Genomic DNA, 49,573 nt, shown 5'->3' with positions numbered 1-49,573 from the left:
TTGCCCGCCTGCGCCAGCCGCCGCAGACTGCCGGCCCCGGCCTGCCGCCGCCCGCCCTTCCGCCGATGCCCGCGCTGATCCTGGCTTCCACTTCCGCCTACCGCCGCGAACTGCTGCAACGGCTGCGCCTGCCCTTCGAGTGCGCCCGCCCGCAGGTCGACGAGACCCCGCTGCCCGGCGAAGCGCCGCTGGCGCTGGCGCAGCGGCTGGCGGCGGCCAAGGCGGCGGCGGTCGCGGCCACTGCCGGGGAGGCCTGGGTGATCGGCTCGGACCAGGTCGCCGAACTGGACGGCCAACCGCTGGGCAAGCCTGGCGAGGTGGCCGCGGCGCACGCGCAGCTGGCGGCCATGTCCGGGCGCAGCGTGCGCTTCCACACCGCGGTGTGCCTGCAGCGCGGCACACGCACCCTGCACGCCTGCGACCTCACCGAAGTGCAGTTCCGCGACCTGCAGGCCGACGCCATCGCCCGCTACGTCGCCGCCGAACAGCCGCTGGACTGCGCCGGCAGCTTCAAGTGCGAAGGCCTGGGCATCAGCCTGTTCCGCGCGATCCGGACCCAGGATCCGACCGCGTTGATCGGCCTGCCGTTGATCGCGCTGTCCGAGTTGCTGCGCGAGGCCGGCTACACCCTGCCCTAGCCGGCCGACAGGTGCTGCCCTCTTACTGCAACCGGCACCACTGGTACGGGAAGCGCGCCTGCCCGACCCAGGATTGGTAGATCTGACAGGACCCCGGCTGCAGCGCCAGGCCGTAGCGCGCCAGTTGCTGCGCCGCCAGCGCCTGGGTCTGGCGATCCGCGGCGGCGACATCCACGGCCCGTTCCGGCAGCAGCACCCAGCGGCAACGACCGGCATCCACCTCCACACCGGCGCGCACCGGGCGCCGCGCCAGGCGCCGCATCAACGCGCAGTCGGGGCCGCGATCCAGGCCCAGGCGCGCGGCCACCGCATTGAGCCGCTGCAGGCGCTCGACATTGCGATCCACTTCCGCCGGCAACAGCGCATAGCCCTGCCCGCGCGCCGCCAGCATCTCGCGGACCCGCGCGGCGTAGGCCGGCGTTTCCGGGAAATTGGAGGCGACCGACGCGTAAGCCGCCTGCCCGGGCAGGAACGGAACGCGCCACGACTCCGGTGCATCGCCGACCAGCAGCACCAGGCTGCGCTCGGGCTGCGGCATCGGCGGCGCCTGCACACGGAACGCCTGCCGCGCCCAGCGCTCGTGCCCCCATTCGCCCCAGCCGTACAGCGCAAAGGCCGCACAGGCGATCAGGGTCCAACGCGCCGCCGGCGCGGCGATGCGCGCCGGCAGCAGCCGCCGCAGCCCCACCCACAGCAGCAGCGGCGCCAGCAGCTCCGGCACCACCAGGTAGCGCTGGATGCTGAAGGCCGCCTGCCAGGCAAGGAAGGCGACCACCACGAACACCAGCACCGCGCGCCACGCCGGCGCGACCACCTCCGCCGGCGCGGAGGCACGCGGACGCCGCAGCACCCAGCGCAGCAGCGCCACCAGGCCCAGCAGGTACAGCAGCGGCCATACCAGTTGCCGCAGGCGCACCTCGCTGACCCGGTTCGGCGCCAACGAGAACTGCAGCGGCCATGTCAGCCACTCCCACAGCGTCTTCGGCAACCAGCGCGTGTCGCTGACCGCCACCGGCTGCGCCAGCGGCGCCATGAAGTGGCTGTTGAACTGCGGGAACAGCGGATTGCCGAAGGTCTGCCACACCCGTAGCAGCCACGGCCCGGCCAGCAGCGCGAAGCTGAGCACCGTCACCGTAGTCAGCACTACGGCGCCGCCGATCCGCTGCCGCGGACGCCCGCCGGCGACCAGCGCGGCCACGCCCAGGGCCAGCGCGAACAGCGCATTGGTCAGCTTGCAGGCCATCGCCAGCCCGAGCAGGGCGCCGGCCAGCGCCCACCAGCCCAGCGCCACACCCTGCCCCGCGGCCTGTTGGCGGCGTTGCGCGTGCAGTGCGGCGAGCAGCGCGCCCAGCACCGGCAGCGCGCTGGTGTTGTCGCCCATGGTGCCGGCGAACTCGGACAGGAACGCGGCGCTGCACAGCCCGGCCAGCGCCAGCCACGGCACCAGCCGCGCACGGTCCAGCCGCGGGTCGAGCACCTGCCAGACGATGCCGGCCAGCAGCAGGAACGCCAGTGCATGCAGCACGCCCATCGCGAACCCGGCCAGCGGCGCAGGCAAGCCAACGAACAGCGCGTAATGCAACACGTCCAGCAGCGGATTGAAGTAGCTCTGCATCTGCGCCGGCGCCAGGTCGATGCCGAGGCGGCCGTGCAATGCGGCGTAGCCGTTGTACAGGTGGTAGTTGCGCAGGTCCCAGTTGGCGTCCTGGCCCAGCCACAGCGACAGCAGCCCACCCAGGAGCGCGACCGCCACACCCGCCGCGATCACGTTGCCGCGGTTGTGGAAGGCGAAGCGGCGATCCAGCGCGGCCAGCAGGCGCTGGCGGCGCGTCGGGCGCGGCAGCGCCGCAGCAGCAGTGGTGCTCATGCGCCGTCACCATGATGCGCACCCTGCGCGTCCGCCGCCGGCCAGGCCGGGATCGCCAGGTAAGCCAGGCGCTTGGCCTCGATGCGGCCGCGCGTGACCGTGTCCAGGATCAGCCCGCAGGCCAGCAGCAGCACGCCCAGCAACACCAACGCCGAACACAGGATCGCGGTGGGAAACCGCGGCACCAGGCCGGTCTGCGCATAGGTCAGCAACAGCGGCACCGCCAGCGCCAGCGCCAGCAGCACGCAGGCGCCGAAGCCGAGCGAGAAGAACAGCAAGGGCCGCTCGGCCTTGAACAGGCGCAGGATGGTCAGCAGGATGCGGGTGCCGTCGTGCCAGGTGCGCAGCTTGCTCTGCGATCCTTCCGGACGCGCGCCGTAGGCAGTGTCGACTTCCGCCACCGGCATGCGCAGTTGCAGCGCGTGCACCGCCAGTTCGGTCTCGGTCTCGAAGCCGGCGGCATGCGCGGGAAACGACTTCACGTAGCGCCGCGAGAACACCCGGTAGCCGGACAGCATGTCGTCGAAGCTGCGCCCGAACAGGAAGCCCACGCAGCGGGTCAGCAGCACGTTGCCGGTGCGATGGCCGGCGCGGTACGCCGCCGCTTCGTCGCTGCGGCGCGCGCCGACCACCATGTCCAGTCCGTCGCGCAGCAGCCGCTCGACCAGCGCCGGCGCCATCGCCGCGTCGTAGGTCGCGTCGCCGTCGACCAGCACGTAGACGTCGGCCTCGATGTCGGCGAACAGGCGCCGCACCACGTTGCCCTTGCCCTGCAGCGCGACCTCGCGCACCACCGCACCGGCCGCACGCGCACGGGCGATGGTGGCGTCGCTGGAATTGTTGTCGAACACATGGACCTGCGCGCCCGGCAGATGCGTGGCGAAATCGGCCACGACCCGGCCGATGGTGGCCGCCTCGTTGTGGCACGGCACCAACACCGCGATCCGCGGCGCGGCCGCGGGGCGATCGGAGGAGAAACTGGACATGGGCGGCGTGCGGTCCTGCGCGGCAGCGTGGAAAGGCGCGCCATCCTAGCTCAGTGCGGGCGCAGCACGATCGGTTGTTCCCACCAGTCCTCGACGCTGCCGTCGCGGCCGTGCAGGCGCAGGCCCAGCCAGTGCGTGCCCGGTGCCAGGCCACTGGCATCGACGGTGGCACGGAAGCCGATGTTCGGATGATTGGGATCCGTGGAGATCTTCCAGAACCTGGTGACGTCGTAGACGTCGCCGTAGTGCGCCTGCGCCGCGACCTTGCCGTCGAGCAGCACCTCGACCCTGTCGATCCCCACGCCGTCCTTGAACGCCCAGCCGGACACGTCGAAGCGACGCCCGACGCTGGCGTCCACGTCCGGGGTGTTGAACCAGGCCATCGCCGGCGTGGTGCAAGGCCCGCTCGCGCGCTGCGCCGGCAGCGCGAACAGCAGGAAGCGCTGGCTGCCGTGGTCGCTGGACACCACCCGCGGCGGCGGCAGCGGACCGACCAGGTCGCAGACCGCGTGGTAGCGCCGCAGCAGCAGCCGGTACTTCATGTCGCTGGGCGAGAGCACCAGCAGCCGTGGACCGTCGCGGTGGCCGTCGCTGAGCAGACCCCACTGCTGCAGTTGTGCGCTGCGCCCGTGCTTGTCGTTCAACGGATGCGGCAGCACCTGGATGTTGGGATCGCGCAGTTCGAAGCCGAGTTCGGCGCCGACCTTGAAGTTGTCCGCCAGCACCTGGGTGCCGGGCGGCATGCTCGCCAGTTCGCGACGCACCGCGTCGGCCAGCGGCCGCCAGCCGGCGAAGTTGCGCGGGTAGTACTTGTCGCCGGCGGTGTGCGCGCGCACCGCCGGCACCGACACCGCCAGGTAGTAGCCGAACGCACCGACCAGGCCCAGCCCGGCCAGCAGCCAGGTGGCGCGGCGCAGCGGCTTGCTCCAACCGTTGAGGATCACCGGCGTGGCGATCAGCAACGCCAGATAACCCGGCAGCGGCCAGTGGAAGCTGACCCGCTCGGCGTCGGTGAAGAACCCGAGCAGGAAAATGCCCAGCGTGGATACCCCGCCGAGCAGGCCGAAATACCGCCACTGCACGCGCGTGCCGCTGCTGCCGCCGCGCGTGGCCATCAGCGCCACCTTGGTCATCGCCACCGCCAGCAGCGGCGTGACCAGCAGCAACTGGATCAGCAGGAAGGCGATGCCGGCGGGCTGGAAGCTCCAGGGATGGCGGTCGACCAGCTGGAACTTGAGACCGGCTTCGCCGTTGTCCGCGTTCCAGGCCAGCAGCGGCAGCCAGGCGACCATGCCCAGCGCCAGCGCGACCCACACCTGCGGATCGCGCAGCATGCGCCGGCCCTGCGGGATCAGCAGCAGCGCGATCGCGCCGACGCCGATCACGCCGACGAAGCGGTAATGGCTCAGCGCGCCGATGACCAGGCCCAGCGCCAACTCCACCGCGCTCAGCGCCTCGGTCTGGCGCAGCAGCCGCGCGCTGGCGTCGATGCACAGGATCGTCGCCAGCGCCATCGGCACGTCCGGCAGCGCCAGGATGCCCAGGGTGCCGGACAGCGGCATCAGCAAGGCCAGGCTGCCGGCGCGCCAGCCCGCCACTGCGCCGAACCAGCGCGTGGCGATGCGTGCGATCAGCCACGGCACGGCCGCGCCCAGCAGCAGGAACGGCGCGCGCAGCGCCAGCAGGTGGTCGCCGCCGAGCGCCACGCCCAACCGCGCCAGCCACGCGGTCAGCCCGGGCAGGTCCGAGTAGGCCAGCGCCAGGTGCTGGCCTTCCTGCCAATAGAATGCCTCGTCCACGAACAACGGCAGGCGCGCGGCGACCAGCAGTTTGGCGGCGGTGACGAGCGTCCACAGCACGATGAAGACGCTGCGTGCACGTTGTTCCCCTTGCATTGCCCGTACACTCCTTGAAACCGTTGCGAGACTGCGATGCCTACTCCGCTCCGCTTGCAGGAAATGCTAACCGATACGTTGCGCGAGGCGCTCACACGCGCCCAGCAGCAGGTCAACGCGCTGGTCCTGGGCAAGCCGCAACAGGTGCGCATGGCGTTTGTCGCCCTGCTGTCCGGCGGACATCTGCTGATCGAGGATCTGCCCGGCCTGGGCAAGACCACCCTGGCGCATGCGCTGGCGGCGAGCCTGGGGCTGGGCTTCCAGCGCGTGCAGTTCACCTCCGATCTGTTGCCGGCCGATGTGCTCGGCGTGTCGGTGTACGACGCGCAGTCGCGCCAGTTCCAGTTCCATCCCGGCCCGGTGTTCACCCACGTGCTGCTCGCCGACGAGATCAACCGCGCGCCGCCGCGCACGCAGAGTGCGCTGCTGGAAGCGATGGCCGAACAGCAGGTCACCCTCGACGGCACCACCCATCCGCTGCCGTCGCCGTTCTTCGTGATCGCCACGCAGAACCCGGTGGACCTGTCCGGCACGTTCCCGCTGCCCGACTCGCAACTGGACCGCTTCCTGCTGCGGCTGGCGCTGGGCTATCCCAACGCCGAGGCCGAACGCGCACTGCTCAGCGGCAGCGACCGCCGCGACCTGATCGCGCAGGCGCAGCCGCTGCTCGGCGAGGCCGACATGGCCACGCTGCGGCAGGGCGTGGAGCAGATCCATGCCAGCGAGGCGCTGGTCGGCTACGTGCAGGCGCTGCTGGCGCGCAGCCGCCAGCATCCGGGCGTACGGGTGGGCCTGTCGCCGCGCGCCGGCATCGCCCTGCTGCGCGCGGCCAAGGCGCATGCGCTGCTGCTCGGCCGCGGCCATGTGCTGCCCGAGGACGTGCAGGCGCTGTTCGTGGCCGTCGCCGAGCACCGCCTGGTGGCCGAGCAGGAATCGGCGTCCGGCCAGGCCCTGGCCAAGGCGATCCTGCACAGCGTCGCGGTGGACTGACACCGATGCCGGGCGGGCGGCGCGACTGGCGGCAGCGACTGGCGCAGTTGGCCGCGCCGCGCGCGCCGGAAGCGCTGCCGGTGCAGTTGGACCGGCGCCGCATCTACATCCTGCCCACGCCGTTCGGCGGCTTCCTGGCGCTGCTGCTGGCGGCGATGCTGCTCGGCGCGCTGAACTACAACAACAACCCGGCGCTGCTGCTGGCGATGCTGCTCGGCGCGGCCGCAATGGCCAGCGCCATCGCCGCGCAACTGCAGTTGTCCGGGCTGCGGCTGGAAGCGCTGTCGGCCGAGCCGGTGGCGGCCGGGCAGCCGCTGCGTCTGCGGTTGGCGCTGGCCACCGCCGACGGGCGCCGACGGCGCGGCCTGCGCGTGCGCCACGGTGCCGCCCACACCTACCTGGACCTGCACCGCGACGACCGCAACGAGGCCGACCTGGAGGTGCCCACCGAGCGTCGCGGCTGGCTGGACCTGCAGCGTATCCAGGTCTCCACCACCCAGCCGCTGGGCCTGCTGCACGCCTGGGCCTGGTTCTGGCCGGACACCCCACTGCTGGTCTATCCGCAACCGGAAGCCGACGGCCCGCCGCTGCCTGCAGGCGCCGGCACCCCGACCCAGACCCGCCTGCACGCGCTCGGCGAGGAACTGCATCAGTTACGTCCCTACCGCGCCGGCGATGCGCCGCGGGCGATCGCCTGGAAGCACTCGGCGCGCCGCGACACCCTGCTGGTGCGCGAGTACGAACGCCCGATCGGCGTGGACGTGGTGCTGGACTGGCGCACGCTGCCGGCCTTGCCGCACGAACGCCGCATCGCGCGGCTGGCGCGCTGGGTCGAGGAAGCCGAGCGCGACGGCCGCCGCTACCGCCTGCTGCTGCCGGGGCAACCGGCGCTGGGGCCGGGCCGCGGCCCGCAGCACCGGCATCTGTGCCTGCGCGCGCTGGCGCTGCTGCCGCATGACTGAGCCACGCTCGCCCGCACTGCACGCCGCCAGCCGCGCCTGGGCGCTTGGCGCGGCGCTGCTGGCCTTGCTGCCGCTGCTGCTGCAGTTGCCCGCGACGTTGGCCTGGCTGATCGCGCTGTCCGCGCTGCTGATCGGCGCCAGTTCGGCGTGGCGGCCGCTGCCGGCGCTGCTGCGCCTGGCCCTGGTCGCGGTCATGCTCGCGGCGCTGTACTGGCAGGTCGGCCTGCGCTTCGGCCGCGATACCGGCTGCGCGCTGCTGGCGGCGATGCTGGCGATCAAGCCCTCGGAACTGAAGAGCCTGCGCGACGCGCGCAGCCTGCTCGGCTTCGCCCTGTTCGCGCCGTTCGCCGCCTTCCTGCTCGACCAGGGGCCGGTGACGATGGCGCTGGGGCTGGCCGCGGTGATCGCGGCGCTGCTGTGCATGCAGCGCCTGGCCGACCAGGAAGGGCACAGCGCGCGCCGCCCATTGCGTGGGCAGCTGCGCGGCGTCGGCCGTCTGCTGGCGCTGGGCCTGCCGCTGGCGCTGGCCGCGTTCTGGCTGTTCCCGCGCCTGGGCTCGCCGTTGTGGGGCGTACCGGAACGTGCGCTGGGCCGTCCCGGCCTGTCGGACACGATGAGCCCCGGGGAATGGTTGGACCTGTTGGCCGACGACACCCCGGCGTTGCGTGTGCAGTTCTTCGGCCCGGTGCCGGCGCCGGCGCAGCGCTACTGGCGCGGCCCGGTGCTGTGGGATTTCGACGGCCGCACCTGGCGTGCGCAGCGCGACAACGCCTTCGCGCCGGCACCCACGATCCAGCTCGCACCCGGCGGCTGGGACTACCAGCTCGAGGTGGAACCGACCGACCGCCGGCAACTGGTCGCCCTGGACCTGCCGCGGCAGGCACCGCCCGGCACCCGGCTGACGGCCGACGCCGTGCTGCAGACCGAGCGCCCGCTCAGCGCGCTGACCCGCTGGCGGCTGCGGTCGGCGCTGCCGCAACGGGTGGAGGCCGATCTCGCGCCGGCGCAACGGCAACGCGCGCTGGCGTTGCCGCCCGGCTACAACCCGCGCACCCTGGCGCTGGCCCGGCAGTGGCGGCAGCAGGCCGGCGCCGACGACGCGGCGATCGTCGCCCGCGCCCTGCGATGGATCCGCCGCGACTTCGCCTACACCCTGGAGACGCCGTTGCCCGGCCGCGACGGCGTGGACGAGTTCCTGTTCCAGCAGAAGGCCGGGTTCTGCCAGCACTTCAGTTCGGCGTTCGTGGTGCTGATGCGCGGCGCCGGCATTCCTGCGCGCGTGGTCACCGGCTATGCCGGCGGCACCCGCAATGCGTTCGGCGACTACTGGGTGGTGCGGCGCATGGACGCACACGCCTGGGCCGAGGTGTGGCTGCCGCAACGCGGCTGGGTGCGGGTGGACCCGACCGCGGCGGTGGCGCCGGAACGCATCTACGACACCCTGGAGGACCGCCTGGGCAGCGATGCCGGCGCGCAGGGCGGCGGCGCAGACTGGCGCTGGCGCGACCTCGCCGACTGGGCACGACGCGGCTGGAACGACCTGGTGCTGTCCTTCGACGCCAACCGCCAGCAGCGCCTGCTCAGTCAGTTCGGCGTACCGAAGCTGGATCCCGGCCAACTGGTGGCCCTGTTCGCCGGGTTCGCGGTGCTGCTGCTGGGTGCGATGGCGTGGTGGCTGGCGCGCGGCGAGCGCGAACGCGATCCGCTGCTGCGGGCATGGCGCGCGCTGGGCCGGCGCTACGCCCGGCGCGGGCTGGGCCGCGACCCGCACGAACCGGCCCTGGCGTGGGCGGCGCGCGTACAGCGGGAAACCAGCGATGCGAGCCTGATTCCGCTCAGCCGGCGTTTCGCCGATGCGCGCTACGCTGGCGCTGATTCGGACAGCGCTTCATTGTTGCGCGACCTGCGCAGGCACCGTCCGCCCACTGGAGCATCCCGATGAAGATTCGCCTGCTGTTCCCCGTGATCGCTGCGTTGGCGCTCGGCGCCTGCGCCACCGCCCCCAAGCCGCTGCAGGGCCAGTTCGCGCCCGTCAGCCCGCGCGACTCGGTCGCCGGCCAGCAGGCCGGCGCGCCGGTGCGCTGGGGCGGCAAGATCATCAAGACCACGCCCAGCCAGGGCCAGACCTGCTTCCAGATGCTGTCGCGGCCGCTCAACGCCAGCGGCCGTCCGGACAGCGATGCCGCCGACGCCAGCGATGGCCGCTTCATCGCCTGCCGCGCCGGCTTCTACGACCCGGCGGTGTTCGAGCCCGGCCGCGAGGTGACCTTCATCGGCCACGTGTCCGGCTACGACAACACCCGCATCGGCGAGTACGACTACCGCCTGCCGAAGATGGACGCGGACGTGGTGTACCTGTGGCCGGTGGTGCGCCAGGTCGAAGTGGTGCCCGCCTATCCGTACGGCCCCTGGGGCGGCCCGTGGGGTCCGTGGGGCCCGCGCTGGGGCTGGTGGTAAGCCCTGCGTTTCTGCCGCAACGAAAAACGCCGCTGATCCAGCGGCGTTTTTTTATGTCTGCACGTTCGCGCCAGCCGCTGCTCAGGGCGTACCGAAGCGCCCCAGCGGCGCACCGGCGAGCAGATGCAGGTGCAGATGGAACACGGTCTGCCCGGCGTGCTCGCGGCAGTTGATCACCACCCGGTAGCCGTCCTGGGCCAGGCCCTGCTCGCGCGCATAGCTGGCCGCGGCCAGCACCAGCCGGCCGACCAGGGTCGCCTGCTCCGGCGCCAGGTCGTCCAGGGTCGGAATCTCCACCTGCTTGGGAATGAAGAGCACATGCACCGGCGCCTGCGGCGCGATGTCCTTGAAGCCGAGCACGGCGTCGTCCTCGTAGACGATGCTGGCCGGAATTTCGCGACGGATGATCTTGCCGAAGATGGTGTCCATGGAACGCGCCCGGAACGAAAGAAGGGGCCGCCGTTATAGCCCAATTCGGCGTCGCACCGCAGCCGCGTGCGGCGGTTACTCGCCGGTGCCGGTGCGCGGCACTTCGCTGCGGCTGCCGAAGGCGTGCGACAGCGTGCCGCGATCCACGTACTCCAGCTCCCCACCCAGCGGCAGGCCTTGCGCCAGCCGGCTCGGCCGCACGCCATGCTGACGCGCCAGTTGCGCCAGGTAATGCGCGGTGGCCTCGCCCTCGACCGTGGAATTGGTGGCGATGATCAGCTCGGCCACCTCGCCCTGCGCCAGCCGCGCGCCCAGCCGGTCCAGGCCCAGCTCGCGCGGGCCGATGCCGTCCAGCGGCGACAGCCGGCCCTGCAGGATGAAGTACAGCCCGCGGTAGCCGGTGGCGTGCTCGATCGCCAGGCGGTCGGCCGGCGACTCCACCGCGCACAGCTGCTGGCGGTCGCGCGCGGGACTGGCGCAGATCGCGCAGAGCTCGGTCTCGCTGAAATCGCGGCACTGCGCGCAATGGCCGATGCGTTCGATCGCCTCGTGCAACCGCTCGGCCAGACGCTGCCCGCCCTCGCGCTCGCGCTCGAGCACGTGATACGCCATGCGCTGCGCGGTCTTCTGGCCGACGCCAGGCAACACGCGGAACGCATCGATCAGTTGTTCGAGCAGGGGCGAGCTCATTGTGGTTGGGGATTCGGGAGTAGGGATTGGGGATTCGTAAAAGAAACATCGCTGTCACGCGATGTTTTCGTAGGAGCGGCTTCAGCCGCGACGGCTTGACCTGACCGGTCGCGGCTGAAGCCGCTCCTGCAAGAGGAATTCACCGAAGCAGGAAAGGCAGCGCACTCGCGAGACACCGCGAATCCCCACTCCCGAATCCCGAATCCCGGCAACTCAGAACGGCAGCTTCATGCCCGGCGGGATCGGCATGCCGGCGGTGGCCGCGCCCATGCGCGCCTTGGATTCGGCATCGATCTTGTTGGAGGCGTCGTTGAAGGCGGCGGCGATCAGGTCCTCGGCCATTTCCTGGTCGGCCAGGATGCTCGGATCGATCCGCACCTTGCGGCACTCCTTGGCGCCGGTCAGGGTCACGTTGACCATGCCGCCGCCGGCGCTGCCGGTGACTTCCAGCTTGGCCAGTTCTTCCTGGGCGCGCTGCAGGTTTTCCTGCATCTTCTGCGCCTGTTGCATCAGTTGGGCGATATTGCCGCGCATCGTGGTTCACTCATCGTAGGGACGGATGGAATCGGGGACGACCCGCGCGCCTTGCTGCTGGATCAGCGCCTGCACCGCCGGGTCGTTCATGAACGCGGTCTCGGCCGCGTTCTGGCGCTCGCCGCGTTGCCGGTGCGAGCGCTCATGCAGGGTTTCGGCATCGACCGCGATGCCGCTTTCGATGACGATCTTCGGCCGCTGGCCCAGCGCATCGGCCAACGCCGCGGCCAGTTCGCCCAGCGAGCGTTCCGACTGCAGGTACTCGAAGCCCGGCGACAGCGACAACCGCAGCACGCCCTCGGCATGGCTGACGAAGGCGGCGTTGGCGGCGAGTTGCCGCGAGGGGCCGCTCAGGCCGCAATCGGCGACCAGTTCCAGCCAGTCCTCGGCGCTGCGCAGCGCGCGCGGCGTATCGGACACGGCGGCGTGGGTGCGCGGCGGCGGCGCCAGCGGCGGCACCATCGCCATTTCCGGCTCGGCGGCCGCAGCCGTGGCCGCGGCCGGAACGACCGCTGGCGCCGGCGTCGCGACGGGCGCGGACGGCGCTGGGCGTGCCGCCGGCGGTGCCGGCGGATCCCAGGGCGGATCCAGCGGGGCCGCCGCCGCACTGGGCGCAGCCGCCACGGGCGCAGCGGGAACCGGCGCCGGCGCGGCAACGGCAGGCGCCACCGGGGCAGCGGCCGCCACCGCGACAGGTGCCGCCATCGCCGCCGCAGGCGCACTGGCAGCGGCCGCCGTCGCATTGCCGTGCCCCTGGGTGGGGGTGGCCGCGCCGGTCGTCGTGCCGGCCGGCAGCGCCGTGGCGCCCATCGGCCGGAACGCCAGCATGCGCAGCAGCGCCATCTCGAAGCCGGCCCGCGGGCTCGGCGCCAGGTACAGGTCGCGGCGCCCGTTCAGCGCCATCTGGTACCACAGCTGCACGATCTCCGGACGCAGGCGCTCGGCCAGCGGCGCCGGGTCCAGTCCGTCCAGCGCGGGCATGGCCGCGCCCGGCACCAGTTGCCGCACCTGGATGCGGTGCAAGGCCTCGGCCAGCGCCTCCAGTACCCCGCCCCAGTCGGGCGAGAACTCGGCCAGCCCGGCCACCACCTGCAGCAGCCGCTGCCCATCGGCATCGGCCAGGGCGTCCAGCATCGCCCCGACCTGGGTGCGATCGACCGTGCCCAGCATCGTTCGCACCACGTCGTCGCGCAGCGCACCGCCGGCATAGGCGATGGCCTGGTCGAGCAGGGACAGGCCGTCGCGCAGGCTGCCGTCGGCGGCCTTGGCCAGTTGCACGATCGCCGAGGCATCCACCTCGATCTGCTCGGCGGCCAGGATCTTGGTCATCTGCCCCTGGATCTGCTCCTCGTCCAGGCGCTTGAGGTTGAACTGCAGGCAGCGCGACAGCACCGTCACCGGCAGCTTCTGCGGGTCGGTGGTGGCGAGCAGGAACTTCACGTGCTCCGGCGGCTCTTCCAGGGTCTTCAGCAGCGCGTTGAACGCCGCCTTGGAGAGCATGTGCACTTCGTCGATCAGGTAGACCTTGAACTTGCCGCGCGAGGGCATGTACTGCGCGTTCTCGATCACCTCGCGCACGTCGTCCACACCGGTGTTGGACGCGGCGTCGATCTCCAGCAGGTCGATGTAGCGGCCGGCGTCGATGTCCAGGCAGGCCGCGCACTGGCCGCACGGGTCGGCGCTGGTGCCCTGCTCGCAGTTCAGCGACTTGGCGAAGATGCGCGCGATGGTGGTCTTGCCGACGCCGCGGGTGCCGGTGAACAGAAAGGCGTGGTGCACCCGGCCGCTGTCCAGCGCGTTGGTGAGCGCGCGGACCACATGCTCCTGCCCCACCAGCTCGGCGAAACGCTTGGGGCGCCACTTGCGGGCGAGAACGAGATAGGACATCAGGCGACCGTCTTCATCTGAACCGCCATTGTGCCACGCCGGGCCATCGCGATCGTTCAGTCGCCCGGTCATCCGCAATCACGCGCGCGCCGACCTTTGGCGCAGGGCTGCCTGCGACGATGAACAGGGCAAAGGTGACGCCGGTCAGCGCGGCAGCCGCGATTCGTCTTGTGAACGGCGGCCATGACGGCTAGAATTCCCGCCCTTGCCCGGACCGCATGGCCCGCGCAAGACCCGGAGAGGTGTCCGAGTGGTTGAAGGAGCACGCCTGGAAAGTGTGTAAGCGTCTAAACCGCGCTTCGGGGGTTCGAATCCCCCTCTCTCCGCCAGATTCGAATGCGTGTCCTCTCGCAGAATGCTCCCACCCTTGTGGCGGTGTTCAAATGAGGAAAGACCGCGCCACTGGCGCGGTTTCGTCTCTATGGTGGCCCCGTCGGCCCCTCGCGACGCTAGGTCGAAAACCCCGCCAGGGCCGGAAGGCAGCAACGGTATCGATCGACGCGGGCGCCGAGGTCAGCCGGCGGGGTTACCACCCTTCTCGACGACGAACGATCAACCTAGATCGCAAGCAGCGGCTGCGCCTGCAGAAAGCAACCGCCATCCCGGCGTGTCATTCGTTCCGGCCGTGGCGACGGCACAGAGAGCCTTGCGGCGGCAGACTATGCCTGGCGCGGTCAGCCGGCGGGGTTACCCCCCTCCTCTACGAAGACACGATCGACACCTGATCGCGCGCGCTGCTATTCGCGTTGCGGCGCCTGCGCCTCCGGATGCAGCCACCCCGCATCGCCCTCGCGGTAGCGTTCGCGCTTCCAGATCGGAACGCGTGCCTTGACCTCGTCGATGACGTAGCGGCAGGCGTCGAACGCGGCGCCGCGGTGCGCAGCGACAACGCCCACCCACACCGCCAGGTCGCCGATCGCCAGTTCGCCGACGCGGTGCACGCAACGCAGGTCGAGAATGGCGAAACGGGCCAGGGCCTCGTCGACGATGCGTTGGCCTTCGGCCTCGGCCAGTGCGGCGTAGGCCTCGTAGTGCAGGCCGTCGACCGCGCGGCCGTCGTTGTGGTCGCGCACCCAGCCTTCGAAGCTGGCATAGGCGCCTGCCTGGGCGTGCGCCAGCGGGGCGCGCAGCGTGGCGATGTCGAGCGGGTGGTCGGCCAGCCGGAAACGCGGTTCGGTGGACATGGCTCAGCCTCCCGAAACCGGCGGAATGAACACCACTTCGCTGCCGTCGCGCACCGCCTCGTCCCAGCCGACGAAGGCGCTGTCCACCGCCACCCGCAAGCGATCCAGCGGCCAGCGCAGGCCATGGCGCGCGTCGAGTTCGGCATACAGCGCGCGCAGGTTCGGCGCATCGGTATGCACCTGTTCGCGCTCCAAGCCCGCGGCCTCGCGCAGGCTGGCGAAGTACAGCACGGTCACCTGGGCGCTCATGCCACGCTCCCGACGTCGCGCTTGCCGCCACGCTTGCCGACCAGCCGCACCGGGCCGATGGTCATCGCGTGAGTCAGCGCCTTGCACATGTCGTAGACGGTCAGCGCGGCGACGCTGGCGCCGGTCAGCGCCTCCATCTCCACGCCGGTGCGGTGCACGGTGCGCACCGTGCATTCGATGCCCAGCACCTGCGGCGAGCGCCAGTCGATGGCGAAGCGGCAGCCGTCGATCGGCAGCGGATGGCAGAACGGAATCAGTTCGTGGGTGCGCTTGACCGCCATCGTGCCGGCAATCACCGCGGTGTCGACGATGCCGCCCTTGGCGCTGCGCAGCGCATCGGCGCGCAACTGCGAGGCCACGCGGGCGGGAAAGCGCACCTGCGCCTCGGCCACCGCCACACGCGCGGTGGCGGCCTTGGCGGAGACGTCGACCATGGTCGGCAATCCCTGCGGGTCCAGATGGGTCAGCGCCGGCGCGGCGGCGCGCGCGGACGTGGCGGAGGTCTTCTTGGTCATGGATTGCGCTGCCGCTCCCACGGCGCGATCTTCAAGCGCCGCCGGGGATCGGCGTGCCTTGGTGGAACAGCATGCGCCATTGGCCGTCGCGATACCGCCAAAGCGAACTGCGCAGCGCCTGTCGCGGCGGCTCGCCACCGCCGCTGCGCTCGCTGCGATAACGCAGGTGCGCCAACTCCGGTTCCAGCACCTGCACATCGATGTCGAAGGCACAGTAGCGAAATGCGCCCGACTCAGCCGGTAACGCCTGGAGCACCGCCGGCTTGTCGAAGCAGCGGCCGGAGGCACCGAACTCGACGAAGGCGTCGTCGAGCAGTTCCGCCACGCGCGCCGCTGAGGCACGCACCGCCGGTTCCAGCAATTCCAGTTCCAGCGCGACCAGCGCGCGTTGCACGGCGGCGTCCATCGCTCAACCGCCGATCAGGAACATTTCGACGTGCTTGCCGCGCGTGGCGGTCGCCGCGCCGCGCAGTTCGCTGTAGCGATCGTCGCGGCGTTCCCATAGCGCACGCACGCGTTCGGCCAGCGCCTCCTCGCCCCCCGCCAGCGCCGGCCGCAAATCGGTGCCCTCGCCCGCGAACAGGCAGGTGTAGAGATGGCCATCGGCGGACACGCGAGCGCGGTGGCAATCGCCGCAGAACGGCGTACTGACCGAGGTGACGAAACCGATCTCGCCGCCGCCATCGGCGAACGCATAGCGCGCGGCGACCTCGCCCGGGTAGTGCGGCGCCAGCGCCTGCAGCGGCCAACGTGCGGCGATGCGGTCACGCAACTCGGCGGCCGGCACCACCCGCTCGCGGCGCCAGGCATTGCAGGTACCGACGTCCATGTATTCGATGAAGCGCAGCACATGGCCGCTGCCGCGGAAATGCGCCAACAATGGCAGCACCTGGTCGTCGTTGATGCCGCGCTGGACCACGCAATTGAGCTTGACCGGCCCCAGCCCGGCCGCGACCGCCGCGTCGATGCCCTCCAGCACCTGCGCGATCTCGCCACGGCCGCCGGACAACTGTCGGAACACCGCCGGCTCGATCGCATCCAGGCTGACCGTGACACGGCGCAGGCCGGCCTCGCGCAAGGCCTGCGCATGCCGCGCCAGCAGCGCGCCATTGGTGGTCATGGCCAGATCGTCCACGCCGGGGATGCGCGCCAGCCGCCGCACCAACTCGGGCAGATCGCGGCGCAGCAGCGGTTCGCCGCCGGTCAGGCGCAGCTTGTTGACGCCGTTGCGGACGAAGGCGCGGGCCACCGTCTCCAGCTGCGCGAACGACAGCCGCGATGCGGCGTCGAAGCCGTAATCATCCGGCACCTTGTCGGCCGGCATGCAGTAGCCGCAGCGGAAATTGCAGGCCTCGATCACCGACAGGCGTAGGTCGCGCAACGGCCGCCCGCGCCGGTCCGCCGGCGTCGCCGACGCGAGCGGCGGGCGCGGCAGCGCGTTCATCCCGCCGGCACCTGCGGCGCGCTCGGCGCCGTCAGCGCCACGCGCTCGCCCGGGCACGCCACGCGGTGGCCGCGGGCGCGCAGGGCCTCGGCATCCTCGGCGCTGGCGTAGTGGTAGAGCATGGTCCGTTGCAGCAGCTCGGCGGGGTATTCCCGCTCCAGGTCGTCCACGCCAGTATGCGACGGGTTGCCGTGAAGACCGCAGTCGTGCGCCACCAGTTCGCCGTCGTCGGCATACCGGTTCAGCATTTCCGGGATCGGCCGGGTATCCCCGCTCCACACCAGCGCGCCCTGCAGGCGCAGGCCATAGGCGGTCTCCGGCCAGTGGTGACGCACCGGGAACACCTCCAGGCGCACTCCCTCGTGCCAGAACGCATCGCCCACCGCGATCAGCTGGAACGCATCCCAGAAGTTGGCGCCGCCCTCGGCCAGCACGTTCGGGTAGTCGGCCACGCGGCGGTGCAGCAGCGGCAGCACCGTGGCCGGCACGTACAGGCGCACCTTGCCGCGACGCTCGGAAAAATAGCTGTCCACGAACAGCCGCTCGAAGCCGGCGACGTGGTCCAGGTGCACGTGGGTGACGAACAAGGCCTGCGGCATCGCGCCGTAGTGCGCCTGATAGGCGGTCAGCCCCTCCCCACCGCAGTCGATGGTCAGCCACGGCCGGCCGTCGCGCTCGATGGTGGCCATTGGCGAGCCCAGCGCCACCGCCGAGGCATTGCCCACGCCCTGGAAACGCAGTGCCCAGTCCGTCATCAGCAGCCGCGCTCCCAGGCCAGGTCGTAGGCGCGGCGCAGGCGCGCGTAGTCCTTCTCCACCGCATCGACGCTGCGCTCGCCGCGCAGTTTCAGCAGCGAACGACGCAGCCGCTTGAGGTTGCGCTCGCGCCAGCGGGTGGCAGGAATGCGCAGCACGCCGCGGTCGAAGTCGATCAGCCAGCCGCGGCCGTTGCCGTCGAACAGGATGTTCTGCGCGTTGAGGTCGGCGTGATCGAGGCCGGCGCGATGGAAGCGCGCGATCAGCCGCCCCGCCTCCTCCCACGGCGCGCCGCGGCCGGCCAGATGCGCGCGCTCGGCCAGCGAGCGCACACCCTCCAGCCGCTCCATCAGAATCGCCGCACGGTAACGCAGCCCCTGGCGCAGATAACAGGCCGCCAATGGCCGCGGTACCGGCAGCTTGCGCGCGATCAGCGCACGCATCAGCCGGAACTCGGCGAAGCTGCGGGTGCGGTCGGCACCGGTCCACAGGTAGCGGTCGCGGACCAGCTTGGCGACCAGCCCGCCGCGGCGGTACTGGCGCAACACGCAGCTGCCGAACGGGGCATCGACGAACCAGGCGCCGCCGCGGCCGCCGGCATCCACCGGGCGGGCGCGTTCGCCCCAGGCGGCGGCGGAGAACAGCGCCGGTTCGGCTTGCCGCAGCCGTTCGCGGTCGAACAGAATGGCCCCGTAGCCGCGGCCCTCGCGGTACGGCGTCAGTGCTTCGGTGGCGTCGAATGCAACCATCCAGCGAGTCTAACAACACCATGCCGGCAACGCTCCCTTCGTTGTGCCTGTTGCGCCTGTCGGCGCTGGGGGACGTGACCCACGTGGTGCCGCTGGTGCGGACCCTGCAGCGCGCCTGGCCGCAGGCGCCGGCGTTGCACTGGATCATCGACAAGGCCGGGCACAAGCTGCTCGACGGCCTGCCGGGCGTGGTGTTCCACCCGTACGACAAGCGCAGCGGCCTGGCCGGCATGCGCGCCTTGCGCCGCGCCCTGCCGGCGCAAGGCTTCGACGCACTGTTGCAGATGCAGGTGGCGTTGCGCGCCAACGTGCTGTCGGCGTTCGTGCCGGCGCGCCGCCGCATCGGCTACGACCGCAGCCGCTCCAAGGACCTGCACGGCCTGTTCGTCAACGAACGCATCCCCGACCGCCCCGGCATCCACGTGCTGGAGGCGATCGGCAGCTTCTGCGAGCCGCTGGGGCTGCGCCAGACCGAAGTGCGCTGGGACCTGCCGGTGCCCGAGGACGCCCATGCCTGGGCGCGTGCGCAATGGCCCGAGGACGGCCGTCCGGCGCTGCTGATCTCACCTTGCTCCAGCCACCAGCGTCGCAACTGGTATGCCGAGCGCTACGCCGCGGTGGCCGACCATGCCGCCACGCAGGGCTGGCGGGTGGTGCTGTGCGGCGGCCGCAGCGACCTGGAGCGCAGCACCGCCGACGCCATCGTCGCGGCGGCGCGCACGCCGGTGCTCGACCTGGTCGGCCGCGACACGCTCAAGCAACTGCCGGCGCTGCTGCAGCGCGCCGCATTGGTGATGACACCCGACTCCGGCCCCATGCACATCGCCAACGCCATGGGCACCAAGGTGCTGGGCCTGCACGCGGCCAGCAACCCGCGCCGCAGCGGCCCGTATTCGGACATCCGCTACTGCGTGGACAAGTACGACGCCGCCGCGCGCAAGTACCTGGGCAAGCCGGCCGCGCAGTTGAAGTGGGGCAGCAAGATCGAGTTCGACGGGGTGATGGAACTCATCGCGGTGGACGATGCGATCGCCGCATTCGAGCGCTATCGCGCCGACCACGGCCACTGAGCCCGGTTGCGGCGCCCGCGGCGCCGCTCTACCATCGCTGCGCGTCCTGCCGCCGACCCGGCCCGCAGGAGCCGCCGTAAGCGTTTACGTCAATCAACGCGCCAACTGCGCCGGATCCGTCCGGGGCTGTTTCCCGCCCGGGCCTGGCAGGCCGTTGGCGGGTGGCGCCTTCGATCGACCGGCTTACGGAGAGTCCGCAATGTCACGTTCCCCGCTGTTTTCCCGCAAGCTGTCCCCGCGCCATGCCGCCTGGGTGACCCCGCTGCTGCTGTCGGTGCTGATGACCTGCATCGTCTCGATGATCAGCACCCTGCGCAGCGTCGGGCTGGCGCCCGGCGTCGGCACGCTCTGGCTCGGCGCCTGGGCGCTGTCCTGGCTGGTGGCCTTCCCCACCCTGCTGCTGGTGCTGCCGCTGGTGCGGCGCCTGACCGGACTGGTGGTCGCACGCAACTGAGGTGCGGCGCGTTCCGGGAGACGGCAACGCCTCCCGGAACTCTGCCCTCACACCGAGGCGTTGCGGTAGTCCTGGTAGGACTTCTCTTCCACGTAGCTGGAGCCCAGGGCCAGGTTGATTTCCTTCTTGAGCCGCGCGCGTTCGTCGTTTTCGTAGTACACGCTGCGCGCCAGCTTGATGAACTCCTCGTCGAAGGCCTGCGCCTTCTCCTTGATCCGGATCTCGTCCTCGATCACCCACAGGCGCTCGTTGACCGCCTTCAGTTCCGCGCGCAGGCGCGCCACGTCGCCGCCGGCCGCCGGATGCGCCATCCAGGTCTTTTCCAGTGCCGACAGTTCGGCACGCACATTGGCCAGCTTGCCCGGATCTTCGATGCGCTCGGACTTGATCTGCAGGATGGCGATCTTGTCGAGCAATTCGCCGAAGGACACGGGCACCAGGATTTCGGACATGGCAGACACCAAAAACAGGAGAAGGAAGAGTGTAACGGCGACGCCTTAAGCCAGCGTCGGCACACTGTCGCGAGCGCCAAAAAGCAAAAGGCCCCTGACGGGGCCTCATGCGAAACTGGCGGGAAGGGGGGATGCACGCGGTGCATGCTGCACCTCGCCCTGCGGGCGGCTGCGCCGTGCGCATCGGCTGTCGCCGATGGGTCGAACCCGCGGGGCTTCTCACCCCCCACCCCTGCACCGATCACACTCTGCGACCGCTGGAGGGCGCGCGCGCGATGAAACTGGCGGGAAGGGGGGGATTCGAACCCCCGAGGCGCTATAAACGCCTGCCTGATTTCGAGTCAGGTACATTCAACCACTCTGCCACCTTCCCGGGTGGTCCCCGGCGGACCGGGGGCGTGCATCATACGGTCCCCGCCGCGCGCGGACAAGCGGCCAGGCGCCGAGCCCCCGCCAGCGCCCCGGCGCCGCGGGGCGATGAACCCCGCCTGCTGCGTGCTGCGCGCGGCGATTGCCTGATCCGCGCGCGACCGCGATGATGCCCATCGACCCCAGAAAACACCGGCCGGCCGCAGGCGCGCAATGATCGAATTCGGACATCTCACCCACGTCGGCCTGCGCCGCGACCTCAACGAGGACACCTACTACGGCGACCACGAACTAGGGTTGTGGCTGGTGGCCGACGGCATGGGCGGCCACGCCTGCGGCGAGGTCGCCAGCGCGCTGGCGCGCGAGGCCATCGTGCGCGAAGTGCGCGGCGGCACCGCCCTGGCGCAGGCCATCCGCATCGCCGACGAGGAGATCATCCGCGCCTCGCAGCGCCGCAACGACACCCTGCCGATGGGCACCACGGTGGTGGCGGCGCGGGTCCAGGGCAACCGCTTCGAGGTGGCCTGGGTCGGCGACAGCCGCGCCTATCTGTGGCGCGACGGCAAGCTGGCCCAGCTCAGCCAGGACCACAGCTACGTGCAGGAACTGATCGCGCAGGGCGCGCTCACCGCCGAACAGGCGCGCGCGCATCCGCACCGCAACGTGGTCACCCAGGCGCTGGGCGTCACCGATCCGCAGCACCTGAACGTGGCGACGATGACCGGCGAGCTGCGCCCGGGCATGCGCCTGCTGCTGTGCAGCGACGGGCTCACCGAGGAAGTGGACGATGCCGGCCTGGCCAACGCGCTGGGCCACGACGACTGCAGCGCGCAGGAATGCGTGGACATGCTGGTCGCCGCCGCGCTCGACGAAGGCGGCTCGGACAACATCACCGCGATCCTGGTGCGCTGTCACTGAATTCGGTGCGGCGCGGCCGCCGCTCCGTCCGCGCAAACCACGTCAGGGCACCGCTGGATACTGCATTCTCAACGCTCAAGCCGGCCAGGCTGCCCTGCAGGAGCAGTTGCAGCCGCGACCGGGCTTTACCGGGAACGCTCCGTCGCGGCTGACGCCGCTCCTACAACAGGCGTCCCATCGTCATTCGAGCGCCCTTCAGCCGGCCACCGCGTCCGCCACGACCGGTTCGGCGTCGTCCCACAGCGCGCGGCCCGCCTTCTTGCGCAGCTTCTCCAGCCGCGCCTGGTGCGCTTCCAGTTCCGAGGCCGTCGGCAACACCCGCGGCCGCGGCAGCAGCATGGTCATGTCGAATGCCGGACCCTGTGCCGCCGCATGCGCGGCGCCGTCCTCGGCCAGGGCGAAGCCGATCTCCTCCTGCCCGGAGGTCAGCGCGATGTACACGTCGCTGAGGATCTGCGCATCGAGCAGCGCGCCGTGCAGTTGCCGGTGCGAGTTGTCCACGCCCAACCGCTTGCACAGCGCGTCCAGCGAATTGCGCTGACCCGGAAAGCGCTCGCGCGCCAGCAGCAGGGTGTCGATCACCGTGGCGCGATCGAGGATGCGGCCGTAGGACTCGCCCAGCCGCGACAGTTCGTAATCCAGAAAGCCCAGGTCGAACGAGGCGTTGTGGATGATCAGCTCGGCGCCGTCGATGAACTCCAGGAATTCGTCGACCACCTCGTGGAATTCCGGCTTGTCGGCAAGGAAATCCAGGGTCAGGCCGGTGACTTCCTGCGCGCCGGGTTCGAAATCGCAGTCCGGGCGCAGGTAGCGATGGAAGTTGCGCCCGCTGGGGCGGCGTTCGAGCAGTTCCACCGCGCCGATTTCGACGACACGGTTGCCCTTCTTCCATTCCAGGCCGGTGGTTTCGGTATCGAGGATGATCTGACGCATGGGACTCGCAGCGGAAAAGGAAGACAAGATCAGGTCGCGACGGCGGCGCCGCCGGCGCGCACGTGCAGGGCCTGGTTGCGCGCCAGCTGATCGACCCGCTCGTTGTCCGGATCGCCGTTGTGGCCCTTGACCCAGCGCCAGTCGATCGTATGCCGCTGCGCGGCCGCATGCAGCCGCTCCCACAGATCGCGGTTCTTGACCGGATCGCCGCCGGCGGTCTTCCACTGCCGGCGCACCCAGCCCGGCATCCATTCGGTGATGCCCTGGCGCACGTACTGCGAGTCGGTGTGCAACACGATCTGGCACGGCTCGTTGAGCGTCTCCAGGGCCATGATCGCGGCCATCAGCTCCATGCGGTTGTTGGTGGTGTGCGCCTCGGCGCCGGCCACCTCGCGCTCCAGTCCCTTGTAGCGCAGCAGCGCGGCCCAGCCGCCGGGGCCGGGGTTGCCGAGGCAGGCGCCATCGGTATGGATGTCGACAGTCTTCATGAAACTCCGTGTTCAGATGGAAGCGACCGAGCCGCGCCAGCGGACCGGCGCGCGCAGCGGAATGGGGCCGATGCCGGCGGCGGTGCGTTTTTCCGCCTGCAGCAGGCAGACCGCGCGCAGCGGCGCGGTGGAGGTGGCCGGGCCGACGCCGCCGCGGGTCGGCCACACCGGCCCGAGATAGCGCAGTTGCTCCACGCACGGCAGGCCGACCTGTTCGAGCAGGCCGCGCCAGCTACCTGGCGGACGCGCCACCAGGCCCTGGCGGCGCCAGCGCAGCCGGTACGGGCTCACCGCATTGAGCGCGAACAGCCACAGCCGCCCGCCCGGCATCAGGATGCGCTCGCATTCCTCCAGCAGCGCCGCCGCGTCGGCGGCGAGCACGTGCTGCAGGACGATGGCGTTGACGCTTTCCGACGGCAGCGGCAGTGGCAGCGTGCACACCAGGTCGCCGGCGTAGCCGCAGGCGCTGCGGTGCAGGCGCACGCCCCGCCCCGGCAGCTCGCGCGCGGGGGGCGGTAGCGGCACCGGGGCCAGCCACAGCCAGGGCTGCGCGGGGCGCTTGAGCAAGGCGTCGAGGATCAGCGGCTGCTCGACCTGCAGCAACGCCTGCGCCCCGGCAGTATCAAACCAGGATGAGACGTTGGCTTGACGAGGGAGCGACACGGCAGGCATGGTGCCAATTCTATGCGACTGATCGCCCTGCCCGCATTCCAGGATAACTACATCTGGGCGATCGCCACGGACGACGGGCGTGCGTTGCTGGTCGATCCAGGCCAGGCCGAGCCGGTGCTGGAGGCCGCGGCCCAAGGGCTGCAACCCGCCGCCATCCTGCTGACCCATCACCACGACGACCATATCGGTGGCGTCGCCGCTTTGCGCGAACGCTGGCCGGATCTGCCGGTGTACGCGCCGGACGACCCTCGCATTGCCGGATTTTCGTGCGAGCGGGTCGGAGATGGCGAGGTCGTGAAGGTGCTGGACTGGCAGTTCGATACCCTGGCCGTCCCCGGCCATACCCGCTCGCACCTGGCCTACGTCGGCCAGGGTCATCTGTTCAGCGGCGATACGCTGTTCAGCCTGGGCTGTGGGCGCATGTTCGAAGGTACGCCCTCCCAGATGTTGGGTTCGCTGCAGCGCCTGTCCGCCCTCCCGGGGCAGACGCTGGTCTGCTGCGGACACGAATACACCTTGGCCAATGCGGCATTCGCCGTCACGGTCGATCCCACCAACGCTGCCCTGCGGCAGCGCCATCAGGAAGCCCAGGCCATGCGTCACGCTGCCCGCCCCACCGTTCCCGTCACTCTCGCCAGCGAACTGGCGACCAATCCGTTCCTGCGCACCGCTTCGGCGGCGATCCAGCAGGCGATCGGCGCCCGGCTCGGCCGGGGGGTGTCCGACGAAGTGGAAGTCTTCGCCGAATTGAGGCGCTGGAAAGACGATTTCCGCGCATGAGGGCGCTGGCGTTGACGGCGGCGCTGACGCTGGCGATAGCGTCGGCGGCGCCCCCCGTGGCGGCCGCGACCCCGCTTGCAGCGGCACTTGAGCAGACCGTAGCCGGCCTGAACGGCCTGCCGACGGACGCGGCGGCGCTGCCGCCGCCGACCACCCGTAACGGGCACGACATCCTCGCCCGCTTCCGCGACGGCCTGGCCGATGCGCGCTGCGACGCCGGCGCCACCGACGCGCGCTGGCAGCAGCAGTTCTCGCGCGCGCCGTCGCGGCTGGCCGACGAGGACGAGGACGTGCTGCCGCTGTTCGGCTACGTGGTCGACGAACTGCGTGCGGCCAACCTGCCGACCGAATTCGCGCTGATCCCGTTCGTGGAGAGCGGCTACCGCCCGGCGGCGCGCAACAGCAGCGGCCCCGCCGGCCTGTGGCAGTTCATCCCGGGCACCGCGCGCAACCACGATGTCCCGCTGGAGAACGGTTACGACGGCCGTCTGTCCGCGGTGGACTCCACCCGCGCCGCAGTGCGCTATCTGAAGACCCTGCACGGCATGTTCGGCGGCGACTGGCGCCTGGCGATCATGGCCTACAACGCCGGCGAATACCGCGTGCTGCAGTCGATGCGCCGCGCCGGCATGAACGCGCAGAACGCGCAGCCGGACAAGCTGCCCGGGCTGTCCTCGGTCACCTACGCCTACGTCGAGAAACTGCACGCGCTGGCCTGCGTGCTGGAACAGGCGCAGACCCGCGACGAATGGATGGCCTCGCTGGACCGCGACGTGCCGATCCTGCAGGCGCAGACCCTGCCCGCCGGCATGGCACTGGACGAATGGGCGCGGCGCCAGGCGCTGCAGGGCAATCAGCTCGCCCGGCTGAACCCGGCCCTGGGCAGTGGCCGCAGCACCAAGCGCGCGCTGCCGGTGCTGGCGCCGCGCAGTCTGGGCGGCCCCGTGCTGGCCCAGGACACCGCGACGCCGGCGCAGGACGACGCCCCGGTCGTCGCCACCGTGGCCAGCGCCGACGACACTCCCGCGCCGAACCGTGCCACGCGCGCCGGCGCACGCTCCCGCCACACGCACACCGTGCGCGACGGCGACACCGCCTGGAACATCGCCAAGCGCTACGGCATCACCGTGCAGGCGCTGCTGATGAAGAACGGCCTGTCCGCGCGCAGCGTGCTGCGTCCCGGCATGGTGCTGAGCTACGAGGACTGATCGCACTCCCGCTGCGGCGGGACGAGGCCCGGCCCATGCTGCAACGTCCGCGGATGTGCCGCCACGCTGCGGGGATGACCACCCGTTTCCTCGGCCCGATGGGCACCTACGATCAGCATGAGCGCCTGGAAGGCAGGCGTATCGCCACGTCCAGCCGCTAGCGCAACTGCGCGCACGCGCCATCGGCAACAGACTCTGTTTCGATGGCCGCCAGCAGGGACAGCGCATCGCGCCGGCCAAGGTAGCGACGTAACGCGCTTGCCGCCCATTCGCGCCACTGAAGGCATGCCGGCCATCGGCAGGCGCACGTCCACACTTGCGTCAACGTTGCGCGCCTCCCCCACAGCAAATCGCACACGCCGATAAACCACGCACCTGAAACGCAACAGGCCCGGCAATGCCGGGCCTGTTGCGTGCCGCTTTGCGCTGTCGAAGCCGCGGTTACAGCTGCGATTCCTGCACGCTGATCTTGAAGTGCTTGCGCATCGCATCGACGTAGGCCTTGGCATCGGCCTCGCCTTCGATCCGCGCCAGCTGCTGCTGGAACATCGTCTGCTGCTCGGCCGGCACCTTGCTCAGGTCGCCCGGCGTCACCTTGGTGACCGCAAACAACGCATAGCGCTTGCCCACGGTGCCCGGCGCGGCAGGCAGCTCGACCTTGCCCACCGAGGGCTTGCCGTCGGCCGGCTGCGGCGCGCTGAAGATCGCCTGGCTGGCCTGCGCGCTCGGCATCGGCACGTTGCGCGGCAGACCCGGCATCGGGTTGATCTGCAGCTTCTCCGCGCCGGCCAGGGCCTGCAGGGTCTCGCCCTTGCGCAAACGCTCCAGCAGCGCATCGGCCTTGGCAGCGGCCGCCTTGGCGGTGCGGTCGGCATGCACCGCGGCCACGACCTGTTCGTGCACCTTGGCCAGTGGCTGGATCTGCTCCGGCTGGTGCTGGGTCACGCGGATCAGCACGCTGTGGTTCGGCCCCAGGTTGATCGGGTCGCTGACCGTGCCGTCCTGCACCAGGGTGTCGGAGAACGCGGCGCGCAGCACCGCCGGCTGTGCGGCGATGCCGCTGGCGGTGGCGCGCGAGAACGGCCCCAACGTCTGCACCGGCAGGCCCACTTCCTTCGCCGCCGAAGCCAGCGCGGTCGGGTTCTTGTAGACCAGGTCCACCAGCTTGCCGCTCAGGTCGCTGAAGGCCTTCTCGCCGTCTGCCTTCAACTGCTCGCTGGCGAGCTGGTCGCGCACCTGCTCGAACGACTTGCCTTCGCCGCCCTTGACCTGGCGCAGCTGGATCACGTGATAGCCGAACTCGCTCTTGATCGGGCCGACGATCTCGCCGGGCTTCATCGCGAACAGCGCGTCCTCGAACGGCTTCACCATCACGCCCTTCTCCACCCAGCCCAGATCGCCGCCGGCGTTCTTGGAACCAGGGTCATCGGAGTTGGCGCGGGCCAGCGCGGCGAAATCGGCGCCAGGCTGCTTGGCTTCGGCCGCCAGCTTGGCCGCCTTGGCCTCGGCCGCCTTCTGCGAGGCCGCGTCCTTGCCGGCGCTGATCAGGATGTGCGAAGCCAGCCGCTGATCGGGCTCGACGAAGCGCGCCTTCTCGTCGTCGTAGCGCTTGCGCAGCGTCGCCTCGTCGGCCGGCTTGACCGGCGGCAGGCTGGCCGCGTTGAGGTCGACGTACTCGATCGTCACGGTTTCCGGCTGCTTGAAGTCCGACTTGTGCGAGTCGTACCACTGCTGCACCTGCGCGTCGCTGACCGGTGCGGTGTCGGCCGGCATTTCCGGCAACAGCGCCATCTCCACGTCGCGGGTCTCGCCCAGCATCTTCAGCAGGCGCTCGGTTTCCGGCTTGGTGGCGAACGCCGATTCCGCGATGCCGGAAGGAATCACCGACTGCTGCAGCGCGTCGCGCACCAGTTGCTGGAACATGGTCGGCGTCCGCGGCGGCGTGCCCGAGGCCAGGGCCAGGCGGTAGCGCTCCGGATCGAACTTGCCGTCGTTCTGGAACGCAGGCATGGAGCTGATGTAATCGCGCACCGCGGCATCGCCGATGACCACGCCGGCGCGCTCGGCCGACAGCTTCGCCACCTGCTCGTCGATCAGCTGATCGAGCAGCTTGCGCTTGTTGTCGATGCTTTCGAACGCGCGCGGATCGAAGTTCTCGCCCTGCTGTTCGCGCGCCTGGATGCGCGCCTGCTCGAAGCGGGTACGGAACTGCTCCGTGCTCACTTCGTGGTGCTGCCACAGCAGCGACACCGGCCACCACGACGGCGCCGACGACCACCACGACGGCGGCGCCTGCACCTTGGCGACGTTGTTGGCACCGACGCCACCGAGGTAGCTGTTGTCGATGACGAACAGGAACGGAATCATCAACAGACCGATGATCGCGGTGGCGATCCAGCCCGAGGTCTTTTCGCGAAGTTTCTGCAGCATTGGGAACCGACGGCCTATTGGCGAGCCGCGCAGTTTAACCCGCTTCACGCCTTGCGGCAGAACCGGCGGCCCGGCAACCCGCGCCGCTCATGCGTCGAGGCGGCGAATCCGGAGCGCATCGACGACCAAACCAGCGCACTGCGGAAAAAAAGAAACCCCCGATCGCTCGGGGGTTTCGCGTACAAATGGCGGAGTGGACGGGACTCGAACCCGCGACCTCCGGCGTGACAGGCCAGCATTCTAACCGACTGAACTACCACTCCGCGTTTGAACGGAGGCGGGCGCGAGGCCCGCTTTCCCGCAGCGGCCGGGCCGACGCTGGCGCGTGGCGGCGACTGCGAGAAACGAAACCCCCGATCGCTCGGGGGCTTCGGTACAACTGGCGGAGTGGACGGGACTCGAACCCGCGACCTCCGGCGTGACAGGCCAGCATTCTAACCGACTGAACTACCACTCCGCTTTTGAAACCTGTCGCTCGGTGCTCTGGTGGGTGCTGAGGGTTTCGAACCCCCGACCCTCTCCGTGTAAAGGAGACGCTCTACCGCTGAGCTAAGCACCCTAGCGAGTCGATTAGTTTACGGCATCCTTCAGCGCTTTACCAGCCTTGAACGTCGGATTCTTCGACGCCGCGATCTTGATGGAGTCGCCGGTCTTCGGGTTGCGGCCGGTGCGCTCGGCACGGTCGCGCACCTGGAAGGTGCCGAAGCCCACGAGCGTGACGCTGTCGCCCTTCTTCAGGGCCTTGGTCACTTCCGACACGAAGGCGTCGATGGCACGACCGGCTTCGGCCTTGGAGATATCGGCGGCAGCGGCGATCGCGTCGTTCAGTTCGGCTTTATTCATTTCTTGATGACTCCATGTGCGGCAGAAGACCGCGGATTGAGGATCGGGTGTCGGCGTGGCCTGCCTCGCCTGGGCGAGACCCCGATGGATATGTTTTGCACTACCAAGCACGCCCGTTCGCGGTGCTCGCAAGCGCTGCATTTATACCAGCGGGCCCATACCCGCGCAAGCCGAAAAGCCAACAACGGCGCGGGTTTGAGCCGTTTGCGCGGGCGCGGTTCAGCGCGCGTCAGTGCTTGACGCGCGGGTTCGAGGATGCTTTCTGCTTGCGCCGCGACGGTGCCTGTTCGGCGTCGGCGGCGGGCTTCGGCGCGAGCGGACGCTCAAGTGCCAGATCCAGCACTTCGTCGATCCACTTCACCGGCACGATCTTCAGATCGCGGGTGACGTTCTCCGGGATGTCGGCCAGATCCTTGCGGTTCTCCTCGGGGATCAGCACGGTGCGGATGCCGCCGCGCAGTGCGGCCAGCAGCTTCTCCTTGAGCCCGCCGATCGCCGAGACGCGGCCACGCAGGGTGATCTCGCCGGTCATCGCCACCTCCGACTTGACCGGCACCTTGGTCAGCATCGACACCAGCGAGGTCACCATCGCGATGCCGGCGCTGGGGCCGTCCTTGGGCGTGGCGCCGTCGGGCACGTGCAGGTGCACGTCGTGCTTCTGCAGGAAGTCCGCCTCGATGCCGAGCCGCTCGGCGCGCGAACGCACCACCGACAATGCGGCCGACGCCGATTCCTTCATCACGTCGCCGAGCTGGCCGGTCAGGATCACCGCGCCCTTGCCCGGGACCAGGGTCGATTCGATCTGCAGCAGATCGCCGCCGACCTCGGTCCAGGCCAGGCCGGTCACCAGGCCGATCTCGTTCTGCTCCTCGGCGCGACCGAAGTCGTAGCGGCGCACGCCCAGGTACTTGTCCAGGTTCTTCGAGCCGACGCTGACGCGCGCCTTGTCCTTGCGCGCGGCGCCCTTCTTCGCTGCGGCCTTCTTCGCCGGGGCGGCCGGCTGCGGACCGGCCAGGGCGATCTCCTTGACCACCTTGCGGCAGATCTTGGCCACTTCGCGCTCGAGGTTGCGCACGCCGGATTCGCGCGTGTAGTAGCGCACGATGTCGCGGATCGCGTCGGCACCGATCTCCAGTTCGTCCTGCTTCAGGCCATTGGCCTTGAGCTGCTTGGGCACCAGGTAGCGTGCGGCGATGTTGAGCTTCTCGTCCTCGGTGTAGCCGGGGATGCGGATCACTTCCATGCGGTCCAGCAACGGGCCGGGGATGTTCAGCGAATTGGAGGTCGCCACGAACATCACTTCGGACAGGTCCAGGTCCACTTCCAGGTAGTGGTCGTTGAAGGCGTTGTTCTGCTCGGGGTCGAGCACTTCCAGCAGCGCCGAGGACGGATCGCCGCGGAAATCCATCGACATCTTGTCGATCTCGTCGAGCACGAACAGCGGGTTCTTGCTGCCGACCTTGTTGAGGTTCTGCACGATGCGGCCCGGCATCGAGCCGACGTAGGTGCGGCGATGGCCGCGGATCTCCGCCTCGTCGCGCACGCCGCCCAGCGACATGCGCACGAACTTGCGGTTGGTGGCCTTGGCGATGGACTGGCCCAGCGAGGTCTTGCCCACGCCCGGCGGCCCGACCAGGCACAGGATCGGCCCCTTCATCTGCTTCACCCGCGACTGCACCGCCAGGTACTCGAGGATGCGGTCCTTGACCTTCTCCAGGCCGTAGTGATCGGCATCGAGGGTTTCCTGCGCGACCTTCAGGTCCTTGCGCACCTTGCTGCGCTTCTTCCACGGCACGCCCAGCAGCCAGTCGAGGTAGTTGCGTACCACCGCGGCTTCGGCCGACATCGGCGACATCTGCTTGAGCTTGTTGAGTTCGGCCTTGGCCTTGGTCTCCACCGGCTTGGGCATGCCGGCCTCGGCGATCTTGCGCGCCAGTTCCTCCAGCTCGCCCGGCGCGTCGTCGAGGTCGCCCAGTTCCTTCTGGATCGCCTTCATCTGCTCGTTGAGGTAGTACTCGCGCTGGCTCTTCTCCATCTGCGACTTGACCCGGCCGCGGATGCGCTTCTCCAGCTGCTGCACGTCGATCTCGCCGTCGACCAGGCCGACCAGCATCTCCAGGCGCTCGCCCACTTCCAGCGTTTCCAGAAGGCGCTGCTTGTCGGCCAGGCGCACGCCGATGTGCGCGGCGATGGTGTCGGCCAGGCGGCCGGGCTCGTCGATGCCGGACAGGGTCTGCAGCAGTTCCGGCGGCAGCTTGCGGTTGGTCTTGACGTACTGCTCGAACAGCGACATCAGCGAGCGCGCGATCGCCTCCACCTCGCGCTCCTCGCGCGATTCGGCGGCGTCGATCTCGCGGCCTTCGCCCTGCAGCGCGCCGTCGCGCTCGGCGACCTTGTCGACGCTGACGCGCGACAGGCCCTCGACCAGCACCTTGATGGTGCCATCGGGCAGCTTCAGCAATTGCAGCACCTGCGCCAGCGTGCCGACGTTGTAGAGGTCGGCCGCCGCCGGGTCGTCGGTCTCGGCGGACTTCTGCGCGACCAGCAGGATGCGCTTGTCGGCCTCCATCGCGTGCTCGAGCGCGCGCATGGATTTGTCGCGACCGACGAACAGCGGGATGACCATGTGCGGGAAGACCACGACGTCGCGCAATGGCAGGACCGGCAGGTCGAGGACTTCGGATTGGGACTGGGCCATGAGGATTCCGATTTGGGAGGCGGGAACGCGATGCGGGCGGCCATAAAAACGCCGATGGCCCCGTTATGGGGCCATCGGCTGGACGATGCAAGGGGAGCGCATAACCCCTTTATGTTTCAGCGACTTACCGGCAGGCACGGGGCGCGCGACGGGGTCGCCGCGCACCGCCCGCCCGGGTCACTCCGCGGAGGCGACCTTGGGCGCCGCCGGCGGGGTCTGGTAGATCAGGTACGGCTCGGACTTGTGCTCGATCACCGACTCGTCCACCACCACCTTGCTGACGTTCTCCTGCGACGGCAGCTCGTACATCGTGTCCAGCAGCACCGACTCGACGATGGTGCGCAGGCCGCGCGCGCCGGTCTTGCGCTTGAGCGCCTTCTTGGCGATGGCCAGCAGCGCGTCCTGGCGGAACTCCAGCTCCACGCCTTCCATCTCGAACAGCTTCTTGAACTGCTTGGTGATGGCGTTCTTCGGCTCGGTCAGGATCTTGATCAGCGCCGGCTCGTCCAGCTCCTCGAGCGTGGCGACCACCGGCAGGCGGCCGACGAACTCGGGGATCAGGCCGAACTTGATCAGGTCTTCCGGCTCGACGTCGGCCAGGATCTTGCCGACCTCGCGCTTGCGCTCGGAGCTCTTCACCTTGGCGCCGAAGCCGATGCCGCCGGCGTCGTTGGAGCGCTGCTGGATCACCTTGTCCAGGCCGGCGAACGCGCCGCCGCAGATGAACAGGATGTTCTTGGTGTCCACCTGCAGGAATTCCTGCTGCGGATGCTTGCGCCCGCCCTGCGGCGGCACCGAGGCGACCGTGCCTTCGATCAGCTTCAGCAGCGCCTGCTGCACGCCTTCGCCGGACACGTCGCGGGTGATCGACGGGTTCTCGCTCTTGCGCGAGATCTTGTCGATCTCGTCGATGTAGACGATGCCCTGCTGCGCCTTGTCGACGTCGTAGTCGCACTTCTGCAGCAGCTTCTGGATGATGTTCTCCACGTCCTCGCCGACGTAGCCGGCCTCGGTCAGCGTGGTCGCATCGGCGATGGTGAACGGCACGTTGAGCAGGCGCGCCAGCGTCTCGGCCAGCAGCGTCTTGCCCGAGCCGGTCGGACCGACCAGCAGGATGTTGGACTTGGCCAGTTCGACCTCGTCGTTCTTCTGCCGGCTCTCGATGCGCTTGTAGTGGTTGTACACGGCCACGGCGAGCGTGCGCTTGGCGCGCTGCTGGCCGATCACGTACTGGTCGAGCACTTCCAGGATCTCGCGCGGCTTGGGCAGGCTGCTGCGTGCCGACTGCGCCTTCTCCTCGAGCTCCTCGCGGATGATGTCGTTGCACAACTCGACGCATTCGTCGCAGATGAACACGCTGGGCCCGGCGATCAGCTTACGGACCTCGTGTTGACTCTTGCCGCAGAACGAGCAGTACAGGATCTTGTTGCTGTCGCCGGAACGGCCTTGCCGGTCTTCGCTCATTGCTTCGCTTACCCAGTTACCCCACCCGATGAACGGGGGTTCGATTTCGAGAATAGCACAGGGCCGGGAGGACGCTAGCCCGACCCCGGCCCTGCGGAATACGCTGCGTTTTGCAGTACATGCAAGCCTTATGCCGGCTGGATGGACTCATCCGGACGACGCTCCAGGACCTGGTCGACGAGGCCGTAGGCCTGCGCGTCGACGGCGCTCTTGAAGTTGTCGCGCTCGGTGTCGCGGGCGATGGTTTCCAGCGACTGGCCGGTGTGCTTGGCCAGGATTTCGTTCAGCCGCGCGCGCAGCGTCAGGATCTCGCGGGCGTGGATGTCGATGTCGGTGGCCTGGCCCTGGAAGCCGCCCAGCGGCTGGTGGATCATCACCCGCGAGTTCGGCAGCGCATAGCGCTTGCCGGCCGCGCCCGACGCCAGCAGCAGCGCGCCCATCGAGGCGGCCTGGCCGACGCAGATGGTGCTCACGTCCGGCTTGATGTACTGCATGGTGTCGTAGATCGCCATGCCGGCGGTGACCACGCCACCCGGCGAATTGATGTAGATGCTGATGTCCTTCTCCGGATTGTCCGCTTCCAGGAACAGCAGCTGAGCCACGATCACATTGGCCATGTGGTCGTCGATCGGGCCGACCAGGAAGATCAGGCGCTCCTTCAGCAGGCGCGAATAGATGTCGTAGGCGCGCTCGCCGCGGCTGGTCTGTTCGACCACCATCGGAACCAGATTCAAGGCCTTGGTCACATTGTCCACGCGGTGATCTCCTGCTGCTCGGGGTCCGTCCCTGCACGGGGGTGTGCAGGGCTTCGCATCGTGTTGCGCCCCGCCGCCGCGGGGATGAAACGGGGATCCGCGTCGCGCAGGTCGGCTGCGCAACGCGGCGACGCGTCGTCTTATTGACGGATCGCGTCCTGGAACGACATCGCCTGCTCGGTGTGCTGGGCGCGCTCGGCGATCCAGTCGATCACCTGCTCTTCCATCACACGGCTCTGCAGTCCCCCCATCAATTGGGGATCGTTGCGGTACATCTCAATGACCTGCTCGGGCTCTTCGTAGGTCGAGGCGATCAGGCGCAGCGTCTCCGAGACCCGCTTCGGGTCCAGGCGCAGTTCGTTGCGGCGGGCGACCTCGCCGACCAGCAGGCCGACCAGCACGCGCTTGCGCGCGGCGTCCATGAAGCCCTGGTGGGCGTCGTCCGGCACCTGACCCGGGTCGCGGCCGGAACGGCGCATCTGCTCGACCTGCTGCGCCAGCATGGCGCGCGCTTCGTTCTCGACCAGGCGCGGCGGCATTTCGACCGAGGCGTAGGCGGCGATCAGCTGCTCGCCGACTTCGCGACGCAGGCGGTTCATCAGCGCGCCCTTGAGCTCGCGCTCGAGGTTGATGCGGATGTCCTTGCGGAACTGCTCGGCATCGCCGCTCTTCACGCCGAAGCTCTTGATGAACTCCTTGTCCACGTCCGGCAGCACCGGCGCGGCGACGTCGACCGCCTTCACATGGACCTGGACCTGCTTGCCGGCGAACTGCGGCACGCGCCAGTCGGCCGGGAAGTCGACGGTCAGCGTCTTCTCTTCGTCCTTGGACAGGCCGACCAGGCCCTGCTCGATCGCCGGGAACATGACGCCCGAGCCGATCACGCTGCTGCCCTTCTCCACGCCCTCGGCCGGCAGGCGCTCGTCGCCGACCTGCGACCAGGTCTCCAGGGTCACCAGGTCGCCGTCCTGCGCCGGACGCGCGGCCGGCTGCCAGGTACGACGCTGCAGGCGCAGGTTCTCGATCATCTGCTCGATGTCGGCGTCGGTGACCTCGGCGGTGTGGCGGATCACCTGCAGCGTCGAGACGTCGATGTCGCCGAAGTCCGGCACCACTTCGAAGGTGGCCACGAACTGCAGTTCGTTGTCGCCGGCACGGTCGATGCGCGGGTTGCCGGCCAGGCGCAGTTCGTGCTCGCGCACGGCCGAGTCGAAGGTCTCGCGCAGCAGGCCGTCCAGCGCCTCGGCGCGGATCTGCGGCCCGAAGCGCTGCTCGATCACCTTGGCCGGAATCTTGCCCGGACGGAAGCCCTTGATCCGCGCGGTGCGCGCGACTTCGCGCAGGCGGCCGCCGACATGGGTTTCCAGGCGATCCTCCGGCAGGGTGAAGGTCAGACGCCGTTCCAGGGTACCGGTGGTTTCGATCGAAGCTTGCATGTGGACTCCTGCCACCGGGAGCCCACGGCTCTCGGCACGATGTAGAAAAGTACGGGTTGGCGCGGGCACGGGACAGCCGCCGCAGCCGGATAGTTTCGCCTATTCCCGCGGCGCCTGCCAGCGCAGGGCCGGGAGGCCGCCGTGGCGACGGCGAACCCGCCATCGCCACAAGGGGCCATCGGGGGCTGGATGGTGCGAAAGAGGGGACTCGAACCCCTACGCCTTGCGGCACTGGTACCTAAAACCAGGGCGTCTACCAATTCCGCCACTTTCGCGCTGCGGCGCCGGAAGGCGCCTGCCGGCACATTGTTGCAGGCCGGCCGGCAAAGAAAAAGGCACCTGCCGGAGCAGGTGCCTTTCGTTTTGGTGGGCCGTCAAGGATTCGAACCTTGGACCTATTGATTAAGAGTCAACTGCTCTACCAACTGAGCTAACGGCCCTGAAACTGAGTCGCACATTCTATGTGCTTTTTTGCTTCGTTGCAACACCCCGCGAAGCATCGGGTCACGCGATCAATGGGGTGGCTGAGGGGACTCGAACCCCCGACATCTGGAATCACAATCCAGTACTCTAACCAACTGAGCTACAGCCACCATTGAACCTTGCATCTCCCGCCCGGCGCCGGTGTGGCGCGCCCGACAGGAATCGAACCTGTAACCGCCGGCTTAGAAGGCCGGTGCTCTATCCAGTTGAGCTACGGGCGCCCTGGCTGGATTGTCGCATTCCTTTCCGCCGTTGGACATCGGATTGGTCGGGGTAGAGGGATTCGAACCCCCGACATCCTGCTCCCAAAGCAGGCGCGCTACCAGACTGCGCTATACCCCGGCGGAACATCCCTCGCGGCCAAGGCCGGAAAGGTCGGCTATTGTGGGAAGCTTGCGGCCCGCTGTCAACGTCGCATGCACGCAACATCGCCTGCGCTATGCTCACGGCTTGCCATCGGCATCGGCCGAGAGCCATTTTGAAGGAGAAAACAGCATGCTTCGCAGCGGCAACCCCGCCCTGAAGGAATCCACCTTCCTCGATCTGCACAGCGGCAACGTGGTCTCGCCCGGCAACGGCACGGTCGTCGCGCGCGACAGCGGTGCGATGACCCTGAACGGCACCGCCAACAAGACCGGCATCCTGTTGATGCTGACAGCGCTCACCGCCGTATTCGCCTGGAGCCAGTCGGTTTCGATCGATGCCGCGGGCAACGCGATGATCGCTCCTGGCGTGGCCGGCTACGCGCTGGGCGGCCTGATCGGCGGCTTCATCCTGGCCCTGATCACGATCTTCAAGAAGGAATGGTCGCCCATCACCGCGCCGCTGTACGCGCTGGTGGAAGGCTTCTTCCTGGGATCGATCTCGGCGATGTACGAAGTGCGCTTCAACGGCATCGTGCTGCAGGCCGTGCTGCTGACCTTCGGCACCCTGTTCGCGATGTTGTTCGCCTACCGCAGCGGCATGATCAAGGCCACCGAGAACTTCAAGCTGGGCGTGGTCGCGGCCACCGGCGGCATCGCGCTGGTGTATCTGGCCACGATGGTGCTTGGCTTCTTCAACATCCAGATCCCCTACATCCACGCCTCCGGCACGGTCGGCATCCTGTTCAGCCTGTTCGTGGTGGTGGTGGCGGCGCTGAACCTGGTACTGGACTTCGACTTCATCGAGAGCGGCGTCGAACAGGGCGCACCCAAGTACATGGAGTGGTACGGCGCGTTCGGCCTGATGGTGACGCTGGTGTGGCTGTACCTGGAGTTCCTGCGCCTGCTGTCGAAGCTGCAGTCGCGGAATTGAAGCCGGGAGTCGGGAATCGGGATTGGGGAATCGTAAAAGCGAACTCCCCTTGATCGATGAGCGGGCTTGGCTTCAGACAAGTTTCCGAGCAAAAGAAAGGGCGCCCTGGGGCGCCCTTTCTTTTTTCTACGATCTTCCGGACGCTCAGAGGCGGCTGGCGATGGCCTTGGCGAAGCCCATGGTGTTGCCGCTGCCACCCAGGTCCGGGGTCAGACCGTCCTTGGCTTCCAGCGTGGCGACGATGGCGTTGCGCAGGCGCTCGGCGTTCTGCGGCTGGCCGATATGGTCCAGCAGCTGCGCCGCGCCCAGCAGCAGCGCGCACGGGTTGGCCTTGCCCTGCCCGGCGATGTCCGGGGCCGAGCCGTGCACGGCTTCGAAGATCGCCGCGTCCACGCCGATGTTGGCGCCCGGGGCCAGACCCAGGCCGCCGACCAGGCCGGCGCACAGGTCCGACAGGATGTCGCCGAACAGGTTGGTGGTGACGATGATGTCGAACTGCTCCGGGCGCATCACCAACTGCATGCAGGCGTTGTCGACGATCATTTCCTGGAATTCGATCTCCGGGTAGTTCGCCGCCACGTCGCGCGCCACCTTCAGGAACAGGCCCGAGGTGGACTTGATGATGTTGGCCTTGTGCACCGCGGTGACCTTCTTGCGGCCGGTCGCGCGGGCCAGGTCGAAGGCGTAGCGGACGATGCGCTCGGAACCCTTGCGGGTCACCTTGGCCATCGACAGCGCGGTCTCGCCGTCGGCGGACACTTCCTGGCCTTCGCTCAGGTAGGCGCCTTCGGTGTTCTCGCGCACGGTGATCAGGTCCACGCCGGCGCCGAAGCGCGACTTGGTGTTGGGGAACGACTTGGCCGGACGCACGTTGGCGTACAGGTCGAACTGGCGGCGCATGGCCACGTTGATCGAGCTGAAGCCCTCGCCCACCGGCGTGGTCAGCGGGCTCTTCAGCGCCACCTTGTTCTTGCGGATCGACTCCAGCGTGGCGGCCGGCAGCAGGTCGCCGTGCTTCTCCAGCGCCACCAGGCCCGCATCGGCGTATTCGTAGGTGAGGCCGGCGTTCAGCGCGTCGAGCACGAACAGCGTGGCGTCCATGATCTCCGGGCCGATGCCATCGCCACGGATGACCGTGATTGTCTGCGTCATAGGGTTGCGGTTTCCGTACAAGAGGGGGGAGCGCCGCCCGGGAACCGGGGCTGCAGGCGCAAGGAGGTTTCAGCGGTAATTATGCCCGAAGCCGGTGAAGGCGCCCAAAACCGGACGGCCTCCGGCGCGGGCGCCGGTGGCCATCGGGGCAGCCCGAAGCGGCTCAGTCGTGCGCGTGCTGCGCTGGCGCGGCGGCGCCGGCCTCCAGCGTGTCGAGGAAGTCCACGGCGCGACGCAGGTGCGGGATCACGATGGAGCCGCCGACCACCAGGCCCACCGAGAACGTCTCGAAGAACTCCTCGCGGCTGACCCCGGCCTCCTTGCACTGGGCCACGTGGTAGCTGATGCAGTCGTCGCAGCGCAGCACCAGCGAGGCGACCAGGCCGAGCAGTTCCTTGGTCTTCACGTCCAGCGCGCCGGCCTGGTAGGTCTGGGTGTCGAGCGCGAAGAAGCGCCGCACCACCTGGTTCGGCTCGGCCAGGATGCGCTGGTTCATGCGCTGGCGGAACTCGGTGAACGCGCGGACCCGGTCCTCCCCGGAGGCGCCACCCTCGCCCGTCGCAGCGCCGCTCATGCCTGCGCCTCGGGGGCGTGGCCGTCGAGCAGCGGCTCCAGCTTGCCGGCGCGGTGCAGCGCCATCATGTCGTCATAGCCGCCGACGTGGACGTCGCCGACGAAGATCTGCGGCACGCTGGTGCGCCGCGCCAGCGCGACCATCTTCTCGCGCTCGGCCGGGTCCAGGTCGATCCGCACCTCGTTCCAGGTGCGGCCCTTGCTCTTGAGGAAGTTCTTGGCCGCCACGCAGTACGGGCAGATCGCGGTGGAATAGAGGGTGATCGGCGGGCCGCCGGCGTGGCCGGTGTCGGCAGTTGGGTTGTCCACGGGAAACTCCGGGCGGTGTAGAAGGTCCAAGCCACTATGGTAGCGGCCGGGTGGATTTTCGAGGCCGCTGCCGCAACACTGCGAATCATCCCGGATTCACCGTCGTCCCGGCCGCCACCCGGCGTCCGCCTGCCCCCTGGAGCCTGTCTTGCGCCTGCTGCCGCTCGCCTTCGCGATCACCCTGGCCACCGCCTGCGCCGTGGCGCCGGCCCAGGAGAACAAGCTGCCGGACATCGGCTCCTCGGCCGGCGAGCTGCTGACCCCGGCGCGCCAGGCCGAGTACGGCAAGATGATGCTGGCCGAGCTGCGCAGCTACGGCTACGTGCTAGAGGACCCGCTGATCGACGACTGGCTGCAGACCATGGGCACCCGGCTCGGCGCCAACAGCGACCAGCCCCAGCAGAAGTTCACCTTCTTCATGCTGCGCGACCGCCAGATCAACGCCTTCGCCACCCTCGGCGGCTACGTGGCGGTCAACGCCGGGTTGGTACTGACCGCCGAGCGCGAGGACGAGGTGGCCGCGGTGCTGTCGCACGAGATCGCCCACGTCACCCAGCAGCACGTGCTGCGCGGGGTCGAGCGGGCGCAGCGCGACCAGATCCCGATCCTGCTCGGCATGCTCGCCGCGGTGGTCGCGGCGCAGCAGGCCGGCGGGCGCTCCAGCGGCGACGCCACCCAGGCGGCGATCGCCAGCGGCCTGGGGCTGATGCAGCAGCGGCAGATCGACTACACCCGCTCCAACGAATCGGAGGCCGACCGCCTGGGCATCCGCACCCTGGCGCGCAGCGGCTACGACGTCGACGCGATGGCCGGCTTCTTCGAGCGCATGTCGCTGGCGATGCGCGGCAACCAGGGCGGCTACAGCACCCCGGACTTCCTGATGACCCACCCGGTCACCACCACCCGCATCAGCGAGGCCCGCGAGCGCGCCGAGCAGATGAAGAAGAACACCCTGACCCTGACCACCAGCGTGCCCGGCGGCACCCTGAAGGAGCGGGTCGATCCGAACGACGTGTCGCTGAGCCAGCCGCTGGGCGCGCCCAGCAATCCGCTGCTGCCCGGCGGCCTGCAACTGCCGTTCGCCAACTACGCGCGCGGCCCCAGCGGCCAGTTCGAATGGGCCCGCGAGCGACTGCGGGTGTTCAGCGCCAACACCCCGGCCGATGCGATCCGCGAGTACGAAGGCCTGCGCCAGGGCAGCAAACAGGGCCTGAGCGATGCCCAGCGCTATGGCCTGGCGCTGGCCCGGCTGCGTGCCGGCGGCAGTGCGCAGGAGGTCGCGCAGACGCTGGAAAGCCTGCTGCAGGCGCACCCGGACAACTGGTGGCTGACCGTGGCGGTGGCCGAGGCCGAGGCCAAGGCCGGCCGCAACCAGGCCGCCGACCAGCGCTTCGAGGCGCTGGTCAAGCGCATGCCCAGCAACCGGGCAGTGGCGCTGAGCTATGCGACCGCCCTCAACGAACAGGGCGGCCGCCAGGCCGGCCAGCGCGCCCAGGCGGTGCTGCGGCCGCTGCTCGGGGCGGCCGCGGAGGACCCGGTGTTCCAGCGCACCTTCGCCCGTGCCTGCGAACTGGCCGGCGACGACACCCGGGCCGGCGAGGCGTATGCCGAGGCGGCCTACCTGAACGGGCATCCGGAGCAGGCCCTGATCCAGCTGAGCAACCTGAAGAAGCGCAGCGACCTGGACTACGTGGCGCGCGCGCGCATCGACGCCCGCATCGCCGCGATCACCCCGACGGTGCTGGAACTGCGCCGCCAGGGCGTGCAGGACCCGGACATGCAACGGCGCTGAAACGCGCCCGTGTCAGGCGTCACTCAAACGTAATAAAACCGTAGTCTACTGGCGACCTTCCTCCCCAGTTCCACGGTGCCGTTGTGCAGAAACGCATCCTGATCGTCGACGACGAGCCGGCCATCCGCGACATGGTCGCGTTCGCCCTACGCAAGGGCGACTTCGAGCCGGTGCACGCCGGCGATGCCCGCGAAGCGCAGACCTCGATCGCCGACCGGGTCCCGGACCTGATCCTGCTGGACTGGATGCTGCCCGGCACCAGCGGCCTTGAACTGGCCCGGCGCTGGCGCAAGGATGCGATGACCCGCGAAGTGCCGATCATCATGCTCACCGCCCGCGGCGAGGAGAACGACCGCGTCGGCGGCCTGGAGGCCGGCGTCGACGACTACGTGGTCAAGCCGTTCTCGGCACGCGAGCTGCTGGCGCGGATCCGCGCGGTGATGCGCCGCACCCGCGAGGACGACGAGGACGGCAGCGTCTCGGTCGGCAGCCTGCGCATCGACGGCGCCGCGCACCGGGTGTTCGCCGGCGAGGCGCCGGTGCCGATCGGCCCGACCGAGTACCGCCTGCTGCACTTCTTCATGACCCATCCCGAGCGCGTCTACAGCCGCGCGCAGTTGCTCGATCACGTCTGGGGCGGCAGCGTCTACGTGGAAGAGCGCACCATCGACGTGCACATCCGCCGCCTGCGCAAGACGCTGGAGCCGTTCTCGGTGGAAAACATGGTGCAGACCGTCCGCGGTTCCGGCTATCGCTTCTCTGCGTCCATCTGACCGCCGCCTTCGCCTGCTATAACGGCGGACGGATCACGATCCTTTGCGACAGAGTGCGTTCCCGATGCCCCGCCACATCCGCTCCGCCTGGTTGAAGACCCTCGGCACGCTCGCCGGCCTGCTGTTGCAGGCGTTGCTGATCGGCTGGATCGGCGGCCATGTGTGGATGGCGCTGACCCTGATGTCGCTGGGGGTGATGGGCTGGCACTACTGGCGGCTGCGGCGGGTGCTGCGGCGGCTGACCGCGCGCCAGCGCTGGGAGCCGCCGGCCGGCACCGGCGTGTGGAACGAACTGGACCGGCTGCTGTACCGCAGCCAGGCGGAAATGCGCGTGCGCAAGCGGCGCCTGCTGGACATGCTGCGCGCCTACCGCGCCGCCGCCGCGGCGCTGCCGGACGCGGTGGTGGTGGTGGACCGCAACAGCCAGCGCATCCAATGGTTCAACGAAGCAGCCGGCACCCTGCTCGGCCTGCGCCACCCCGGCGACCTCGGTGCGCCGGTGGTGGAGCGGCTGCAGCCGATGCCGCTGGCGCACTGGCTCAGCGGCGGCCGCAACGCCGAGCCGATGCTGGACATGCCCTCCCCGGTCGACGACCGCCTGCGCCTGAACCTGCGCCTGATTCCCTATTCCGACGACCACTGGCTGCTGGTCGCGCGCGACGTCAGCAAGCTGCTGCAACTGGAGCAGGTGCGCCGGGATTTCGTCGCCAACGTCTCGCACGAGTTGCGCACGCCGCTGACCGTGGTCCACGGCTACCTGGATATGCTCGACCCGGAGGACTTTCCGGATTCGGGGCCGATGATCGCCGAGATGCGCAAGCAGTCGCAGCGCATGACCCAGCTGGTCGAGGACCTGCTGACCCTGTCGCGGCTGGAATCGCAGGAACACGCCAACGAGGAGTCGATCGCGATGGCGCCGATGCTGGCCACGCTGCGCCGCGAGGCCGAGGCGCACAGCCAGGGCCGGCACCGCATCGAGGTCCACGACGAAGCCGATTGCGACCTGGTCGGCTCCAACAAGGAACTGCACAGCGCCTTCTCCAACCTGGTCACCAACGCGGTGCGCTATACCGCGGCCGGCGGCACCATCCGCATCACCTTCGCCCGCGAGGGCGATGGCGCGGTGCTGGCGGTGCGCGACAGCGGCTACGGCATTCCCGCGCATCACCTGCCGCGGATCACCGAGCGCTTCTACCGCGTCTCCAGCAGCCGCTCGCGCGAGAGCGGCGGCACCGGCCTGGGCCTGTCGATCGTCAAGCACGTGCTCGGCCTGCACCAGGCGCGGCTGGAGATCGAGAGCGAAGTCGGCAAGGGCAGCACCTTCTCCTGCCACTTCGGCGCCGGGCGCGTGCATCCGCGGCACGACCATGCCACCCTGACCTCCGCCTAACGAGAGACACCATGCCCCGCCGCGCCCCTGCCCTGCCGCCCACGCCGCCCCCGGACATTCCCAGCGACCCGCTGCGCGACCCCGCGCTGTACATCAACCGCGAGCTGTCGCAACTGGACTTCAACTTCCGGGTGCTGGCGCAGGCGCAGGATCCGCAGGTGCCGTTGCTGGAGCGGCTGCGTTTCCTGTGCATCTCCTGCACCAACCTCGACGAGTTCTTCGAGATCCGCGCCGCCACCGTGCGCCACGCGCAGGAATTCGGGCTGCCGCCGGCGCCGGACGGGATGAGCCCCAACGCCATCCTCACCTCGATCCACGACCGCGCCGCGCAACTGGTCGACCAGCAGTACCGCTGCTGGAACGAAGTGCTGCGCCCGGCGCTGAAGGACGCCGGCATCGGCGTGCTCGGCCGGCATTCATGGAACGCGCGGCAGAAGCGCTGGCTGCGCGCCTACTTCCGCAACGAGATCATGCCGGTGCTGTCGCCGCTGGGCCTGGACCCGGCGCACCCGTTCCCGAAGATCCTCAACAAGTCGCTGAACATCGTGGTGGTGCTCAAGGGCACCGACGCGTTCGGCCGCGTCGGCCACCTGGCGATCGTGCGCGCGCCGCGCTCGCTGCCGCGCATCATCCAGTTGCCGGAAAGCCTGGCCGAGGGCGGCCAGAGCTTCGTGTTCCTGTCCTCGGTGCTGTCCACCTTCGTCGACGAGCTGTTCCCGGGCATGGAGGTGATGGGTTCCTACCAGTTCCGCGTCACCCGCAACTCGGAACTGGTGGTGGACGAGGAGGAAGTGGAGAACCTGGCGCTGGCGCTGCGCGACGAACTGGTCAACCGCGGCTACCGGCCGGCGGTGCGACTGGAAATCGCCGAGGACTGCCCGAAGTCGATCGTGCGCACCCTGCTGCAGAACTTCGAACTGCCGGAAAACGCGGTCTACCGGATCAACGGCCCGGTCAACCTGAGCCGGGTCAACCAGGTCTACGACCTGGTGCAGCGCCCAGACCTGAAGTATCCGGCGATGAATCCGCGCACCCTGCGCGACAGCGAAGGCATCTTCGAGATCGCCGCCGCCGGCGACGTGCTGCTGCACCACCCGTTCGACGCCTTCACCGCGGTGCTGGACCTGATCAAGCAGGCCGCGATCGACCCCAACGTGCTGGCGATCAAGCAGACCCTGTACCGCACCGGCAAGGACTCGGCGATCGTCGATGCGCTGGTGCTGGCCGCGCGCAACGGCAAGGACGTCACCGTGGTGGTGGAACTGCGCGCGCGCTTCGATGAAGAGGCCAACCTGGGCCTGGCCGACCGCCTGCAGGAAGCCGGCGTGCAGGTGGTGTACGGCGTGGTCGGCTACAAGACCCACGCCAAGATGCTGCTGATCGTGCGCCGCGAGGGCCGCAAGCTGCGCCGCTACGTGCACCTGGGCACCGGCAACTACCACAGCGGCACCGCGCGCGCCTACACCGACCTGAGCCTCATCACCTCCGACGTGGACATCGGCAACGACGTGCACCTGCTGTTCCAGCAGTTGTCCGGGCTGGCGCCGAAGATCCGCCTCAAGCGCCTGCTGCAATCGCCCTTCACCCTGCACCCGGGCGTGCTGCACCGGATCGAGCGCGAGACCAAGCTGGCGCATGCCGGCCGCCCGGGCCGCATCATCGCCAAGATGAACGCGCTCAACGAGCCGCAGGTGATCCGCGCGCTGTACGCGGCCTCGCAGGCCGGGGTCAAGATCGACCTGATCGTGCGCGGCGCCTGCACCCTGCGCCCGGGCGTGCCGGGCGTGTCCGACAACATCCGGGTGCGCTCGATCGTCGGCCGCTTCCTCGAGCACAGCCGGGTCTACTGGTTCGGCAACGACGGTGCGCCGGAACTGTTCTGCGCCAGCGCCGACTGGCTGGAACGCAACCTGCTGCGGCGCGTGGAGACCGGCTTCCCGATCCTGGATCCGGACCTGGTCAAGCGCATCCACCGCGAGGTGCTGCAGAACTACCTGGCCGACAATCTCAACGCCTGGGAACTGGACGCCGACGGCAACTACCGCAAGCTGGCCCCGGGCCAGGACCAGCCGCCGCATTCGGCGCAGCTGGCCCTGCTCGACGGGCTCTGAGCACACCGCGGCGCAGCGCCAACGGCGCGCGCCGCGCATCGGCTACCATTCCGCCATGCCTGCCACCTCCCCCACTCATCCGCCGCTGCGCGACGGCGACCTGCTGGCCGCCATCGACCTGGGTTCCAACAGCTTCCACATGGTCATCGCCCGCTACCAGCTCGGGCAGCTGCGGGTGGTGGACCGCCTGCGCGAGACCGTGCGCATGGCCGACGGCCTGGACAACAAGGGCGGACTGTCCACCGAGGCGCGACAGCGCGCGCTGGAATGCCTGGCGCGCTTCGGCCAGCGCCTCCGCGACCTGCCCTCGCTGCGGGTGCGCGCGCTGGCCACCAACACCGTGCGCCAGCTGCGCTCGCCGCAGACCTTCCTGATTCCCGGCGAAACCGCGCTCGGCCATCCGATCGAAGTGGTCAGCGGCCGCGAGGAAGCGCGCCTGATCTACCTCGGCGTGGCCCATGCGCAGCCGCCCAAGCCGGACGAACGCCGCCTGGTGATCGACATCGGCGGCGGCTCCACCGAGTTCATCATCGGCAGCGGCTTCCAGACCCTGGAACGCGAGAGCCTGCAGGCCGGCTGCATCGCCAGCACGCGGCGCTTCTTCCCGGGCGGCAAGCTGTCCAAGAAGAAGTGGAAGGACGCGCTGACCGAGATCGGCGCCGAGTTCCAGCAGTTCGCCGGGCAGTACCGTGCGCTGGGCTGGCACGAGGCGCTGGGCTCGTCCGGCACGCACAAGGCGATCGGCGAGATCTGCGCGGCGATGAAGCTGACCAAGGGCGCGATCACCGCCGAGGCGCTGCCGCAGTTGCGCGACCGCCTGCTGCTGGCCAAGCGCATCGAGGACATCGACCTGCCCGGCCTGTCCGCCGACCGCCGGCCGATCATCGCCGGCGGCGTGCTGGTGCTGGAGGCGGCATTCCAGGCCTTGGGCCTGCAACGGCTGATGGTGAGCAAGGCGGCCATGCGCGAAGGCATCCTCTACGACATGCTCGGCCGCGGCGGCGAGAACGATCCGCGCGAAACCGCGATCGCCGCGCTGACCCAGCGCTACGGCATCGACGAGGCGCAGGCCGCGCGCGTGGAGCACACCGCGATGGCGCTGTTCGAGCAGGTCGCCGGCGACTGGGCGCTGGATGCCGACGACGCGCGCATGCTCGGCTGGGCCGCGCGCCTGCACGAACTCGGCCAGGCCATCGCGCACAGCCAGTACCACGTGCACGGCGCCTACGTGCTGGAGCACTCGGACATTGCCGGCTTCTCGCGGCAGGAGCAGCAGGTGCTGGCCACGCTGGTGCGCACGCACCGCCGCAACGTGTCCAAGACCGCGTTCGACGCACTGCCCGACCGCCTGCTGCTCAGCGCCAAGCGCAAGGCCGCGCTGCTGCGCCTGGCGGTGCTGCTGCACCGCGCGCATGAAGCCGACCCGATCCCGGCGCTGGAACTGAAGGCCGACGGCGCCAACCTGCACCTGATCCTGTCGCAGCCGTGGATCGAGTCGCGGCCGTTGCAGCGTGCCGACCTGATCGGCGAGGTCGAGGGCATGGCCGGGTTGGGGATCAATTTCCGTCCATTTGTCGCTTGAAAGCCGGGATTCGGGATTCGGGATTCGGGATTCGGGATTCGGGATTCGGGATTCGGGATTCGGGATTCGGGATTCGGGATTCGGGATTCGGGACGGCAGCATGCTGTCCGCGGTCAAATCGTAGTCAAGCGATTTGATGAGAAAAGTGCCGGTTTTTGAAAGAAAACCCGCCCCTCGTGAAGCCGCGACACCGCGGCTTTTTTGTGGGAGGGGCTTCAGCCCCGACGCCTTACCGATACCGCGTCGGGGCTGAAGCCCCTCCCACAGAAAAGCGGCACGGCGACGCACTTGCGAAAAACCCCGAATCCCCAATCCCGAATCCCCAATCCCGGCTTTTAGCGTCATCGTTCCTACATGCGCTGGACATGTTCGCTTCACTGCATTGCGCGAGGCTTTGTCAAACCGGAGCCCCCGCATGCGCTACGCGATCGTCACCGAGACGTATCCCCCTGAGGTCAACGGCGTCGCGCTGACCGTGCAGGGGCTGGAACTGGGGCTGCGCGCGCGCGGCCATACCGTCGACGTGGTGCGTCCGCGCCAGGCCGGCGACGCCGACCCGGCGGATCTGCGGCTGGTGCGCGGTGCGGCGCTGCCGCGCTACCCCGGACTGAAGTTCGGCCTGCCCGCGCCGCGGCGCCTGACCAAGCTGTGGCAGGCGGCGCCGCCGGATGCGGTGTACATCGCCACCGAGGGCCCGCTGGGCTGGTCGGCGCTGCGCAGCGCGCGGCGCCTGGGCATTCCGATCGCCACCGGCTTCCACACCCGCTTCGACGAGTACCTGCCGCAGTACGGCGCGGCCTGGCTGCAGTCGACCGCGCTGCGCTGGATGCGGCGCTTCCACAACCAGGCCCAGGCGACCCTGGTCCCGACCCGCGAACTGCGCGACTTCCTCGCCACCCAGGGTTTCGAGCGGGTGCGCCTGCTGGCGCGCGCGGTGGACAGCAAGCAGTTCGAGCCGCAGCGCCGCGATCCGCAGTTGCGCGCGCAGTGGGGCCTGCAGGACGACGACTGCGCGGTGCTCTACGTGGGCCGCATCGCGTCGGAGAAGAACCTGCCGCTGGCGGTGCGCGCGTTCCGCCAGCTGCAGCAGCAGCGTCCGCGGGCGCGCTTCGTCTGGGTCGGCGACGGCCCGCTGCGCGAGCGTCTGGCGCAGGAGAATCCCGACTTCATTTTCTGCGGCATCCAGCGCGGCGACGCGCTGGCGCGGCATTTCGCCAGCGGCGACCTGTTCCTGTTCCCCAGCCGCAGCGAGACCTTCGGCAACGTGACCCTGGAAGCGATGGCCAGTGGCGTGGCCACCGTCGCCTTCGACTACGGCGCGGCACGCGAATACCTGCGCGACGGCATCAATGGTGCGGCGGTGGCCGACGACGAGGCCTTCATCGCCGCCGCGCTGCGCCTGGGCAGCGACGACGCGCTGCGCCAGCGTCTCGGCGAGGCGGCCTGCGCGTCGATGCAGCAACTGCGCCCGGAGCGCGTGGTGGCCGATTTCGATGCCCTGCTCAACCAACTGGCGGACACCCGGAGGACGCATGTCGACGCGGCTTGAGATCCTGCGCGGGCACGAGACCCGATGGTGCCGGCGCGCCAACCACTGGTGCCGGCGGCGCTCGGTGCGACGCTTCTTCGCGGTGATCAGCCGCCTCGGCGACGGCGTGTTCTGGTACGCGCTGATGACCCTGCTGGTGCTGTGCGACGGCATGGACGGCGTGTTCGCCTCCGCGCACATGGCCGCCACCGGCGTGGTCGCGCTGAGCCTGTACAAGGGTCTGAAGCGCTGGACCCGCCGCCCGCGTCCGTACGCCGCCGATATGCGCATCCGCGCCTGGGTGGCGCCGCTGGACGAGTTCAGCTTCCCCTCCGGCCACACCCTGCACGCGGTGTCCTTCGGGATCGTCGCCCTGGCCTACTATCCCTGGCTGGCGCCCCTGCTGGTGCCCTTCATCGCCTGCGTGGCGCTGTCGCGGGTGGTGCTGGGCCTGCACTACCCCAGCGACGTCCTCGCCGCCACCGGCATCGGCACGTTGTTGGCGGGCGTGTCGTTGTGGTTGGTATGAGGCTGGGAATGGGGAACCGGGAATAGGGAATAGGAACGGCGAGGGCTTTTGCCATTCCCGATTCCCGTTTCTCCATTCCCGGCGGTACTACAATGGCCAAATGACCACGCTGTTCATCTCCGACCTGCATCTGGACCCGGCACGGCCGGCGATCACCGCGCTGTTTCTCGACTTCCTGCGCGGGCAGGCGCGGCAGGCCGAGGCGTTGTACATCCTCGGCGACCTGTTCGAGGCCTGGATCGGCGACGACACGCCGTCCGAGGCGGCCGATGCGGTGGCGGTGGAGCTGCACGCGCTGCACGAGGCCGGGGTGCCGGTGTTCTTCATGCACGGCAACCGCGACTTCCTGCTCGGCGCCGACTACGCGCGGCGCGCCGGCCTGCGCCTGCTGCCCGATCCCTGCGTGATCGATCTGTACGGCGAGCCGACCCTGCTGCTGCACGGCGACCTGCTGTGCACCGACGACACCGCCTACCAGGCGTTCCGCGCGCAGACCCGCGACCCGGCCTTCCAGCAGCAGTTCCTGGCGCAGCCGCTGGCCGCGCGCATCGCCTACGCGCAGCAGGCGCGCGCCGCCAGCCAGGCGCGCCAGGCCGAGTTGAAACAGGACGACAGCGCGCAGTTCGAAACCGTCACCGACGTGGCCCCGGCCGAAGTCGCCGCCACCTTCGCCCGCTACGGCGTGGCGCGGATGATCCATGGTCACACCCACCGGCCAGCGGTGCATGCGCTGGACGTGGAGGGCCGCGCCTGCACCCGCATCGTGCTCGGCGACTGGTACGAACAGGGTTCGGTGCTGCGCGTGGACGCGCAGGGCTGCCAACTGCAACAGCTCTAGGCTGTATCGACATTCA

The 49,573-nt window shown here is 69.5% G+C and carries 46 protein-coding genes, 10 tRNA genes and 1 other RNA gene; 21 read left to right on the top strand and 36 right to left on the bottom strand.

Annotated elements, in window-relative coordinates; all coding sequences use genetic code 11:
• Window positions 1-65 precede the first annotated feature (65 nt).
• Window positions 66-638: a Maf family nucleotide pyrophosphatase gene (locus CEK66_RS16335; RefSeq protein WP_152237596.1), complete on the top strand. Its 573-nt coding sequence runs from the start codon at window positions 66-68 to the stop codon at window positions 636-638.
• A 22-nt stretch (window positions 639-660) separates the two neighbouring features.
• On the opposite strand, the gene CEK66_RS16330 is transcribed toward CEK66_RS16335, so the two are convergent.
• Genes CEK66_RS16330 through CEK66_RS16320 form a run of 3 tightly spaced genes read right to left on the bottom strand, consistent with a single transcriptional unit; the run spans window position 661 to window position 5,386 of the window.
• Complete coding sequence (locus CEK66_RS16330) at window positions 661-2,505, bottom strand: glycosyltransferase 87 family protein (protein WP_152237595.1); 1,845 nt, start codon at window positions 2,503-2,505, stop codon at window positions 661-663.
• A complete protein-coding gene (locus CEK66_RS16325; RefSeq protein ID WP_152237594.1) occupies window positions 2,502-3,491 on the bottom strand; it encodes a glycosyltransferase family 2 protein in 990 nt (329 codons plus the stop codon). Before CEK66_RS16325 ends, CEK66_RS16330 begins: the two co-directional genes overlap by 4 nt.
• A gap of 50 nt (window positions 3,492-3,541) precedes the next feature.
• Window positions 3,542-5,386, bottom strand: coding sequence for a glycosyltransferase family 39 protein (locus tag CEK66_RS16320; protein WP_152237593.1), 1,845 nt, complete (start codon window positions 5,384-5,386; stop codon window positions 3,542-3,544).
• 36 nt (window positions 5,387-5,422) lie between these two features.
• Between CEK66_RS16320 and CEK66_RS16315 the strand changes: the two genes are divergently transcribed.
• From CEK66_RS16315 to CEK66_RS16300, 4 genes are read left to right on the top strand one after another with little or no spacing between them, the layout of a single operon-like run.
• Window positions 5,423-6,376, top strand: coding sequence for a MoxR family ATPase (locus CEK66_RS16315; protein WP_152237592.1), 954 nt, complete (start codon window positions 5,423-5,425; stop codon window positions 6,374-6,376).
• Window positions 6,377-6,381: 5 nt separating this feature from the next.
• On the top strand, window positions 6,382-7,338 hold the full coding sequence (locus CEK66_RS16310) for a DUF58 domain-containing protein (RefSeq protein ID WP_152237591.1): 957 nt from the start codon (window positions 6,382-6,384) through the stop codon (window positions 7,336-7,338).
• Window positions 7,331-9,280 carry a DUF3488 and transglutaminase-like domain-containing protein gene (locus CEK66_RS16305; protein ID WP_152237590.1) on the top strand — a complete coding sequence of 650 codons (1,950 nt, stop codon included), beginning with the start codon at window positions 7,331-7,333 and terminating at the stop codon, window positions 9,278-9,280. The genes CEK66_RS16310 and CEK66_RS16305 overlap by 8 nt, the downstream gene beginning before the upstream one ends.
• Window positions 9,277-9,795, top strand: coding sequence for a Slp family lipoprotein (locus CEK66_RS16300; RefSeq protein WP_152237589.1), 519 nt, complete (start codon window positions 9,277-9,279; stop codon window positions 9,793-9,795). Before CEK66_RS16305 ends, CEK66_RS16300 begins: the two co-directional genes overlap by 4 nt.
• A gap of 81 nt (window positions 9,796-9,876) precedes the next feature.
• On the opposite strand, the gene CEK66_RS16295 is transcribed toward CEK66_RS16300, so the two are convergent.
• The 4 genes from CEK66_RS16295 to dnaX all read right to left on the bottom strand — a co-directional run bounded on the left by CEK66_RS16295 (window position 9,877) and on the right by dnaX (window position 13,335).
• On the bottom strand, window positions 9,877-10,224 hold the full coding sequence (locus tag CEK66_RS16295) for a histidine triad nucleotide-binding protein (protein ID WP_010342491.1): 348 nt from the start codon (window positions 10,222-10,224) through the stop codon (window positions 9,877-9,879).
• Between the two features lie 75 nt (window positions 10,225-10,299).
• A complete protein-coding gene (gene recR, locus CEK66_RS16290) occupies window positions 10,300-10,914 on the bottom strand; it encodes a recombination mediator RecR (protein ID WP_148828575.1) in 615 nt (204 codons plus the stop codon).
• A gap of 213 nt (window positions 10,915-11,127) precedes the next feature.
• Window positions 11,128-11,448, bottom strand: coding sequence for a YbaB/EbfC family nucleoid-associated protein (locus CEK66_RS16285; protein WP_017909282.1), 321 nt, complete (start codon window positions 11,446-11,448; stop codon window positions 11,128-11,130).
• A gap of 6 nt (window positions 11,449-11,454) precedes the next feature.
• Window positions 11,455-13,335, bottom strand: a complete 1,881-nt coding sequence (dnaX, locus tag CEK66_RS16280) for a DNA polymerase III subunit gamma/tau (protein ID WP_152237588.1) — start codon at window positions 13,333-13,335, stop codon at window positions 11,455-11,457.
• A 236-nt stretch (window positions 13,336-13,571) separates the two neighbouring features.
• On the opposite strand from dnaX, the gene CEK66_RS16275 reads away from it, so the two are divergent.
• Window positions 13,572-13,664: transfer RNA gene (locus CEK66_RS16275), tRNA-Ser, on the top strand.
• 101 nt (window positions 13,665-13,765) lie between these two features.
• Window positions 13,766-13,862, top strand: an RNA gene (gene ffs / locus CEK66_RS16270) — signal recognition particle sRNA small type.
• A 210-nt stretch (window positions 13,863-14,072) separates the two neighbouring features.
• Here ffs and CEK66_RS16265 read toward each other — a convergent pair.
• From CEK66_RS16265 to CEK66_RS16235, 7 genes are read right to left on the bottom strand one after another with little or no spacing between them, the layout of a single operon-like run.
• On the bottom strand, window positions 14,073-14,519 hold the full coding sequence (locus CEK66_RS16265; protein ID WP_152237587.1) for a molybdenum cofactor biosynthesis protein MoaE: 447 nt from the start codon (window positions 14,517-14,519) through the stop codon (window positions 14,073-14,075).
• 3 nt (window positions 14,520-14,522) lie between these two features.
• Complete coding sequence (locus CEK66_RS16260) at window positions 14,523-14,768, bottom strand: MoaD/ThiS family protein (protein ID WP_152237586.1); 246 nt, start codon at window positions 14,766-14,768, stop codon at window positions 14,523-14,525.
• The gene (moaC, locus tag CEK66_RS16255; protein ID WP_152237585.1) at window positions 14,765-15,283 is read right to left on the bottom strand and encodes a cyclic pyranopterin monophosphate synthase MoaC; all 519 of its coding nucleotides are present in this window, start codon (window positions 15,281-15,283) and stop codon (window positions 14,765-14,767) included. The genes CEK66_RS16260 and moaC overlap by 4 nt, the downstream gene beginning before the upstream one ends.
• 31 nt (window positions 15,284-15,314) lie before the next feature.
• The gene (locus CEK66_RS16250; protein WP_152237584.1) at window positions 15,315-15,689 is read right to left on the bottom strand and encodes a nuclear transport factor 2 family protein; all 375 of its coding nucleotides are present in this window, start codon (window positions 15,687-15,689) and stop codon (window positions 15,315-15,317) included.
• A gap of 3 nt (window positions 15,690-15,692) precedes the next feature.
• Window positions 15,693-16,727 carry a GTP 3',8-cyclase MoaA gene (gene moaA / locus CEK66_RS16245; protein WP_152237583.1) on the bottom strand — a complete coding sequence of 345 codons (1,035 nt, stop codon included), beginning with the start codon at window positions 16,725-16,727 and terminating at the stop codon, window positions 15,693-15,695.
• Window positions 16,724-17,482, bottom strand: a complete 759-nt coding sequence (locus tag CEK66_RS16240) for an MBL fold metallo-hydrolase (protein ID WP_152237582.1) — start codon at window positions 17,480-17,482, stop codon at window positions 16,724-16,726. The genes moaA and CEK66_RS16240 overlap by 4 nt, the downstream gene beginning before the upstream one ends.
• Window positions 17,482-18,231, bottom strand: coding sequence for a 3-deoxy-D-manno-octulosonic acid kinase (locus CEK66_RS16235; RefSeq protein ID WP_017914809.1), 750 nt, complete (start codon window positions 18,229-18,231; stop codon window positions 17,482-17,484). The genes CEK66_RS16240 and CEK66_RS16235 overlap by 1 nt, the downstream gene beginning before the upstream one ends.
• 20 nt (window positions 18,232-18,251) lie before the next feature.
• Here CEK66_RS16235 and CEK66_RS16230 point away from each other — a divergent pair, with 20 nt between their 5' ends.
• A complete protein-coding gene (locus tag CEK66_RS16230; protein WP_152237581.1) occupies window positions 18,252-19,301 on the top strand; it encodes a glycosyltransferase family 9 protein in 1,050 nt (349 codons plus the stop codon).
• 199 nt (window positions 19,302-19,500) lie between these two features.
• Window positions 19,501-19,755 (top strand): DUF2798 domain-containing protein, encoded by a 255-nt coding sequence (locus CEK66_RS16225; protein WP_043092951.1) that lies wholly within the window; start codon window positions 19,501-19,503, stop codon window positions 19,753-19,755.
• 47 nt (window positions 19,756-19,802) lie between these two features.
• Here the strand turns inward: CEK66_RS16225 and CEK66_RS16220 are convergent, their stop codons facing one another.
• A complete protein-coding gene (locus CEK66_RS16220; RefSeq protein WP_148828570.1) occupies window positions 19,803-20,207 on the bottom strand; it encodes a DUF6165 family protein in 405 nt (134 codons plus the stop codon).
• Window positions 20,208-20,489: 282 nt separating this feature from the next.
• A tRNA-Ser gene (locus CEK66_RS16215) sits at window positions 20,490-20,580 on the bottom strand.
• 209 nt (window positions 20,581-20,789) lie between these two features.
• On the opposite strand from CEK66_RS16215, the gene CEK66_RS16210 reads away from it, so the two are divergent.
• Window positions 20,790-21,494, top strand: a complete 705-nt coding sequence (locus CEK66_RS16210) for a protein phosphatase 2C domain-containing protein (protein ID WP_017907821.1) — start codon at window positions 20,790-20,792, stop codon at window positions 21,492-21,494.
• Between the two features lie 195 nt (window positions 21,495-21,689).
• Here CEK66_RS16210 and dnaQ read toward each other — a convergent pair whose 3' ends face one another.
• The 3 genes from dnaQ to CEK66_RS16195 are packed head-to-tail and all read right to left on the bottom strand — an operon-like array spanning window position 21,690 to window position 23,587.
• Window positions 21,690-22,427, bottom strand: coding sequence for a DNA polymerase III subunit epsilon (dnaQ, locus tag CEK66_RS16205; protein ID WP_017907822.1), 738 nt, complete (start codon window positions 22,425-22,427; stop codon window positions 21,690-21,692).
• Window positions 22,428-22,456: 29 nt separating this feature from the next.
• Complete coding sequence (gene rnhA, locus CEK66_RS16200; RefSeq protein WP_017907823.1) at window positions 22,457-22,915, bottom strand: ribonuclease HI; 459 nt, start codon at window positions 22,913-22,915, stop codon at window positions 22,457-22,459.
• 12 nt (window positions 22,916-22,927) lie between these two features.
• A complete protein-coding gene (locus CEK66_RS16195) occupies window positions 22,928-23,587 on the bottom strand; it encodes a hypothetical protein (protein WP_193312690.1) in 660 nt (219 codons plus the stop codon).
• Window positions 23,588-23,599: 12 nt separating this feature from the next.
• On the opposite strand from CEK66_RS16195, the gene gloB reads away from it, so the two are divergent.
• Together gloB and CEK66_RS16185 are read left to right on the top strand one after the other, a co-directional pair.
• Window positions 23,600-24,367, top strand: coding sequence for a hydroxyacylglutathione hydrolase (gloB, locus tag CEK66_RS16190; protein WP_043092954.1), 768 nt, complete (start codon window positions 23,600-23,602; stop codon window positions 24,365-24,367).
• Window positions 24,364-25,575 carry a lytic transglycosylase domain-containing protein gene (locus CEK66_RS16185; protein WP_152237580.1) on the top strand — a complete coding sequence of 404 codons (1,212 nt, stop codon included), beginning with the start codon at window positions 24,364-24,366 and terminating at the stop codon, window positions 25,573-25,575. Before gloB ends, CEK66_RS16185 begins: the two co-directional genes overlap by 4 nt.
• A gap of 441 nt (window positions 25,576-26,016) precedes the next feature.
• On the opposite strand, the gene CEK66_RS16180 is transcribed toward CEK66_RS16185, so the two are convergent.
• The 14 genes from CEK66_RS16180 to CEK66_RS16115 form a co-directional block, all read right to left on the bottom strand.
• Complete coding sequence (locus CEK66_RS16180) at window positions 26,017-28,005, bottom strand: peptidylprolyl isomerase (protein WP_152237579.1); 1,989 nt, start codon at window positions 28,003-28,005, stop codon at window positions 26,017-26,019.
• Between the two features lie 186 nt (window positions 28,006-28,191).
• Window positions 28,192-28,268, bottom strand: a tRNA-Asp gene (locus CEK66_RS16175).
• 117 nt (window positions 28,269-28,385) lie between these two features.
• Window positions 28,386-28,462: transfer RNA gene (locus CEK66_RS16170), tRNA-Asp, on the bottom strand.
• A 27-nt stretch (window positions 28,463-28,489) separates the two neighbouring features.
• Window positions 28,490-28,564, bottom strand: a tRNA-Val gene (locus CEK66_RS16165).
• Window positions 28,565-28,575: 11 nt separating this feature from the next.
• Window positions 28,576-28,989, bottom strand: coding sequence for an HU family DNA-binding protein (locus tag CEK66_RS16160; protein WP_157835168.1), 414 nt, complete (start codon window positions 28,987-28,989; stop codon window positions 28,576-28,578).
• A gap of 88 nt (window positions 28,990-29,077) precedes the next feature.
• Window positions 29,078-31,546 (bottom strand): endopeptidase La, encoded by a 2,469-nt coding sequence (gene lon / locus CEK66_RS16155; protein WP_148828566.1) that lies wholly within the window; start codon window positions 31,544-31,546, stop codon window positions 29,078-29,080.
• Window positions 31,547-31,723: 177 nt separating this feature from the next.
• On the bottom strand, window positions 31,724-33,010 hold the full coding sequence (gene clpX / locus CEK66_RS16150) for an ATP-dependent Clp protease ATP-binding subunit ClpX (RefSeq protein ID WP_017907830.1): 1,287 nt from the start codon (window positions 33,008-33,010) through the stop codon (window positions 31,724-31,726).
• A gap of 128 nt (window positions 33,011-33,138) precedes the next feature.
• The gene (clpP, locus tag CEK66_RS16145) at window positions 33,139-33,765 is read right to left on the bottom strand and encodes an ATP-dependent Clp endopeptidase proteolytic subunit ClpP (RefSeq protein WP_017907831.1); all 627 of its coding nucleotides are present in this window, start codon (window positions 33,763-33,765) and stop codon (window positions 33,139-33,141) included.
• A 140-nt stretch (window positions 33,766-33,905) separates the two neighbouring features.
• The gene (gene tig, locus CEK66_RS16140) at window positions 33,906-35,201 is read right to left on the bottom strand and encodes a trigger factor (protein ID WP_152237578.1); all 1,296 of its coding nucleotides are present in this window, start codon (window positions 35,199-35,201) and stop codon (window positions 33,906-33,908) included.
• 190 nt (window positions 35,202-35,391) lie between these two features.
• Window positions 35,392-35,476: transfer RNA gene (locus CEK66_RS16135), tRNA-Leu, on the bottom strand.
• Between the two features lie 89 nt (window positions 35,477-35,565).
• A tRNA-Lys gene (locus tag CEK66_RS16130) sits at window positions 35,566-35,641 on the bottom strand.
• 76 nt (window positions 35,642-35,717) lie between these two features.
• Window positions 35,718-35,794, bottom strand: a tRNA-His gene (locus tag CEK66_RS16125).
• A 34-nt stretch (window positions 35,795-35,828) separates the two neighbouring features.
• A tRNA-Arg gene (locus tag CEK66_RS16120) sits at window positions 35,829-35,905 on the bottom strand.
• A 44-nt stretch (window positions 35,906-35,949) separates the two neighbouring features.
• Window positions 35,950-36,026: transfer RNA gene (locus CEK66_RS16115), tRNA-Pro, on the bottom strand.
• Window positions 36,027-36,179: 153 nt separating this feature from the next.
• Here CEK66_RS16115 and CEK66_RS16110 point away from each other — a divergent pair.
• On the top strand, window positions 36,180-36,980 hold the full coding sequence (locus tag CEK66_RS16110; protein WP_017917385.1) for a Bax inhibitor-1/YccA family protein: 801 nt from the start codon (window positions 36,180-36,182) through the stop codon (window positions 36,978-36,980).
• A 144-nt stretch (window positions 36,981-37,124) separates the two neighbouring features.
• On the opposite strand, the gene CEK66_RS16105 is transcribed toward CEK66_RS16110, so the two are convergent.
• The 3 genes from CEK66_RS16105 to grxC all read right to left on the bottom strand — a co-directional run bounded on the left by CEK66_RS16105 (window position 37,125) and on the right by grxC (window position 39,014).
• The gene (locus tag CEK66_RS16105) at window positions 37,125-38,132 is read right to left on the bottom strand and encodes an isocitrate dehydrogenase (RefSeq protein ID WP_017907834.1); all 1,008 of its coding nucleotides are present in this window, start codon (window positions 38,130-38,132) and stop codon (window positions 37,125-37,127) included.
• A gap of 163 nt (window positions 38,133-38,295) precedes the next feature.
• Complete coding sequence (locus CEK66_RS16100; protein ID WP_148828564.1) at window positions 38,296-38,706, bottom strand: carboxymuconolactone decarboxylase family protein; 411 nt, start codon at window positions 38,704-38,706, stop codon at window positions 38,296-38,298.
• Window positions 38,703-39,014, bottom strand: coding sequence for a glutaredoxin 3 (grxC, locus tag CEK66_RS16095; RefSeq protein WP_017907836.1), 312 nt, complete (start codon window positions 39,012-39,014; stop codon window positions 38,703-38,705). The genes CEK66_RS16100 and grxC overlap by 4 nt, the downstream gene beginning before the upstream one ends.
• Before the next feature lie 148 nt (window positions 39,015-39,162).
• Between grxC and CEK66_RS16090 the strand changes: the two genes are divergently transcribed.
• The 8 genes from CEK66_RS16090 (at window position 39,163) to lpxH (ending at window position 49,557) form a co-directional block, all read left to right on the top strand.
• Window positions 39,163-40,806, top strand: a complete 1,644-nt coding sequence (locus CEK66_RS16090) for a M48 family metalloprotease (protein WP_017907837.1) — start codon at window positions 39,163-39,165, stop codon at window positions 40,804-40,806.
• Window positions 40,807-40,889: 83 nt separating this feature from the next.
• Window positions 40,890-41,579 (top strand): phosphate regulon transcriptional regulator PhoB, encoded by a 690-nt coding sequence (gene phoB / locus CEK66_RS16085; protein ID WP_017907838.1) that lies wholly within the window; start codon window positions 40,890-40,892, stop codon window positions 41,577-41,579.
• Window positions 41,580-41,643: 64 nt separating this feature from the next.
• On the top strand, window positions 41,644-42,969 hold the full coding sequence (phoR, locus tag CEK66_RS16080) for a phosphate regulon sensor histidine kinase PhoR (RefSeq protein WP_152237577.1): 1,326 nt from the start codon (window positions 41,644-41,646) through the stop codon (window positions 42,967-42,969).
• An 11-nt stretch (window positions 42,970-42,980) separates the two neighbouring features.
• Window positions 42,981-45,080 (top strand): polyphosphate kinase 1, encoded by a 2,100-nt coding sequence (gene ppk1 / locus CEK66_RS16075; RefSeq protein ID WP_148828563.1) that lies wholly within the window; start codon window positions 42,981-42,983, stop codon window positions 45,078-45,080.
• Between the two features lie 55 nt (window positions 45,081-45,135).
• Window positions 45,136-46,662, top strand: coding sequence for an exopolyphosphatase (ppx, locus tag CEK66_RS16070; RefSeq protein ID WP_017907841.1), 1,527 nt, complete (start codon window positions 45,136-45,138; stop codon window positions 46,660-46,662).
• A gap of 415 nt (window positions 46,663-47,077) precedes the next feature.
• The gene (locus CEK66_RS16065; protein WP_017907842.1) at window positions 47,078-48,211 is read left to right on the top strand and encodes a glycosyltransferase family 1 protein; all 1,134 of its coding nucleotides are present in this window, start codon (window positions 47,078-47,080) and stop codon (window positions 48,209-48,211) included.
• Entirely contained in the window at window positions 48,195-48,719 is a 525-nt protein-coding gene (locus CEK66_RS16060) for a phosphatase PAP2 family protein (RefSeq protein ID WP_017907843.1), read from the top strand. Before CEK66_RS16065 ends, CEK66_RS16060 begins: the two co-directional genes overlap by 17 nt.
• Before the next feature lie 100 nt (window positions 48,720-48,819).
• Window positions 48,820-49,557, top strand: coding sequence for a UDP-2,3-diacylglucosamine diphosphatase (gene lpxH / locus CEK66_RS16055; RefSeq protein WP_017917391.1), 738 nt, complete (start codon window positions 48,820-48,822; stop codon window positions 49,555-49,557).
• Window positions 49,558-49,573 lie beyond the last annotated feature (16 nt).

It is taken from the genome of Xanthomonas sp. LMG 12460 (genome assembly GCF_009192895.1).
GTDB classification, from domain to species: domain Bacteria; phylum Pseudomonadota; class Gammaproteobacteria; order Xanthomonadales; family Xanthomonadaceae; genus Xanthomonas_A; species Xanthomonas_A sontii.
This window is presented reverse-complemented; position numbering and strand designations above follow the sequence as displayed.

Excerpts from the sequence above, each read along its gene's own strand:
- CEK66_RS16285 (WP_017909282.1), bottom strand. The coding sequence starts at position 11,448 with ATGCGCGGCAATATCGCCCAACTGATGCAACAGGCGCAGAAGATGCAG.
- recR (WP_148828575.1), bottom strand. The coding sequence starts at position 10,914 with ATGAGCTCGCCCCTGCTCGAACAACTGATCGATGCGTTCCGCGTGTTG.
- CEK66_RS16335 (WP_152237596.1), top strand. The coding sequence starts at position 66 with ATGCCCGCGCTGATCCTGGCTTCCACTTCCGCCTACCGCCGCGAACTG.
- CEK66_RS16110 (WP_017917385.1), top strand. The coding sequence starts at position 36,180 with ATGCTTCGCAGCGGCAACCCCGCCCTGAAGGAATCCACCTTCCTCGAT.
- ppk1 (WP_148828563.1), top strand. The coding sequence starts at position 42,981 with ATGCCCCGCCGCGCCCCTGCCCTGCCGCCCACGCCGCCCCCGGACATT.
- CEK66_RS16250 (WP_152237584.1), bottom strand. The coding sequence starts at position 15,689 with ATGGACGCCGCCGTGCAACGCGCGCTGGTCGCGCTGGAACTGGAATTG.
- CEK66_RS16325 (WP_152237594.1), bottom strand. The coding sequence starts at position 3,491 with ATGTCCAGTTTCTCCTCCGATCGCCCCGCGGCCGCGCCGCGGATCGCG.
- rnhA (WP_017907823.1), bottom strand. The coding sequence starts at position 22,915 with ATGAAGACTGTCGACATCCATACCGATGGCGCCTGCCTCGGCAACCCC.
- gloB (WP_043092954.1), top strand. The coding sequence starts at position 23,600 with ATGCGACTGATCGCCCTGCCCGCATTCCAGGATAACTACATCTGGGCG.
- CEK66_RS16225 (WP_043092951.1), top strand. The coding sequence starts at position 19,501 with ATGTCACGTTCCCCGCTGTTTTCCCGCAAGCTGTCCCCGCGCCATGCC.
- CEK66_RS16265 (WP_152237587.1), bottom strand. The coding sequence starts at position 14,519 with ATGTCCACCGAACCGCGTTTCCGGCTGGCCGACCACCCGCTCGACATC.
- CEK66_RS16185 (WP_152237580.1), top strand. The coding sequence starts at position 24,364 with ATGAGGGCGCTGGCGTTGACGGCGGCGCTGACGCTGGCGATAGCGTCG.
- CEK66_RS16310 (WP_152237591.1), top strand. The coding sequence starts at position 6,382 with ATGCCGGGCGGGCGGCGCGACTGGCGGCAGCGACTGGCGCAGTTGGCC.
- CEK66_RS16065 (WP_017907842.1), top strand. The coding sequence starts at position 47,078 with ATGCGCTACGCGATCGTCACCGAGACGTATCCCCCTGAGGTCAACGGC.
- CEK66_RS16210 (WP_017907821.1), top strand. The coding sequence starts at position 20,790 with ATGATCGAATTCGGACATCTCACCCACGTCGGCCTGCGCCGCGACCTC.
- CEK66_RS16060 (WP_017907843.1), top strand. The coding sequence starts at position 48,195 with ATGTCGACGCGGCTTGAGATCCTGCGCGGGCACGAGACCCGATGGTGC.
- phoR (WP_152237577.1), top strand. The coding sequence starts at position 41,644 with ATGCCCCGCCACATCCGCTCCGCCTGGTTGAAGACCCTCGGCACGCTC.
- dnaQ (WP_017907822.1), bottom strand. The coding sequence starts at position 22,427 with ATGCGTCAGATCATCCTCGATACCGAAACCACCGGCCTGGAATGGAAG.
- lpxH (WP_017917391.1), top strand. The coding sequence starts at position 48,820 with ATGACCACGCTGTTCATCTCCGACCTGCATCTGGACCCGGCACGGCCG.
- moaA (WP_152237583.1), bottom strand. The coding sequence starts at position 16,727 with ATGAACGCGCTGCCGCGCCCGCCGCTCGCGTCGGCGACGCCGGCGGAC.
- lon (WP_148828566.1), bottom strand. The coding sequence starts at position 31,546 with ATGGCCCAGTCCCAATCCGAAGTCCTCGACCTGCCGGTCCTGCCATTG.
- CEK66_RS16235 (WP_017914809.1), bottom strand. The coding sequence starts at position 18,231 with ATGGTTGCATTCGACGCCACCGAAGCACTGACGCCGTACCGCGAGGGC.
- CEK66_RS16105 (WP_017907834.1), bottom strand. The coding sequence starts at position 38,132 with ATGACGCAGACAATCACGGTCATCCGTGGCGATGGCATCGGCCCGGAG.
- CEK66_RS16230 (WP_152237581.1), top strand. The coding sequence starts at position 18,252 with ATGCCGGCAACGCTCCCTTCGTTGTGCCTGTTGCGCCTGTCGGCGCTG.
- dnaX (WP_152237588.1), bottom strand. The coding sequence starts at position 13,335 with ATGTCCTATCTCGTTCTCGCCCGCAAGTGGCGCCCCAAGCGTTTCGCC.
- ppx (WP_017907841.1), top strand. The coding sequence starts at position 45,136 with ATGCCTGCCACCTCCCCCACTCATCCGCCGCTGCGCGACGGCGACCTG.
- CEK66_RS16305 (WP_152237590.1), top strand. The coding sequence starts at position 7,331 with ATGACTGAGCCACGCTCGCCCGCACTGCACGCCGCCAGCCGCGCCTGG.
- CEK66_RS16240 (WP_152237582.1), bottom strand. The coding sequence starts at position 17,482 with ATGACGGACTGGGCACTGCGTTTCCAGGGCGTGGGCAATGCCTCGGCG.
- CEK66_RS16100 (WP_148828564.1), bottom strand. The coding sequence starts at position 38,706 with ATGAGCGGCGCTGCGACGGGCGAGGGTGGCGCCTCCGGGGAGGACCGG.
- tig (WP_152237578.1), bottom strand. The coding sequence starts at position 35,201 with ATGCAAGCTTCGATCGAAACCACCGGTACCCTGGAACGGCGTCTGACC.
- CEK66_RS16260 (WP_152237586.1), bottom strand. The coding sequence starts at position 14,768 with ATGAGCGCCCAGGTGACCGTGCTGTACTTCGCCAGCCTGCGCGAGGCC.
- moaC (WP_152237585.1), bottom strand. The coding sequence starts at position 15,283 with ATGACCAAGAAGACCTCCGCCACGTCCGCGCGCGCCGCCGCGCCGGCG.
- CEK66_RS16180 (WP_152237579.1), bottom strand. The coding sequence starts at position 28,005 with ATGCTGCAGAAACTTCGCGAAAAGACCTCGGGCTGGATCGCCACCGCG.
- CEK66_RS16295 (WP_010342491.1), bottom strand. The coding sequence starts at position 10,224 with ATGGACACCATCTTCGGCAAGATCATCCGTCGCGAAATTCCGGCCAGC.
- CEK66_RS16160 (WP_157835168.1), bottom strand. The coding sequence starts at position 28,989 with ATGCAGCGCTTGCGAGCACCGCGAACGGGCGTGCTTGGTAGTGCAAAA.
- CEK66_RS16300 (WP_152237589.1), top strand. The coding sequence starts at position 9,277 with ATGAAGATTCGCCTGCTGTTCCCCGTGATCGCTGCGTTGGCGCTCGGC.
- CEK66_RS16220 (WP_148828570.1), bottom strand. The coding sequence starts at position 20,207 with ATGTCCGAAATCCTGGTGCCCGTGTCCTTCGGCGAATTGCTCGACAAG.
- clpX (WP_017907830.1), bottom strand. The coding sequence starts at position 33,010 with ATGAGCGAAGACCGGCAAGGCCGTTCCGGCGACAGCAACAAGATCCTG.
- CEK66_RS16330 (WP_152237595.1), bottom strand. The coding sequence starts at position 2,505 with ATGAGCACCACTGCTGCTGCGGCGCTGCCGCGCCCGACGCGCCGCCAG.
- CEK66_RS16195 (WP_193312690.1), bottom strand. The coding sequence starts at position 23,587 with ATGCCTGCCGTGTCGCTCCCTCGTCAAGCCAACGTCTCATCCTGGTTT.
- CEK66_RS16320 (WP_152237593.1), bottom strand. The coding sequence starts at position 5,386 with ATGCAAGGGGAACAACGTGCACGCAGCGTCTTCATCGTGCTGTGGACG.
- CEK66_RS16315 (WP_152237592.1), top strand. The coding sequence starts at position 5,423 with ATGCCTACTCCGCTCCGCTTGCAGGAAATGCTAACCGATACGTTGCGC.